Origin of the sequence: Micromonospora sp. CA-240977 (assembly GCF_050942285.1) — a bacterium.
In the GTDB taxonomy this organism is placed as follows: Bacteria; Actinomycetota; Actinomycetes; order Mycobacteriales; family Micromonosporaceae; genus Micromonospora.
This window is the reverse complement of record NZ_CP192055.1, coordinates 3750482-3804387: the sequence shown is the minus strand read 5'-3', so window position 1 is coordinate 3804387 and position 53906 is coordinate 3750482. Positions and strand designations below refer to the sequence as shown.

Below are 53906 nucleotides of genomic sequence, written 5' to 3'. Positions count from 1 at the left end.
TCCGTGAGGTGGTCCCATGACGCGGCCAGACGACGAGTTCCCCCCGCTCGACGTCACTTCGACGCTCAATCTCGGTTCGCTCGACGAAGTGCTGGAAGGGCCGGACACCGATGTGGTGCCGAGCCGGATGTCCGGCTCGTTGCCGCCGGGTATGGCGCTGCTTGTGGTTCGTCGAGGTCCGAATGCGGGTGCCCGGTTCCTGTTGGACCACGATGTGACGACCAGTGGCCGGCATCCGGACAGTGACATCTTCCTCGACGACGTGACGGTGTCGCGTCGGCATGCGGAGTTCCACCGTGACGGTGGAACGTTCACGGTGCGGGACGTGGGTAGCCTGAATGGCACGTACGTCAATCGTGAGCGGGTCGAGGCGGCCACGTTGAGCAATGGTGACGAGGTTCAGATCGGTAAGTTCCGGGTGGTGTTCATCGCCGGTCCGCGCCCGGAGGAGGAGGCCGGCCGGGGGTGAACGAGCCTGCGGCGTCCACGTCACCCGGGGCGGCTCGGTCTGAGCCGCTGATGAGCATCGGTGAGGTGCTTGGGCAGTTGCGGGTGGATTTCCCGGACACCACGATTTCGAAGCTGCGGTTTCTTGAGGCCGAGGGTCTGGTGGAGCCGCAGCGGACGGCGGCGGGTTACCGGAAGTACAGCTGGGACGATGTGGCGCGGTTGCGGTTCGTGTTGACCGCGCAGCGGGACAAGTACCTGCCGTTGCGGGTGATCCGTGAGCAGTTGGCCCAGTGGGATTCGTCTGGTGAGCAGCCGGGGCGGTCGCGGCCGGCGTTGGTGGCGGTTGGTCCTGATGGTGCGGTGCCGGGTCGTGAGTCGGTGGAGCCGGCCGAGTCGTCGCAGGTGCGGCTCGGCCGGGCGGATCTGGTGGCGCGCAGTGGGATCGACGAGTCGACGCTTGTGGAGTTGGAGCGGCTCGGTGTGCTGGTGTCGGATCCGCCTGGGTGGTATGACGCGGATGCGTTGATCATCGCTTCGGCGGTGGCGGGGTTGGCGTCGTACGGGTTGGAGCCGCGGCACCTGCGGGGTTACCGGACGGCGGCGGATCGCGAGGTCGGTTTGTTCGCCCAGTTGGTGGCGCCGTTGGCGCGGCAGAGTGATCCGGCGGCGCGGGCTCGGGCGGCGGAGACGGCGCGTGAGTTGGTGGCGTTGTCGGAGCAGTTGCACGCGGCGTTGGTGCGGGTGGGTTTGCGCTCGACGTTGGGGCGGTGAGGGTGCCCGGTGGGTGGTGGCTGAGCGGAAAGATCTCTTCCGGGAAGCGTGCCGTAGGCTTGCCGGGGTAACCCCTTTCTGGCGCGGGCGTGGTGCGGTAGCGCACGGGACGACCGTGTCGCGGTCCGTGTACCGTGCAGGGAAGGGCGCGGTGCGGCGTAGGTGACAACGACACGGAGGCGGCGGTGCGCGAGCTGAGCGTGGTCGGAGTTCGGGTGGAGCTGCCTAGCAACCAGCCGATCGTCCTGCTCAGGGAGGTCGAGGGGGACCGCTATCTGCCGATCTGGATCGGTGCGGTCGAGGCCACGGCTATCGCTTATGAGCAGCAGGGGGTCAAGCCGGCCCGACCGTTGACGCATGATCTTCTGCGGGACGTGTTGGCGGCGTTGAAGGCGCCCTTGCAGGCGGTGGAGATCACCGAGCTCAAGGAGAACGTGTTCTACGCGGATCTGTTGATCGGCGATGGGGTGCGGGTGTCGGCGCGGCCGAGCGATTCGATCGCGTTGGCGTTGCGTGTCGGTGCGCCGATTCGTTGTGCTGAGCAGGTCCTCAGCGAGGCGGGGATCGTCATTCCTGATGAGCAGGAGGACGAGGTGGAGAAGTTCCGGGAGTTCCTGGAGCAGGTGCGTCCGGAGGACTTCGCGGGCTGAGGTGGGCCGTGGGCTCTGCTCCCGGGGGTGGCTGTGGGTGCTGCCCCGGTTCGGTTGGTGATCTTTCTCGGTGGCTGCGCGGCGTGTCGTGTCGGTTCCTCCGTGGTAACCCCTGAAGGTGGCTATAGGGTTGCCGTGTCGAGGGGTGCGCGTCCCGGAAACGACGCGTCGCCACACTGACGGGGGAGGTTGTCCGGATGCACGAGCCGCGGGATCCCGATCCGGGTGGAGAGTTCGACGAGCCGGGTGCCTCGTCGCCAGGTGTGGCGATTGAGGGTGACGGTTCGGTCGGCTACCGGGGTGTGACGGCCTGCCACGCGGTGGGCATCAGTTACCGGCAGTTGGATTACTGGGCGCGGACGGCGCTGGTGGTGCCGAGCGTGCGGGATGCCTCTGGTTCGGGGACGCAGCGGTTGTATTCGTTCCGGGACCTGGTGGTGTTGAAGGTCGTGAAGCGGTTGTTGGATGCGGGGGTGTCCCTGCAGAACATCCGTAAGGCGATCGAGGCGCTGCGGTCGCGTGGTGTGGAGGATCTGGCCGGGATCACGCTGATCTCCGATGGGACGACGGTGTACGAGTGCCGGTCCCCGGAGGAGGTGGTCGACCTGTTGCAGGGTGGCCAGGGTGTCTTCGGGATTGCCATCGGTGGGGCGTTCAAGGAGATCCAGGGCTCGTTGTCGCATCTGCCGGCGGAGCCGGCGACAAGCGCTCCGGTGGAGCCCGCGGTGGCGTCGGGGTCGGATCCGGTGGGTGACGAGTTGGCGGCGCGGCGGGCGCGGCGGCGGGCTGGCTGAGCGCGGCGTTCGGTTTTTTCGGTTGGTTTTTTCGCGACCGTCGGTGACGGCGTGCTCTCGTCGGTGGGTGACTTCTCTCCACTGTGGACACCGTGTGTGTCGTTCTCGTTGCCGACTGTGGAGATACCGGTCGGTAGTGGTGACGCTGCGTTTCGTGCAACTGTCGGGAACGCGATAGGGGGGCAATGACCCCAGACGACTGACACGCTATGGTCCGTCACGGTTATCGACCCTTCCCCCCGGAGGAAACGACCATGACGGTTACCGAAGAGGCAGCCCCGAAGTCGCACTACGACCGTATTGGCGGTGCCAGCTCGGTCAAGGCGGCTGTTGAGCTGTTCTATGACAAGGTGTTGGCCGACCCGGCCTTGGCGGGCTATTTCGTCGAGGTGGAGATGGTGGGTCAGCGGCGGCACCTGACGTTGATGTTGACCACGGTGCTGGGTGGTCCGAACGAGTACACCGGCCGTGGGTTGGCCGAGGCGCACCAGCCGTTGGACATCCCGGTGGAGCACTACGCGAAGGTGGGCGAGCACCTCCTGGCGACGCTGACCGAGCTGGGTGTGCCGGCGGACATCCTGGCCGACGTGCAGACGGTGCTGGGGCAGGTGCAGGACCAGGTGGTGGCCTCCGGAGACCGGTCAGGCGCCTGAGCGTGGACGCAGCCCAACTCAAGCAGAGCTGGTCGGTGGTCGCCGAGCACGGCGATCAGGTGCCGCTCTATTTCTACTCGACGTTGTTCCTCGCTCATCCTGAGACGCGGCAGATGTTCCCGACGAACATGGCCGGGCAGCGGGACCGCCTCGTGACCGCGTTGGGGCACATCGTGTCCAACGTGGACCAGGTGGACCGCCTTGTGGGTTTCCTGCAGGACCTCGGTGCCGACCACCGCAAGTTCGCGGTACGGGCGGAGCACTACCCGGCCGTCGGTGAGGCGCTGTTGGCGACGTTGCAGCATTTCCTCGCCGACCAGTGGACCGACGAGTTGGCTGCGGACTGGGCGGCGGCGTACGGGTTGGTGGCCCAGGTGATGTCGGAGGCCGCTCAGGCCGCCGAGGCGGTGAACCCGCCGTGGTGGGTGGCGGAGATCGTGGCGCACGAGCGGCGGGCGTTCGACGTGGCGGTGCTGACGGTACGCCCGCAGTATCTGCTGCCGTTCACCCCGGGCCAGTCGATCGGGGTGTCGCATCCGTCGGTGCGTTCGTGGCGGTACTACTCGCCGGCGAACGCGCCGCGCTCGGACGGCACCCTGGAGTTGCATGTGCGGGCCGCGCCGGGTGGCGCGGTGTCGTCGCGGCTGGTCTACGGGTCGGCGGTGGGGGACCGGATCCACCTGGCGGCACCGGTCGGGGAGCGGCTCGGGTTGTGGTCGGCGGGCTCCAGTGATCTGTTGCTGTTGGTCGCGGGCACCGGCTGGGCGCCGGTGAAGGCGCTTGTGGAGCAGGTGGCGGCGGAGGGTTCCCGCCGGCGGGTGGACCTGTACGTGGGGGCCCGTTCCCGCAGTGAGCTGTACGACAGCGACGCGATCGACAAGATGGCGTCGTCGTATCCGTGGTTGACGGTGACCTACGTGGTGGGTGCCGATGTGAACCGGCCCGGGGAGTTTTCGCACGCGGTGGATCGGGCGTTGGCCGACGGTGACTGGCGTTCCCGGCACGTGTTCGTGTGCGGGTCGGACGAGATGGTGTCGTACGCGGTGCGGGCGTTGCTGCAGGCGGGTTTCCACGCGGGTCAGGTGCACCACGAGGGCCTGGGTGCGCAGTGGTACGGCCCGGCGTGGCGTACGGCGGTGCAGCAGTCGCCTGTCGGTGACGTTTCGGGAGGTGGGCACAGGTGAGCGCGACCCCGATCAGCCGGTACGACGGGATGCAGGTTTCCGGCACGGTGCAGGTGCGGATGACCGCCGATCGGGTTCGGCGGTGGCAGTTCGCGGCGGCGTCGTTCACGCGGCGTGGCTACGACAACGCCGACGTGGACCGGTTCCGGATGCAGATCGCCGACGAGTTGGACGCGCTGGCGACGCAGCTCGCGACGTTGCGGGCGGAGAACGAGCGGCTGACCGACCGGGTGGAGCTGCACCGGCACGGGGTGATCCCGAGCACGGGGGCGGCGGGGAAGGCCCCGGCGGCGCGGGAGGTGAATCTGCTGTCCGCGGCGCAGCGGGAGGCGGAGCAGATCATCGCGCAGGCGCACGACTACGCGCGGCGGGTCGCCGAGTACGCCCGGGTGCAGTACGAGAGTTACCTGCAGGCGGCGGAGGCGGAGGCGAAGCAGGAGGCGGAGCGGGCCGTGGCGGAGTACCGCAGCGCGGCGGGGCCGAGCTTCGACGACACGGTGGCGACCCGGGAGGCGTTGCGGATCTTCGGGGAGATGATGGTGTCGCACATGCAGGCGGCGGCGCGGCATCTCGATGACGGCAGTGAGGAGTTGGCCCGGACGATGGATCGCATTTCGGCGGAGACGCCGGGGGCGCCGTTCGTCGGCGGTGTGGTGGGTCAGTCGGCGTTGCCGCGCCACCATCAGCGGTGAGCACCCCGGGTGGGGCGATCCCCACCCGGGTGCTCAGCTGAGGCGTTGTTCGAGGTGGAAGCTCACCTGATCGCCGGCGTCGCTCTTGCCGATGGTCTTGCACAGGGCGGCGCGGATGGGCAGCCAGTGCGGGCCGGCGCCGGAGGGCATGAGGGTGGCGGCGAACGGGTGGCCGTCGATGGTGCCGGTGACCTTGACGGCGCGGCGGGTGCCGAGCAGCCGCGCGGAGTCGGGGACGGTCACGTAGGTGGCGAACGCGCCGTCTTTCTCGATGGGCGCGGTGAAGCGGTGATCGAGTGGTTGCGGGTCCATTGCTCTCCTCAGGTGGTGGCGGCGCGGATGGCGTCGGCGATCGGGGTGGGCCCGCTGACGAGTTCGAGGGTCGCGCCGGTGGTGGCGGGTTCGTCGAGCAGGGCGACGAGGACGTGGGCGACGTCGGCGCGGCTGATCGCGCCCCGCCCGGCGTGTCGGGTGAGGGTGACCCGTGCGGTGGGCTGCTCGTCGGTGAGCCGGCCGGGTCGCAGGATCGTCCAGTCGAGGTCACGGCCGCGTAGGTCGTCCTCGGCGGCTCGTTTGGCGCGTAGGTACGCCGCCCACACGTCGTCGGTGCCGGCGGCCGGTGGGTCGTCGGCACCCATGGAGGAGACGAGCAGGTAGCGGCGGACACCGGCGCGGGTGGCGGCGTCGGCGAGGAGCGCGGCGGCGGCCCGGTCGACGGTGTCCTTGCGGGCGGCGCCGCTGCCGGGGCCGGCGCCCGCGGCGAAGATCACCGCGTCGGCGGTGTCGAGGTGCGCGGCGACCTCGGTGACGGTGGCGTGTTCCAGGTCGCAGACGACGGGGGTCGCGCCGGCGGCGCGCAGCGTCGCGGCCTGCTGGGGGTTGCGGATCAGGCCGACCGCGGTGTCACCGCGCCCGGCGAGGTGACGTTCGGCGAGTAGGGCGATCTTGCCGTGGCCTCCGGCGATGACGACGCGCATGCGCCAAACCTACCGGCGGTGTGGGTGGGGGCGGCGTCCCCCGCCGCCCGGGTCGGGCCGGGGAGCTTGACCTTGACCTTTGGGTAACCCTCAGCCTGGTGTGTGCCGGTCGCCGTGGCCGGCACGAGGAGGCTGTGGACATGGGGCTGGTGACCATCGGGGTGTTCGCCCGGGAGGCGGGACTGACGCCGAAGGCGCTGCGCCTGTACGAGCAGGTCGGGCTTCTGCTGCCGGCCGCGGTCGATGCCGAGTCCGGGTACCGGTTCTACGACTCGCGGCAGGTGCGGTTGGCCCGGTTGGTCGCCCGGTTGCGGCGCATCGGCATGCCGCTGGCGACGATCGGCGTCGTGTGTGGGTTGCCGCCAGCGGCGGCGGCGGAGGCGGTCACCGCGTACTGGCGGCAGGTCACCGTCGACACCGCGGCTCGTGCCCGGCTCGCCACCGTCCTCGTGGAGGATCTTCTGGAGGGTGACGCCATCATGTCTCGACCGAATCCTGTGCTTGTCGTCCGTTGTGCCGCCGGTTGTGAGGTCGGGGCCGGGCGGGACAGCAACGAGGACGCCGCGTACGCCAGCGAGCGGTTGTTCGCCGTCGCCGACGGTATGCGGGGGCCGGGCGGGGCCGCGGCCAGCGCCGCGGCCATCGACGCTCTCCGGGCGTTGGCGCTGACCGACGTGCCGGCTGTCGAGCTGTTGACGATGGTGGTGGGTGCGGTCGCCGACGCCGACCGGACGGTGCGGGCGCTGGGCACCGAGGAGCACCAGCCGGCCAGCACGCTGACCGCGTTGCTGCGCAGCGGTTCCCAGTTGGCGCTGGTGCACATCGGTGACAGTCGGGCGTACCTGCTGCGCGGTGGTGAGCTGTCCCTGCTCACGCAGGATCACACCTGGGTGCAGACGCAGGTCGATCAGGGCCACCTCGACCCCGTTCAGGCCGCCGCGCATCCCCGGCGGGCGCTGCTGGTGCGTGCTCTCGGTGGGGGCGGGCAGGTCGAGGCCGATCTGGCGTTGCGGACCGCCCTGCCCGGTGACCGGTACCTGCTGTGCTCCGACGGGTTGTCCGCGGTGGTGGACCGGGCGCGGCTGTGGTCGACGCTGCGTGCGGGGGCCGATCCGCAGGACACGGTGCGCGCGTTGATCGACCTGGCTCAGGCGCACGGGGGGCCGGACAACATCGCCTGTGTGGTCGCCGACGTCGTCGCGGGGTAGGCCGCGCGGCCCGCCGACGCCGAACCCCGTCCGGGGTTCGGCGTCGGCGGGTGGGTTGAGGCAGCATGGAGGGGTGACGGAGAGCTTCGAGGCGGTGCGCGCGCTGGTGGCCGATGGTGGGGTGGTGGTGCTCAGCGGCGCGGGCCTGTCCACCGAGTCGGGCATCCCGGATTACCGGGGGCCCAGCGGGGTGGCGCGGCGGCACACCCCGATGACCTTCCAGGCGTTCACCAGGGATCCGCTCGCCCGGCGGCGTTACTGGGCGCGCAGTCACCTGGGGTGGCGGTTGATCGCGGGTGCGGCGCCCAATGCCGGGCACCGGGCGGTGGCGGGGCTGCAGCACGCCGGTCTGGTCGACACGGTGATCACCCAGAACGTCGACGGTCTGCACGGTGCGGCCGGCAGCACCTCGGTGATCGAGTTGCACGGCCGCCTGGACGAGGTGATCTGCCTGGACTGCGGCAACCTGACCTCCCGGGAGGAGTTGGACCGGCGGCTGCGCGAGGCGAACCCGGACTTCGTGGCCCAGGTCGCCGCGGTGAACCCGGACGGTGATGTGGATCTCCCCGACGAGCAGGTGGCGGCGTTCCGGACTGTGGATTGTGCGATCTGCGGCACGGGGATGCTGAAACCGGACGTGGTGTTCTTCGGGGAGACGGTGCCGCCGCAGCGGGTCGCGCGGTGTTTCGCGGCCGTGCAGGAGGCCCGGTCGTTGCTGGTGCTCGGGTCGTCGTTGACGGTGATGTCGGGGCGCCGGTTCGTGATCCGCGCCGCGAAACGGGGCATTCCGGTGGCGATCGTCAACCAGGGGCCGACCCGTGGTGACGGCCACGCCACCGTATGCGTCGACGCGCCCCTGGGCGCCCTGTTGCCGGAGTTGGCCGCGCGGGTCGGCGGAAACGCGGCGACGGTTGGGGTCTGATCCGGGGGAGTCGGGACGCCCGGGGGAGGACATCTGCCGGAAACACCGGCGCTGGTAGCGTTGACCATGCCGGTAACACCCACGTGGGAGAGACCGCCCGCCAGCACGGCAGGGCGGCGCCGAAGGGGCAAATCCTCCCCGGAACCTCTCAGGCAAAAGGACCTCGTGGGCAGGCACTGTGGAGCGCCCTCTCGCGGGGTGCGACAGAGGGGGAGGCCGACACGTCGACCTCGCCCCGGGAGTGCCCCCATGACCGTAGAGCAGTTCGCCACCCGTCACATCGGTCCCGGCCCCGACGATGAGCGTCGGATGTTGGAGGTCGTCGGGCACGGCTCGATCGACGAGCTGATGGACGCCGCGATCCCCGAGGTGATCCGCTGGCACGGCACCCTCGACCTGCCGGAGGCGGCCACCGAGGCCGAGGCGATCGCCGAGTTGCGGGCCCTCGCGGCCCGCAACACCGTCGCCGTTTCCATGATCGGGCTGGGGTACCACGGCACGCACACCCCGGCGGTGATCCGCCGCAACGTGCTGGAGGACCCAGCCTGGTACACGGCGTACACGCCGTACCAGCCGGAGATCAGCCAGGGCCGGCTGGAGGCGCTGCTGAACTTCCAGACGATGGTCACCGACCTGACCGGCCTGGCCACCGCGAACGCCTCCATGCTCGACGAGGGCACCGCCGCCGCCGAGGCGATGACCCTGGCGCGGCGGGCCTCCAAGAGCAAGAGCCGGGTGTACGTCGTCGACGCCGACGCGTTGCCGCAGACCATCGCGGTGATCACCAGTCGCGCCGAGCCGCTCGGCATCGACGTGCGGGTCGTCGACGTCGAGCGCGACGAGCTGCCGGCGGAGTTCTTCGGCCTGCACCTGCAGTACCCGGGCGCGTCCGGGGCGGTCCGTGACCACACGGGCCTCGTCGACGCCGCGCACGCTGTCGGGGCCCTGGTGACCGTCGCGGCGGACCTGCTGGCGTTGACGCTGCTGCGGGCGCCGGGGCAGATCGGCGCGGACATCGCCGCCGGCACCACCCAGCGTTTCGGCGTACCGATGGGCTTCGGTGGGCCGCACGCCGGTTACCTGGCGGTGCGCGCGGGCCTGGAGCGGATGCTGCCCGGGCGCCTGGTCGGGGTGTCGCGCGACGCGGACGGCAACCCGGCCTACCGGTTGGCGTTGCAGACCCGCGAGCAGCACATCCGGCGGGAGAAGGCGACGAGCAACATCTGCACCGCGCAGGTCCTGCTGGCGGTGATGGCCGGCATGTACGCCGTCTACCACGGCCCGGACGGGTTGCGGGACATCGCGGCGCGTACCCATGCCATGGCGGCGCGGCTCGCGGCCGGGCTGCGCGCCGGCGGCGTGGACGTCGCGGACGTCGCGTTCTTCGACACCGTCACCGCGAGCGTGCCGGGCCGGGCGGCGCGGGTCGTCGCGGCGGCCGCCGCCGACGGGGTGAACCTGCGGCTTGTCGACGCCGACCGGGTGGGGATGTCCTGCGACGAGACGACGACCGACGCGCACCTGGCGCGGGTGTGGGCGGCGTTCGGGGTGCCCGCGTTCGACGGGGCCGCGGACACGGCGCTGCCCGCCGGCCTGGCGCGCGACAGTGACTTCCTCACCCACCCGGTGTTCCGCAGCCACCACTCGGAGACGGCGATGCTGCGCTACCTGCGGCGCCTGTCGGACTTCGACTACGCCCTGGACCGGGGCATGATCCCGCTCGGGTCGTGCACGATGAAGCTGAACGCGACAACCGAGATGGAGCCGGTCAGCTGGGCGGAGTTCGCGAACATCCACCCGTTCGCGCCGGACAACCAGACCGCCGGGTACCGGGAGATGATCGGTCAGCTGGAGTCGTGGCTGGCCGAGGTGACCGGCTACGACGCGGTCAGCGTGCAACCCAACGCCGGGTCGCAGGGTGAGCTGGCCGGGTTGCTGGCGATCCGCTCGTACCACGCGTCGCGGGGTGAGTCGCACCGCGACGTGTGCCTGATCCCGTCGTCGGCGCACGGCACCAACGCGGCCAGCGCGGTGATGGCCGGCATGCGGGTCGTCGTGGTCGCCTGCGACGACGACGGCAACGTCGACCTCGTCGACCTGGACGCGAAGATCGACAAGCATCGGGACGCGCTCGCCGGGATCATGGTGACGTACCCGTCGACCCACGGGGTGTACGAGACGGGCATCGCGTCACTGTGCGCGAAGGTCCACGACGCCGGCGGTCAGGTGTACGTCGACGGGGCGAACCTCAACGCCCTTGTCGGGTTCGCGAAGCCGGGCAGGTTCGGCGCGGACGTGTCACACCTCAACCTGCACAAGACGTTCTGCATCCCGCACGGCGGCGGTGGCCCCGGGGTGGGTCCGGTCGCGGTGCGCGCGCACCTGGCGCCGTTCCTGCCGGGTGACCCGCTGGGCGCGCACGAGGACTCCACGCCGGCGATCTCGGCGGCCAAGTACGGGTCGGCGGGCATCCTGCCGATCCCGTGGGCGTACCTGCGGATGATGGGCGCCGAGGGGCTGACCCGGGCGACCGGGGTCGCGGTCCTCGCCGCGAACTACGTGGCGGCCCGGCTGCGCGGGCACTTCCCGGTGCTGTACGCCGGCAACAAGGGCCTGGTGGCGCACGAGTGCATCCTCGACCTGCGGCCGCTGACGAAGGCGACCGGGGTGAGCGTCGACGACGTGGCGAAGCGGCTGATCGACTACGGCTTCCACGCGCCGACGATGTCGTTCCCGGTGGCGGGGACGCTGATGGTGGAGCCGACCGAGAGCGAGGACCTGGCCGAGCTGGACCGGTTCTGCGACGCGATGATCGCCATCCGCGCGGAGATCGAGCAGGTGGGTTCGGGGCAGTGGCCGGCGGGGGACAACCCCCTCGCGAACGCGCCGCACACCGCGGCGATGGTCAGCGGTGACGACTGGGCACACCCGTACCCGCGGTCGGTGGGCGCGTACCCGGCCGGGGTGGACCGGGCCGGGAAGTACTGGCCGCCGGTGCGGCGCATCGACGGCGCCTACGGCGACCGGAACCTGGTCTGCTCGTGCCCGTCGCCGGAGGCGTTCGAAGACTGACGACGGGCGAGCCGGGGCGGGCGGTGTCGGCCGCCCCGGCAGCCGCTCCGGCCTGGCCGAGAACGTCCCCTACCGGGGGGACTAGCCTGGCCGACGGCGGCTATTCGGTGACGCTGGGTGGTCAGTCAGGCCACGAGGGCGTGGCGGGCGGGACCGCGGTGCGGTGCGATGCTGCTGCCGTCGGGAAGCAACTCGCCGGTGTCCTCGAAGACGATCACACCGTTGCAGAGCAGGCTCCAGCCCTGCTCACGGAAGCAGGCGAGGACTCGCGCGGCTTCCCGGTCGGTGGCTTCAGCGGAGGGGCAGGTCGGTTGGTGCTGGCACATCAGGGTCTCCGGACTGTGGGGGCACTGTGTCATGGTTCACATGACCAGTGACGCACAGTACCAAGCGAAAGTGTCCAGCATCGAGCAGGTGTCGGCCTGGCGCACGGGAAATCCACTGAACGGATGAGGAAGGTCGGACCATACGGCGTGGAAACGCTCCCACAGGTGCTGGTCGATGCGCCCGCGGCGCCGGCCGCCTGCCGTCCCGGGCTCACCGAACGGGCCCGCCTGCAATGGCACCTCGCCGACGGCGGCGACCCCGCCGCCCTCGCCGAGGAGTTCCTCGCCGCGCACGACCTGCCCCTGCACGACCTGACCCGCCCCACCCCCGCCCACCAGCGCACCGGGGCGTGCGGCGCCGCGCTCTACCTGTCCGCCGCGGCCGGCGCGTACCTGGCCGGCGCGCCCACCACCGCCCCCGAACCCGCGCCCACCCTGCCCGACCTCACCGTCGTCGTCTACGGCCACGGCCCCACCCGGGCCACCCCACCCCGCCCACCCACCCCCTGGTGGCTCGGCCCGTGGACCGAAAGCTGGACCCCCCGCCAACACGCCGACGCCGTCGACGCCGTCCGCGCCGCCATCGGCCGCGGCGACGTCTACCAGACCAACCTCGTCGGACACGCCGCCGCCCGCTACACCGGCGACCCCCTGCCCGCCCTGAGCCGCCTCAGCGCCCTCCCCGGCGCCCGCTACGGCGGCGTCCTCACCGGCGACGGCTGGGCCATCGGCTGCGCCTCCCCGGAAACCCTCATCGAGGTCACCGACGGGCACCTGATCACCCGCCCCATCAAGGGCACCCGCCCGGCCACCCCCGCCGGCCGCGCCGAACTACTCGCCAGCGCCAAGGAACGCGCCGAACACATCATGATCGTCGACCTGGAACGCAACGACCTCGCCCGCATCGCCCGCACCGGCACCGTCACCGTCGACGACCTGTTCACCGTCCGCCGCTGGTGCGACCTGTGGCAGGCCGAGTCGACAGTCCGCGCCGCCGCCGCTGACGGCCTCGGCCTGGCCGACCTGCTGCGCGCCACCTGCCCCGGCGGCTCCGTCACCGGCGCGCCCAAACACGCCGCCCTCACCCAGATCACCACCCTCGAGCCCGTCGGCCGCGGCGCCAGCATGGGCGCGCTCGGCTGGGTCACCCCCGGCCGCGTCGACCTCGGCCTGACCATCCGCACCGCCGCCGCCGACACCGAGTTGCTGCACACCTGGGCCGGCGGCGGCATCACCTGGGACAGCGACGCACACGCCGAGGTCGCCGAAGCCGCCGCGAAGACCGCCCCGATCCGCGCCACCCTGGCCGGACGCGGCACCCCCCACCACCGGCGATAAACTGCCCCCTATGACCATGCGGCCCATCCGGATCATCGGCGACCCCGTCCTGCGCACCGAATCCGAACCGGTCACCACCTTCGACGCCGAGCTGCGGGCCCTCGTCACCGACCTGATGGACACCCTGCTCGGCGCCCCCGGCCGCGCCGGCGTCGCCGCACCACAGATCGGCGTCAGCGCCCAGGTCTTCGTCTACGACGCCGACGGGCACCGCGGCCACCTCATCAACCCCACCCTGGAACTCTCCGACGAACTCCAGGACGACGACGAGGGCTGCCTGTCCATCCCCGGGCTGTACTTCCCCACCCAACGGGCCCTGCACGCCACCGCCCACGGCGTCGACCAACACGGTGAGCCCCTCACCATCGCCGGCAGCGGATTCCTCGCCCGCGCCCTGCAACACGAAACCGACCACCTGCGCGGCACCCTCTACGTCGACACCCTGCGCGGCGACACCCGCCGCCGCGCCCTGCGCGAGATCCGCGCCGGGCGCTTCGACTCACCCAGCCGCCGCGGCTGACGCCGTCAACGTCCACTCCTCGTAGTCGGCGACCCGGGCGAAACCCACCCGCTCGTACAGGCGCACCGCCGCCACATTGTCCGCCTGCACATTGAGCGTCACGTGCTCCACGCTCCGCCGCAGGCGAGCACACAACGCCGCCACCACCGACGCGCCCAAACCCCGCCCCCGCCACCGCGGATGCGTCGTGACGTTGCCCAACGCCGCCACCCCGTACGCCGGCGAGAACACGTGCACCCCGGCCACCGCGACCAACGCATCCCCGTCGAACATCCCCAGGTACTGCCCGGTCTGCACCATCCGCTCGTCGAACCAGTTGCCGGGGTACGCCCGCGCGTACAGCTCCCGCAACCGCGGCAGGTCCGCCGCGCCGAGCACCACCCCCGCCGGGTCCACCGCACCCAGCGCGGCCGGGTCGGTCAACGCCATCCGATGGTGCCGGCCACCGGCAGCCATCCGGAACGACCCGGCCAGCGCGCCGGCCAGGCCGGGGGACAGGTGCGCGTACAACCGGGCCGGCAACACCGGCGCCAACTCCGCCAGCAACACCGACAGCGCCGCCGTGTCCGCCGGCGCGGCGAACGCCAACAACGTCGGCAGGTCCACGCCGTGGTACAGCAACACGACCTGCTCACCTCGGCGAAACCACGACGTGTACGGCCAGAAGAAGTCGTCCAGGTCACCCAACTGGTAGGCGTGCAGCACCGGGTCCCGCCCCAACAACCGCGCCAGCACCGCACGATCGTGCTCGGCCCGCACCGCCATCAGCGGGCCACCCACTGGTCATGGCCGAGCTTCGCGACCAACGCCGCCACCACCACCAGCAACACCACCCGCACGAAACCCGACCCCCGGCGCAACGCCATCCGCGCCCCCAGCACCGCCCCGGCGATGTTGCACACCGCCATGCCCGCGCCCAACAACCACCACACGTGCCCGGTCACCCCGAACACCACAAGCGCACCCAGATTCGTCCCCGCGTTGACGACCTTGGCCATCGCCGAGCCGTGCACGAAGTCCGCGCCCACCAACGCCGTGAACGCCAACACCAGGAACGTGCCGGTGCCCGGACCGATCAACCCGTCGTACAGGGCGATGCCCACACCGGCCACCGCGACCGCCGCGCCCACCCGCACCGGCGTCCGCCTCGCCGGCACCGCCACCACCCCCATCCGGGGACGCAGCAGCACGAACACCGCCACCGCCACCAACACGACCAACACCACCGGCCGGTACGCCGACGCCGGCACCGCCCCGGCCAACGCCGCACCCACACCCGCGCTCACCACCGCCAGCCCCGCCGCCGGCGCCACCACCCGCCAGTCAACCTTCGTCCGCCGCGCATACGTCGCCGCCGCCGTTGTCGTACCGAAGATCGCGGCCAACTTGTTCGTGCCCAACGCGGTGGCCACCGGCAACCCCGGAGCGGCCACCAGCAACGCCGGCAGCAACAACAACCCACCACCACCAACCACGGCGTCAACCCACCCCGCCATCGCGGCGGCGGCCAGCAGAGTACTCAGCGATACGGCGTCCACGGGCGGCAATTCTCCCGACTACCACCGCCCGCACAGCAACCCGAGTGGCCAGATTCACCCCGGTCAACGACCCCGCGAGCGCCGCAACCACACTCCCAACGCGCCAACCGCCACGAACACCAGCACGGAACACACCAACACCTTCGCCACCGGGCAACCATGCCACGGGGACGTATGGTGCAGAAGTGCGCCTGGCCACCTTCAACCTGCTGCACGGACGATCCCTGACCGACGGGCTCGTCAACTCCGACCGACTCACCGCCGCCATCAGCGCCCTCGACGCCGACGTCCTCGCCCTGCAGGAGGTCGACCGCGACCAACACCGCAGCGGCAAACTCGACCTCACCACCATCGCCGCCCGCGCCCTCGACGCACCCCACCACCGCTTCGCCGCCGCCGTCGTCGGCACCCCCGGCGAACACTTCCGCCCCCTGCGCCACGACGACGACGGCCACGGCGAACCCTGCTACGGCATCGGCCTGATCAGCCGACACCCCGTCCGCAGCTGGCACATCACCCGCCTCAAACCCGCCCCCGTACGATCCCCGGTCTACGTGCCCGGCCCCCGCGGCGGCCTCATCCTGCTGCACGACGAACCCCGCGTCGTGCTCGCCGCCGTCCTGGACACCCCGCACGGCCCACTCACCGTCGCCGCGACCCACCTGTCCTTCGTTCCCGGCTGGAACGCCCGCCAACTGCGCCAGACCGTCCGCGCCCTACGCGCGCTACCCGGCCCCCGCGTCCTGCTCGGCGACCTCAACCTGCCCGCCGGCCCCGCCCGACTCGTATCCGGCTGGCACCCGCTGGGCCGCCGCCCCACCTACCCCTCCGGGCAGCCCCGCGTCCAACTCGACCACATCCTCGCCGACCGGCACGCCCTGCATCAGCTCCCACCGGTACGGGCCGTCACCGCGCCGGCGTCCACCATCTCCGACCACCGCCCCCTGCTCGTCGACCTCGGCTGAACCCGTCGGCCACCCGGCCGGGAATGCGTAGGTTGGAAACCACCGCCGTCGCGCCATCGCCATCCCCGACACCACGGAGCCGCCATGAGCGACACGCCGGACACGATCGTCCTCATCCACGGGTTCTGGGTCACCCCCCGCAGCTGGGAACACTGGGTCACCCACTACCAGGACAAGGGCTTCCGGGTGCTCACCCCCACCTACCCCGGCCTGGAGGGCGAGGTCGAGGCGATCAACGCCGACCCCAGCCCGCTGGAGACGCTGACCGCGCCACAGATCATCACGCACCTCGGCGCGGTGCTCGACGCACTACCCACGCCGCCCATCCTCATCGGCCACTCCGCCGGCGGGGCGTTCACCCAGGTGCTGCTCGACCGCGGCTACGGCGCCTCGGCGGTCGTGCTCAACTCGGCACCCACCGAAGGCGTCACGGTGACCCCCCTCTCGCAGCTGCGCTCCACCTTCCCGGTGCTGCGCAACCCCGCCAACCGGCACCGGGCCGTCGGCTTCACCTTCGAGCAGTGGAACTACGCGTTCACCAACACCTTCGACGAGCGGACCGCCCGCGCCCTGTACGAGCGCTACGCCATCCCCGCCGCCGGCGGCATCCTCTGGGACAGCACGCTGGCCAACCTGCTGCCCGGCCGGCAGGACATCGCCGTCAACTACCACAACCAGCAACGCGCGCCGCTACTGTTCATCTCCGGCTCCGAGGACCACCTCATGCCGCCCAGCGTGCAACACGCCAACGCCGCGCACTACCAGGGCGACACCATCACCGAGGTCGAGCTCTTCGAGGGGTACGCCCACCTGCTGCCTGCGCAGCACGGCTGGCAGCAGATCGCCGACCACGCCCTCGACTGGGCGCTGCGGCACGCCCGGTGACCACCACACAGCCACCGCGGGCGCCCGCTGTCACTGTCAGGGGCGAAGAACCACCTTCCCGCGATTGGCCCGCGCCTCAATGATCTCGTGAGCGGACGCGGCATCGGACAGGGCGATCTCGGCGTGGATCGCGGCGCGCAGCTCTCCGGTGCGGTGCAACTGCCACAGCCGCTCATGGTGGCGCTCGTAGAGTTCCCGTCGGGTGCTGGCGAACCGGGCCATCGTGAGCCCGGTGATGGTCTTGCCGCCGGCGAGCAGGTCGAACGCGGGCACCGTCCCGCCACCGGAGTTGAAGAAGATGAGCCGTCCACCCGGACGGAGCGCGGCGATCGCGCGCGGCAGAAGGTCACCACCGACCGCGTCGAGGACGACATCGACCGGGTCGCTCCAGGACTCGTCGTGGTAGACGACGACCTCGTCGGCGCCGAGACCCCGCACGAAGTCCGCCTTGTCAGCGGCGCCGACGGCCGCCACGACGCGCGTGACTCCCTGGATCTTCGCCAGTTGGACGGCGAGATGCCCCACGCCGCTGGCCGCGCCGGTGAGCAGGACCGACTCGGCCGCGGTGATCTCCGCGGTGGCCAGTGCCGCCAGGGCGACGTGTCCGCCACCCACCACCGTCGACGGACGCCCACGCAGCCGACCGCCCACCGGGTCGCCGCGCGCTCAGTCCCGGTCCGCCGCCACCAGCGACGCCAACACCCGGTTGGTACGGTTGGCCCGCACCGCGTCGCGCTGCTGCCCGGCCGTCACCTCGATGTACGTCTGCGACGACGCCAACGACGCGTGCCCCAGCAACCGCATGATCTCCGCGGCACTCGCCCCGTCCTCGGCCAGCCGGGTCGCGAACGTGTGCCGCAGCGCGTGCAACCGCGCCCCCCGCGGCACCCGGTCCCCGATGCCCGCCCGCCGATAACACGACTCCACCAGATACTGCAGCCCACCCCGGCGTAGCGGCTCACCGTGGCGATCCACAAGCAACGCCGAGTCGGGGCGCACCGACCGCGCCCCGAAACGCCGCCGCCGACTGTCCAGGTAGTCGGCCACCACCCGGTCCAGATCAGCCTCGATCGGCACCACCCGGGGCCGCCCGCCCTTGCCCGACACCTCGACGCGCCGCTCACCCGGCCGACCCGCCACCGAGCCGACCCGCAGCGCCAACAACTCCGACAGGCGCAGCCCGGCACACAACGCCACCGCCAGCACCGCGACGTCCCGCTCCGGCCACGGGTCGCGCTGCCGACCGTCGTCGCGGGCCACCGACGCGAGCAGCACCTCGGGGGTGTCCGTACCGCGCAACGGTTTCGGCTGGGGGAGTAGCGCCCGGGGCCGGCCGACCGCCGGCATCGGGTTGCCCGCCAACACCCCCTCGGCGACCAGGAACGTGAAGAAACTGTTCCAGGTGGACCAGGCGCGGTGCACCGACGCGGGCGCCCGGGGCGCGGCGAAGCGGGCGAACGCCGCGCGCATCACCCGGGGGGAGAGGTCGGTGATCGACAGGTCGTCCAGGGGGAGGGGAGTGGTGTCGTCGGTGATCAGGGCGCCCACCGTGCGCAGGTCCCGCCGGTACGCCGCGAGGGTGTGCGGGGAGGGCTTGCGGGTGGCTCGGGCCGTCAGGAACTCCTCGATCAGCACTCCGAGCGATTCGTCCTGTTTGTCATGCATAAGGGATATTATGCAGCATTTTCGGGTTTCCGGGAAGTGGGGGCGTAAGCGAGGGGAGAGGACCCCATCCGGCGGCGGACCCGACTGTGCTGGTGAGTGCCTGTCGAGCTGCCCCACGAGTGGGGCAGCTGGTGACGGTCGCTGGCCGGGGTGACCGCGGCCGGCGAAGCTAGGCGCTTCCGGAACCGAACCGAACCGAACGCCTTCCTGCCCCGTACGTGGGGCAGCTCGACAGGGATTCAATGCCACCCTGCGCCACGGCTCGGGCGGCCCCTCACAGCGGCTCGGCGGGGCCGCGCCGCCATGAGCGCGGCTGAAACTGATCGATGAGCACGTACCGTGCGCGGCTTGACGTCGCCCGCCGCCTATCCCACCTGTGGTCGGCTTGGAACACCCATCGCGTACCGGGACGCTCCAACTGATCTGGCCTGCTCTGCAAGGCATCGGTGGCGGGCCGCCGGCCGACCCGGGTGGGCTTTACCCGCGTCGCCAACCGTCGCCGGCCGCGACCGCGAGGATCCGGACGGAGCCCACGCACGTCAGCAAGGACGGGCGACGCTGGCGGATCGCCACGGCCAGCGACGCCGGTCAGCTCGCCGGGCACAGCGCCCAGAACCTGTCGATCACCACCGCGATCCCGCCGGTGTTCGACGTTATGGCACCTTCTACCCGCCCGATCATGTCGATTCCGGCAGCCACGAACACGCGGTGATTGACGGACTGGCCAGCTGCACCATGGATCAGCGCGGGTGACCGTGAGGGGACCGCCAGAACACCTTACTTTACATAATGTGCATTATCGAAGGTGCCTCAGCCACTCCTGGGTGAGCGAGCGCAGCACCGCGGGCTGTTCGTACGGTAGGTAGTGACCAGCCTCGTCGACCATCGTGAAGCTGCCACGGGGATAACGGCGCATGGCGCGGAACTGGTCGGCGTAGCCGATGATCCGGTCCTGGCGGCCGGTGAGCACGCTGACCGGACCGGCGAAGACGACCGCGGCGTCCTCGTCGGGCAGCGCGTAGCCGGGACCGGACTGCAGCTCCTGCTGGAACGCCGCGTCGCCGGGGCCGCCGGACTCCAGCGCCGCGAGCACCGTCGCGACCACGGCTGGGGTACGGCGGCCCAGGGCCGCGTCGAGGTGCCCGTGCAGGGCGGCGGGCGCGGCGTCGAGCCACCCCGGGGGCGCGTCGAGCGGCGCCTCGTCGGGTAGGTCCCGCGAGTCGCGGGCGATGGTGACGCCGGGACAGACGAGGAGCAGGCCCCGCACGAGGTCGGGTCGTTGCCGGGCGATGCCGGCGGCCAGGTATGCGCCGTAGGAGGCGCCCGCCAGCAGCACCGGTGCGTCGACGTGGTCGTCGAGCCACCCGCACACGGTGTCCAGCACCGCCTGGGACGTGGGTGCGCAGGTGGCCGGGGTGTCACCGTGGCCGGGCAGGTCCAGGTAGGTCTCCCGCAGGTTGACGCCAGCGAGGGCGGGGCTGAGGGCGGCCGCCGTGGCGGCGCGGCTCATGCTGAACATGGGCAGGCACACCACCTCTGGGCCGGTTCCCGCTGATCGGTCGAACGCCAGGTTCATGAAGACGGTCCTCGGTGCGGGTCGCGGGTGGGAGATGCGGTACGAGCCTACAAACGGTGAGGGGTGCGCGGTGGGCGATGTCCACAGTGGTGCCTGCTCCCCCGTGGTCTGGGGCCGCGCTCATCCGTACCGTGGAGGGTTTTTTCGCAGTCGGTGGAGGGTGCCCGCGCCGTTGTAAGGGTGCGTCGGGGGCGTTACCCGCGTCACACCTGGGCTGCAAACCGTCGTCTGGGCTGTAACCCTTCTTCAAGGTAAGCGCCGTCGCTGTCGCCGACCTCACGTGCGCCACCCGCGGGGGAATTCTCGGTGCGGGTCGCGCGGTTCTCCGTTCGGAAGATCAGGATTACATGATCGAATGGAAGTGCCATGCACCTGCGCTCAGATGCGGTAGTGCTGTTCGGCGTCACCGGCGACCTCGTCTCGAAGAAGCTGTTTCCGGCGCTGTACGAGTTGACCCGGCGCGACCGTCTCGACGTCCCGGTGATCGGCGTGGCCCGCTCCCCCTGGGATGATCAGCAGCTGGTCACGACGGCCCGCAAGTCGGTCGCCGAGGCCAACGACGAGGTCGACGACGAGACCTTCGACCGGCTCGCGAACCACCTTTCGATGATCTCCGGTGACTACGCGGACCCGGCCACGTACCAGCGGTTGGCCGAGCGGCTGCGGGGTGCGCAGCGGCCGTTGTTCTACCTGGCGATCCCGCCGGCGGTGTTCGGCGCCGTGGTCGAGGGTCTCGCGGCGGCCGGCCTGGCCGATCGGGGTCGGGTCATCGTGGAGAAGCCGTTCGGGCGTGACCTGGAGTCGTCCCGCGAGCTGGATCGCACGCTGCGGGGGGCGTTCGACCAGGAGCGGGTGTTCCGCATCGACCACTACCTGGGCAAGGAGGCCGTCGAGGGCCTGTACGCCTTCCGGTTCGCCAACCGGTTGTTCGAGCCGCTGTGGAACAACCAGCACATCGACAACATCCAGGTCACCCTGGCCGAGGGTTTCGGCACCCAGGGTCGGGCTGGTTTCTACGACACGGTGGGTGCCACCCGGGACGTGTTGCAGAACCACATCCTGCAGGTCGTCGCGCTCATCGCGATGGAGGCGCCGGACGGTGACGACACCGCTGCGTTCCGGGAGGCGGAGGTGCGGGTGCTGCGGCAGATCGCGCCGTTGGCGCCGGAGTCCACGGTGCGGGGGCAGTACGCCGGCTACCGGGACGAGCCCGGTGTGGCGGCGGAGTCGAACACGGAGACGTTCGTGGCGACCCGGTTGACGATCGACTCCCCCCGCTGGGCGGGCGTGCCGTTCTACCTGCGGACCGGTAAGTCGCTGCCGGGGACGGCGACGGAGGTCGTCGTCGAGTTCAAGCAGCCGCAGCGGTCGTTGATCCCGGCCGAGCGGGGCACGGCGACCGTGGCGAACCTGCTGCGGTTCCGGTTGGGCCGTGGTGACGGCATCACGATGTCGATCCAGGCGAAGAGCCCGGGTGCCGAGGTGGCGAGTCGTCCGGTGGATCTGTCCGTCGACTTCGGTGCGGCGCTGGGTCGTCGCCAGGAGGCGTACGAGCGGTTGCTCGACGACGCGATGGATGGGCAGCACCTGCGTTTCGCGCGGGCGGAGACGATCGAGCAGGAGTGGCGCATCGTCGAGCCGATTCTGGATCTGCCGGCGGCGGTGCAGTCGTACGACAAGGGCAGTTGGGGTCCGGCGGACGCCGACGCGCTGGCCGGTGGTTGGCACACCCCGGACCTGGGGTAGCGGCGGCGTCGCGGTCCGGTTCCGGTTACCCGGTGGTGCGGGCCGCGGGGCGGATGCCGCGGATGCCGGCGACGGCGAAGTCGATGCCCAGTTCGTAGTAGGTGTCGCGGTCTCCGCAGAGGGTGAGCGCGTCGGCGGCGGCGATGACGTGCGGGTATCGCTGTGGGGAGAGCGCGTGCAGCGCGGCCCGCTTGGCGCGGATGGCGTCGTCGCGGGTGTCGGGGTCGGTGCTTTCCGTGAGGCCGGGCTCGGTGGCGACGAGGGTTACCAGCGAGCAGAGTGCCTGGCTGCCGATCTCGGTGGCCTGATCCGGTGGGAAGCCTGCCGTGTCGAGCAGGGCCAGGGTGCGTTCCACCAGTGTGAGGCCGGGTTCCGACAGCAGGACGCGGGTGGGAATGAGCCCGGCGATCGTGGGGTGCGGGCGCAGCGCGGCGAGGCAGGCGGCCAGGACGGCGCGGATCTGCTCGGCCCAGGGTGCGGTGCTCGGCTCGGGTAGGCGGATGTCGGCGAGCAGGCGTGCGGCGAGCGCGTCGAGCAGGTCGTCCTTGTCGCGGAAGTGCCGGTAGAGCGCCATCGGGGTGACGCCGTGCTCCTGAGCCAGCCGGCGGATGGTGATCGCGGGCAGGCCTTCGGCGTCGGCGATGCGCAGCGCGCTGGTGACGATCGCGGCGGGGTCGAGGCGCTGGGGAGTGTCCTTGCTCATACTGACCACGTGTCCAGTCTACTACGTACACACGTAGGTATACGTTGTAGATGTACGGCGTATACGCCGTCGTCCCTTCCCTGATGAGGTAGGAAATGCGACGTAGTCCCTGGGCAACCCTGGCGGTGCTCTCGTTGGCGCAGTTCATCGTCATCCTCGACGTGACGATCGTGAACGTGGCTCTGCCCAACATCCAGACGGACCTGAGTTTCACCCCCGACAACCTGCAATGGGTGATCAGCGCGTACACCCTGCTCTTCGGTGGTTTTCTGCTGCTCGGCGGTCGCGCCGCCGACCTGCTGGGGGCTCGCCGGATATTCATCGTCGGGCTCGTGCTGTTCGGGGCGATGTCCCTGCTGGGCGGGCTGGCGACCTCGCCCGAGTTGCTGATCGCCGCGCGCGCCGTCCAGGGTCTGGGCGGGGCGTTGCTCTCCCCCGCGGCGTTGGCCATCCTCACCGTCACCTTCGCGCACGGACGCGAGCGCAACATCGCCATGGGCATCTGGGGTGCCCTGGCCGGGCTCGGCGGAACACTGGGCGTGGTCGCCGGAGGTCTGCTCGTCGACGCCCTGAGCTGGCGGTGGGTGTTCTTCGTGAACGTACCCATCGTCGTCGCGCTGGTGGCGATCGTTCCGACCTTCGTGGTCGCTGTGCGGCACTCCCAGCCCGGACCCCGGAGCTTCGACGCGCTCGGCGCCGTCCTCGGCACCGTCGGTCTGCTCGCCGTGGTCTTCGGTGTGGTCCGTGCCGAGTCCGCCGGCTGGGGCTCGGCGCAGGTGCTCACCGCTCTCATCGGTGGCGTGGCCCTGCTTGTCGTCTTCGTCGGTGTCGAGGCGCGCTCGGCCGCGCCGCTGGTGCCGCTGCGACTGTTCAACTCCCGGGCGTTGAGTGTCTCCAGTGGGGCGCTGGCGCTCAACGGCGCGGCGTTTTTGTCGATGTTCTTTCTCACCGCGCTGTATCTGCAACAGGTACGCGGCGCCTCGCCGTTGACCGCCGGCCTGCAGTTCCTGCCGATGGGCGCGACGGCCATCGCCGGCGCGGCGATCGCCACCCAACTGGTGCACCGGCTCGGCACCCGCACCCTGCAGGTCATCGGCGCGCTGCTCAGCGTGATCGGTCTGCTGTTGCTCGCTGGCGCCGGCGCAACCGGGTCCTACGTCAGTGAGCTGCTGCCCGGTCTCCTGCTGTTCGGTCTGGGCATCACCACGTTGGGTGTGCCGGCCCAGATTGCCGCGATCTCCGACGTCGAACACCATGAGGCCGGCGCGGCGTCCGGTGTGGTGACCGCCGTGTACCAGGTCGGCGGGGCCCTGGGGCTGGCCATCGTCACCACGTTGTCCATCACGCACGTCACCGATGCGCTCGGGCGTGGGGCGGGTCAGCAGCAGGCCCTTGTCGACGGGTTCCACCGTGGGCTGTTGATCGCGGCCGTGTTCGCGATCGTCAATGTGGTCATCTCCCTCGCCACGCCGCAACTGCGTCCCGACGCCGAGCGGGTCGCCGAGGCGGCGGTCGCGGCCTGAGCCGGCGCGCGGCCTGAACGCGCACCTGCCGCCGATGGCACAGGTGATCGACTCGGGTTTCGGGAGGTTGGGGCGCCCTCGTCGCTATCCGGCTTTCCGCAACCCGGGTCGATCCGGCTTTCCGGGGTTCGAGTCGATCAGGCAGACGCTGATTGACCGCTCAGCTCAGCGGGGTGACCGTCCGGCGATGGTGAGGTTTGCCGCAAGCGTGTGGTGTGGGCACGTTGTGCGGGACGTCTCTCGTCCTCGTCGGAGAGGAAGCAGCACATGCTTTCCGCACTCGATCGTCGGCACACCGTCGCGCCGCCCGGCTACAGCCGGTGGCTCATCCCCCCGGCGGCGTTGGCCATTCACCTCTGCATCGGTCAGGTCTATGCCACAAGCGTCTACAAGAACTCGCTGATCGCCCACTTCGACACCAGCCAGACCGCGATCGGGGTGATCTTCAGCATCGCGATCGTGATGTTGGGGTTGTCCGCGGCGGTCGCCGGGACGTGGGTGGAGGCGAACGGGCCGCGTAAGGCGATGTTCGTGTCGGCCTGCTTCTGGGCGGCGGGCTTCCTGGTGGGTTCGCTGGGCATTGCCACGAAGCAGCTGTGGTTGCTGTATCTGGGCTACGGGTTGCTCGGTGGCATCGGTCTGGGCATCGGTTACATCTCCCCCGTCTCCACGTTGATCAAGTGGTTCCCGGATCGGCCGGGCCTGGCCACCGGGTTGGCGATCATGGGGTTCGGTGGTGGGGCGATGGTGGCCTCTCCCCTGTCCCGGCAACTGTTGTCGTTCTACGACCCCGGCTACGACCCGGCAAACGCGGGCTCGACGGCGTCGGGCAGCGCCCTGGTGTGGTTGTTCGTGACGCTCGGCATCGGCTACTTCGTGATCATGATGTTCGGGGTGGCGAACGTGCGGGTGCCCGCGGAGGGTTGGCGCCCGGCCGGCTTCGACCCGGCGAGCGTGGCGGCGAAACCGCTTGTCACCACGGCGAACGTGTCGGCGGCGAACGCGGTGAGGACCCGCTCGTTCTGGCTGCTGTGGGTGGTGCTGTTCTGCAACGTGACGGCGGGTATCGGCATCCTGGAGCAGGCCAGCCCGATGATCCAGGACTTCTTCCGGGACAACGGCACGTCGGCGGTGTCGGTGGCGGCGGCCGGCGGGTTCGTGGGGCTGCTGTCGCTGTTCAACATGGCGGGCCGGTTCGTGTGGTCGTCCACCTCGGACGTCATCGGCCGCAAGCCGATCTACCTGGTGTACCTGGGGGTCGGCATGGTGCTGTACGCGCTGCTGGCCCTGGTCGGGCAGAGCGCGACGGCGCTGTTCGTGTTGTTGGCGTGCGTGATCCTGTCGTTCTACGGCGGCGGGTTCGCCACGGTGCCGGCGTACCTGCGGGACCTGTTCGGCACGTTCCAGGTCGGTGCGATCCACGGCCGGCTGCTGACCGCTTGGTCGGCGGCGGGGATCGCGGGTCCGCTGATCGTCAACGGGTTCCTCGACGCGCAGGGCGAGCCGGGCTCGTTGACGGCGGCGGCGTACCGGCCGGCGCTGTTCACGATGGTGGGCGTCCTCGCGGTGGGCTTCGTGGCGAACCTGCTGGTGCGGCCGGTGCCGCAGCGCTACCACGAACCGTCGGCGGAGGACGGCGTGGATGAGGACACGATGGCGGAGAGGAGTGCCACGCGATGAGCGACGACAGTCGATCCGGGCAGCGGGCCCGGTTGTGGATCTCCTGGTTGGTGGTGGCGGCGCTGCTCGGCTACGGGGTGGCGCAGACCGTCATCACGGCGGCGAAATTGTTCACGCACTGAACCGGGTCCGGCGGTCTCTGCCCGCGCACGCGAGGTCAGAGGCCGCCGGAGACCCGCAGGACCGTGCCGGTGGTGTACGAGGCGTCCGGGCTGAGCAGCCAGGCGATGGCGGCGGCGATCTCGTCGGGTTCGCCGGCGCGGCCCAGCGGGATGCGACCGGCGGCGGTGTCGGCGCGGTCGGGTACACCGGAGACGGCGTGGATGTCGGTGCGCACGAGGCCGGGTGCGACGGCGTTGACCCGGATGCCCTTCGGGGCGAGTTCCTTGGCCAGGCCGACGGTGAGGGTGTCGGTGGCGGCCTTCACCGCGGCGTAGTGCACGTACTCCCCCGGGCTGCCGAGGGTCGCGGCGGCCGACGAGACGTTGACGATCGCGCCGCCGTCGGTCAGTCGGCGGGCGGCCTGCTGGGCGCAGAGGACGTAGCCGACGAGGTTGACGTCGACGACCCGGCGCAGGTCGTCGACGCGTAGCTCGGTGAAGGGTCCGATCGGGCTGGTGACGCCGGCGTTGTTGACCAGGCCGGTGAGCGGGCCGAGTTGGGCGGCCGCGTCGAACAGGGCGTTGACCTGGTCGGGGTCGGTGGTGTCGGCGCGTACCGCGAGGGCCTGTGCGCCGGCGGCGCGCAGGTCGGCCAGGACGGCGGTGGCGGCGGCGTCGTCGCGGCGGTAGCACAACGCGATGTGGTGGCCGCCGCGGGCGAGGCGGCGGGCGGTGGCCGCGCCGATGCCACGGCCGCCACCGGTGATGACGGTAACGGGTGCCACGGTGCCTCCCGAGCTTCTCCACGGCTGCGCGACTGTCGCGCCGAGGCTACCGTGACCGGCGCGGGCCGGGCCGCGGCGATGGTGGACGAGGTGACGGCGCTCTCGGCGTGATCGCTTACGCTCACCGCGCGTTCGATCGACAACGGAGGTGCGCGGTGGCGGGTGTGGGTGTCGGCGACGAGGTGCGGGATTTCGAGCTGCCGGATGAGACGGGCACGCCGCGGCGGCTGTCGGAGTTTCTGGCGACCGGGCCGGTGGTGCTGTTCTTCTACCCGGCGGCGATGACCCGGGGGTGCACGGCGGAGAGCTGCCATTTCCGGGATCTCGCGGCGGAGTTCGCGGCGGTGGGCGCGTCGCGGGTGGGCATCAGCCGGGACCCGGTGGCCAAGCAGGCGCAGTTCTCCCAGCTGCACGGCTTCGACTACCCGCTGCTCTCCGATTCCAACGGGACGGTGGCGCAGCAGTTCGGGGTGAAGCGGCGGGTGCCGTTGGGGCCGTTGAGCACGAAGCGGATGACGTTCGTGATCGGCGTCGACCGGCGGGTCGTCGAGGTGATCCACAGCGAGGTCAGCATGAACGACCACGCCGACCGGGCGCTGCGGGCGTTGGGCGGCTGAGTGGGCGTGAGCCCCGTGCGGCGGGTGTCGCAGTCGGCTGGTATCAAGACAGCAATCAAACAGGTGTACGGAAGAGGGTTGTGATGGATGCCGGCCAGGGTTTGTCCACTAGCGAGGTGCAGAGCATCCGGGAGTCGTTGGCGGCCGGGCGTAAACCGCGGGTGGTGTTCACCGCTGCGGCGGGGCAGATCGCCGGTCAGGTCGGTCAGGTGATCGAGCTGACCGACCCCGAGGTGTCCGACGAGTTCGTGGTGGTGCGTTTCGGGCGGGACGAGTTGCCGTTCTCCCCCGCCGACCTGGCCGTGGCGCCCAAGGGCGCGACGCGTCGGGTGGTGGAGCCGAAACCGGAGCCGGAGCCGCAGGAGTCGCCGGCGGTGGCGGCGCCGGAGTTCGTGTTGGACACGCCGCGGGTGCCCGCGCAGCGACAGGAGGAGCCGAAGGTGGAGCAGACGGAGAAGCCGCCGGCGCGCAGGGCGGTCAAGGCCGTCAAGCCGAAGGGCCCGGCGGGGTTGACGGTGACCCTGGCGTACGCCGACGGTGAGTGGACCGTCGCCGCGCAGCAGGGCAGCAAGGCTCTCGCGAAGCCGTACGTGGTGAAGCCGGCGGAGGCGTTGAAGATGGTGGCCCTTGTCGACGTGCCGGGGGTGCAGGAGGCGGTGGAGCAGATCCTCGGCACCGAGCGGGCCGAGGCGGAGCAGCAGGCGGAGAAGCTGCGCGCCGAGTTGGCCGAGATCGAGGCCCGGTTGGCGGAGCTGCGCGAGGCACGCTGAGGCGGGTCAGTGCCGGCTGTGGTGTTCCAGCAGCCGGGTGAGCAGGCGGGTCAGCTGCTCTCGTTCGTTGGCGGACAGCGGGGCGAGCAGGTCGCGTTGGACGCGGTCGAGGGTGTGGCCCAGTGTGCGGGCCTCGGCGGCGCCGGCGTCGGTGACGCTGATGACGTTGCGGCGGCGATCGGCCGGGTCGGGGGCGCGTACGACGAGCCCTCGGCCGGCCAGGTCGTTGATGGCCGCGACGACGTCGCTGCGGTCGATGCCGCAGCGGCGGCCGAGGTCGGCCTGGCTGGCCGGGCCGTCCTCGGTGAGCGAGGCGAGCAGCCGGTAGTGGTAGCCGCGCAGGTCGTGCGCGGCGAAGCCCTCGGTGAGCAGGCGGGTGGCGTGGCTGGCGGTCTGGTTGAGCAGCCAGGTCGGGGTGGTGCGCAGCCCGGCGGGTGACTGCGGGGCCGCGGAATCCATTGGCGCAGCCTACCAGTAATCGTTGGCGCGACCCACAATTTGGTGTAACGTTGGCGGCTCCAACGTTGGCTCGGCCAACGTTCTGAAGGAGGCGTCATGTCCACTGTCCCCACCCTCAACGGGCAGGTCATCGGCCAGGCCCACTACGCCACCCGCGCCCTGCTGGAGCGCGCCGTCACGCCGCTCGGGCTCAGCTTCGGTCAGGTGCTCGCGCTCAACGTCCTCGCCGCCGGCCCCATCGAGCGGGACCGGTTCGTGCACCGGATCACCAGCACGCTCAAGGTCGACGAACCGGCCGTACACGAGGTGATCACTCAACTCGTCGACGCCGACCTGGCGCGGGTCGACGGCCCAGCCACCGCGGCCGACGGCCCCGAGCCGCAGGTGGCGCTCACCGACGCCGGTCACGCCGCGCGGCGCGGCGTGGCCGCCGCCGTCGCCGGGATCGGCGCCCGGCTGTACGCGGACATCCCCACCGACGAGGCCAGCACGGCGGCGCGGGTGCTCGCCCTCGTCACCGAGCGCGCGAACGCCGAGCTGGCCGCGAGCCCGGGCTGACGGCGATCCCGGACCGGCCGCTTCACCGTCGAGCGCGGGGTTGAGGAGAGCCGTCGTCGCCATACGATCGCGTTTCCGCTTCAGGGAGGTGTGGACCGTGACCGAGCTGTACCCGCCGATCGCGCCGTTCGAGACGGGCATGCTCGACGTCGGCGACGGCAACCTCGTGTACTGGGAGGTGTGCGGCAACCCGGCCGGCAAGCCGGCGCTGGTCGTGCACGGCGGGCCCGGTTCCGGGTGTGGGACCGGCTGGCGTCGGTACTTCGATCCGGACCGGTACCGGATCGTCCTGTTCGACCAGCGTGGTTGCGGCCGCAGCACACCACACGCGAGCGACCCGGCGACCGACATGCGGCACAACACCATCTGGCACCTGGTCGCCGACATGGAGCGGCTACGCGAACGCCTCGGCATCGACCGCTGGCTGCTGCACGGCGGCTCCTGGGGTTCCACGCTCATCCTCGCCTACGCGCAGCAACACCCCCGGCGGGTGTCGGAGATCGTCATCGCCGCCGTCACCATGACCCGGCGCGCCGACATCGACTGGCTCTACCGGGGCGTCGGCCGGTTCTTCCCGGAGCAGTGGGAGCGATTCCTCGACGGCGCCCCGGGCACACCCCGCGACGGGGACGTCGTCGCCGCGTACGCCGACCTCGTGGACCATCCTGACCCCGCCGTACGGGAGAGGGCCACGATCGACTGGTGCGCGTGGGAGGACGCGGTCCTGTCCGGAGAGACCGGTGGCGCGTCCCATCCGTACGGCGACCGCCCTTCCTCGGCTCGGCTGGCCTTCGTGCGTATCTGCGCGCACTACTTCTCCCACGGTGCGTGGCTGGAGGAGGGCGCCCTGCTGCGCGACGCCGAGCGGCTGGCCGGCATTCCCGGCGTCCTCATCCACGGCCGACTCGACCTGGGCGGGCCGCTGCAAACCGCGTGGGACCTGCACCGTGCCTGGCCCGACTCGACGTTGACCGTGATCGAGAGCGCCGGACACCTCGGCACCACCGAGACGCGGGAGCACGTTCTTCGTGCCCTCGACCGGTTCGCGGCCAACGATGCCCCTGGCGGGTAGAGCCATCGTCGGGTCGGTGCCGCCGCGCGGCCGGCCCCCACGTCAGAAGTAGTCGAGCAGCTGCGCCGGCCCCCCGGCGCCCAGCAGGTCGAGCGCGCTCGGGTCGGCACCCGGGCCGTGGTGCAGCAACCCGGCCTGCGCCACCGAGCGGGCGTGGGCCGCCCCGGCGTAGAGCAGGGCGAAGCCGCGGACGTCCAGCCGCAGGTCGACCTCGCCGCCGACCCGGGTCAGCTCGGCGGCACCATCGGCGACGGTCAACCGCCAGGCGCCGGTGTTCCACTCGGCGAGCGCGTCGGTGAGGCCGAAGTCGACGACGCCCCGGACGTGGGCGGGCCACCCGCGCGCGCTCACCGCGCGGACGACGTCGACAGGTCGGTGCATCCACAGGTCCCGCTCGTGGTCGCGGGCCGACTCCAGCGGCAGGTGCGGGCTGACGGCGTCGCCGTCGAGCGGGCACAGCCGCAGGGTCGGCGCGACGCTGGCCCAACTGCCCAGCACCGCGACGAGTTCCCGGGCGGCGTCGGCGGTGACGGCCAGGGCCTCGTCGACGGTGAGCACCGAGTCGGCGCCGTAGCCCCGGCCCCGCCGCCAGGTGGCGTAGCCGACCAGGTCGCCGTCGCGCTCGACGAGGGTGAGACCGTCGCCGGGCAGACCCCCGTTGGCGGCGAAGAAGTCGAACAGCTCACCCCGGCGGGTCAGCATGCCGTTGCGGTGCCGGGTGACCCGCTCGTACAGGTCGGCGACGGCGGGCAGGTCGGCCACGGTGCCGGCCCGCACCGCCAGATCCGGGCAGGGCCGGTGCCGGGGCAGCGCGGCGGTGGCCACGTCGACGGTACGCAGCACACCGGCGGCCTCCCACCCGCAGGCCCGGTACGGGGCGGCCACCGTCGGGTAGAGCGCGCTGACCGCCGCCCCCCGCTCGCGGGCCCCGCGCAACAGGCCGGTGAGCATGGCACGGGCCACGCCCCGGCCACGGGCCTCGGGGGCCACCGCCACCCCCGCGACATCGGCGGCCGACACCGCCCGGCCCGACCACCACTGGTCGTGGTGCAGGTCGACGGCCTTGCCGACGAGCCGACCGCTGTCGTCGAACGCGCCGTAGCGGGTCATGCCGGCCGGCGTGGTTGTGGCGTGCGCGGGGCGCTGCGGATCGGAGCCGAACGCGAACCGGCCCAACTCCCAGGCGGCGTCGAGGTCGTCGGCGGTGAGTTCACGAACGTGCACGGCGTCGGGCATCGGCACACCCTAGCGGGGCGCACTGTCGGCGACCGCCGGTTTTTCGGCCGGCAGCGGCCTCGGGCCGAGGGTCAGTGCTGGGGGATGTTGGCCACGCCGATGCGCTTGCGGAACACCCAGTAGGTCCAGGCCTGATACCCGAGGACGACCGGGGTGAAGATCACCGCCACCCAGGTCATGATCTTCAGGGTGTACGGGGTGGAGGCGGCGTTGGTGGCCGTCAACGTGCCCGCCGCATCCAGCGTGGACGGCAGCACGTTCGGGAACAGCGCCGCGAACAGGGTCGCCACGGCCAGGCCGATCGCCACGGCGGTGCCGGTGAACGCCCAGCCCTCCCGGCGTACCCGGGCGGCGGCCAGGCCACCGAGCAGGGCGAGGACCGCGCCGACGGCGAGCACGACGGCCGCCGCGCTGGAGCGGATGCTCAGCGTCCAGGTCAGGAAGGCGACAGCGAGCACGGCGGCGGCGACACCCAGGCGCACCGCGAGCGCGCCCGCGCGCTCCCGGATGTCGCCGGCGGTCTTCAGGGCGAGGAACACCGCGCCGTGGGTGAGGAACAGCGCGAGGGTGGTCGCGCCACCGAGCAGGGCGTACGGGTTGAGCAGGTCCACGAGGCCGCCGACGTACTCGTGGTCGGCGTCCAGCGGCACGCCGCGCAGGATGTTGGCGAAGGCGACGCCCCACAGGATCGCCGGCAGCAGTGAGCCGACGAAGATGGCGGTGTCCCAGCGGCGCTTCCAGGACGCCTCGGGGCGCTTGTGCCGGTACTCGAAGGCGACGCCCCGGGCGATCAGGGCCAGCAGGATCAGCAGCAGCGGCAGGTAGAAGCCGGAGAAGAGGGTGGCGTACCACTCGGGGAACGCGGCGAACATGGCGCCACCGGCGGTGATCAGCCAGACCTCGTTGCCGTCCCAGACCGGCCCGATGGTGTTGATCAGGACGCGGCGCTCGCGGTCGTCGCGGCCCAGGACGGGCAGCAGCATGCCGACGCCGAAGTCGAAGCCCTCCAGGATGAAGTACCCGGTGAACAGCACGGCGACGAGGAGAAACCAGATGGTGGTCAGTTCCACGATGGGCTCCGGGATCAGTAGGCGAAGGCGAGCGGGCGCTCGGCGTCGTCGGTGTCGTCGGCGGGGGGTTGTTCGCTGACGTCGGGCACGCCGGCCTTGGCGTAGCGCAACAGCAGCTTCACCTCGATCACGGCGAGGGTGGCGTAGATCAGCGTGAAGGCGGTGAACGAGGTGAGCACCTCGGCCAGCGAGACGCTGCGTGACACCCCGTTGCGGGTGAGCATCTCGCCGAAGACGATCCACGGCTGGCGGCCCATCTCGGTGAAGATCCAGCCGAAGGAGTTGGCAAGCAGCGGCAGCACCGGCATGGCCAGCCCGGCGCGCAGCAGCCACCTGCTGCTGGGGGTGCGGCCCTTGCGCTGGCTCCACAGGACCAGCAGGGCGATGGCCCCGGCGGCCAACCCGAAGGTGATCATGAAGCGGAAGCTCCAGTAGGTGACCGGGATGATCGGGGTGTAGCTGCCCGCGCCGTACTGGGTGGCGTACTGGGCCTGGAGGTCGTCGATGCCGCGCACGGTGCCGTGCGGGTCGCCGGTGCCCAGGAACGACAGCAGGTACGGGATCTTGAGGGCGAACACCTCGCGGCTGCCGTCGAGGCTGCCGATGGTGAGCACGGAGAACGAGGCGGGGCTCTCGGTGGTGTAGAGGCCCTCGGCGGCGGCCATCTTCATCGGCTGCACATCCGTCATGATCTTGCCTTGGATGTCGCCGGTGAACAGCACGGCGGCGGAGGCGACCAGGACCACCCAGGAGCCGAACTTCGTGGCGAAGCGGTACGCGCCGGTGTCGGCCGAGTCGCGGTTGCGGATCACGTGCCACAGGCCGACCGCGACGATCAGCGACCCGGCGACCAGGAACGAGCCGGCCAGGGTGTGCGGGAAGGTGATCAGGGCGACCTTGTTTGTCAGCACGGCCGGGAAGTCGGTCAGCTCGGCCCGCCCGGTGTCCGGGTTGATGCGGTAGCCGACCGGGTTCTGCATGAACGAGTTCGCCGCGAGGATGAAGTACGCGGACAGGTTCGTGCCGATCGCGGCGGCCCAGATGCTGGCCAGGTGTGCCCGCTTGGGCAGCCGGTCCCAGCCGAAGATCCACAGGCCGATGAAGGTGGATTCGAGGAAGAACGCGACGAGCGCCTCGATGGCCAGGGGCGCGCCGAAGATGTCGCCGACGAAGCGGGAGTAGTCGCTCCAGTTCATGCCGAACTGGAACTCCTGCACGATGCCGGTGACCACACCCATGGCGAAGTTGATCAGGAAGAGCTTGCCGTAGAACTTGGTGAGTTTCAGGTAGCGCTCGTTGCCGGTGCGGTGCCACATCGTCTGCAGGATGGCCACCAGCACGGACAGGCCGATGGTCAGTGGAACGAAGAGGAAGTGGTAGACGGTGGTGACACCGAACTGCCAGCGGGCAACGTCCAACGCGTCCACCTGAGAACCCCCATGCCATTCGTACTACGAGACGTAGTAAATACTACTGCTCGTCGTAGAGAAAACAGCAGGGCCGGGCGGCCCGAAACGACCCGGGACCAATGACCCTGATCACCCCGACCCGCCCTCGCGACCACCCCGGCGCATGCGACGATGGCGCGCTGATGGACACCGCGCCCTCCCCCTGGCAGCCGCCGCTGATCTGGCGGGGCGCCCTGCTGCTGGCCCGCGCCCTGGTCGGGCTGCTCGCCCGCCTCGAGGTCACCGGCGACGTCCCGGCGCACCTCCGCCGCGGCCCGCTGGTGCTGGCCGCCAACCACATCAGCCCGTTCGACCCGCTGGTGATGGCCGCCGCCTGCCAGACCCGCGGCATCGCCCCCCGGATCATGGCCACGGCCGGGCTGTTCCGTGCGCCGGTGCTCGGCGCCGCCATGCGCCACGCCGGCCACATCCGGGTCGACCGGGGCAGCAGCGCCGTCCACCGGGCCCTCGACGACGCCGCCAGCGCCGTCGCCAGCGGATCGGTGATCCTCATCTACCCGGAGGGGCGCATCGGCCTGGACCCCGGCATGTGGCCCGAACGCGGCAAGACCGGGGCCGCCCGACTCGCCCTGGACTGCGGCGCGCCGGTCGTGCCGGTCTCCCAGTGGGGCGCCCACGAGGTGCTGCCCTACCGGGCGCCCCGGGGGATGCTGCGCGGCATCGCCCGCGCGCTGCGGCGCCGTCCGGTGATCCGGGTGCACTTCGGCGCGCCCGTCGACCTGGGCGAGACGTCCGCCGCCACCCCCGGCGCCGCCCGCCGCGCCACCGACCGGATCATCGACGCGCTCACCGACACCCTCGCCCCGCTGCGCCCCGACGAACCGGACCTGCCCCGCCACGTCGACCCCGGCCGCCCGAGCGACCCCAGCCGCGCCCACCGCCGCAACCCCGACTGACCCGCCACGGCGATCGCGTCGCTCCCCCACCCGGCCGGCCTGGGGGAAATCCCCCAGCCGAAGACGGCTGTCAGCCGGCTCCTTCCCGGACCACCGCGCGCCTAGCGTGATCTTCCGTAGCCACCCGGACAACGGAAGGAGATCGAAGGAGATCGGGTGATCGAGGCCCGAAACCTCACCAGGCGATACGGACCGATGGTCGCTGTCGACGCGCTCAGCTTCGACGTACGGCCGGGCAGCGTCACCGGCTTCCTGGGCCCGAACGGCTCGGGCAAGTCCACCACCATGCGGCTGATCCTCGGGCTGGACCGGTGCGACGCCGGCCAGGTGCGGATCGGCGGTCGCCGCTACCGCGAGTTGCGCTGGCCGCTGCGGGAGGTCGGCGCGCTGCTCGAGGCCAAGGCGTTCCACAGGGGCCGCAGCGCCCGCGCCCACCTGAGCGCGCTGGCCGCCAGCAACGCGATCCCACCCGCCCGGGTCGACGAGGTCCTCGACCTGGTCGGCCTGACCGGCGCGGCCGGACGGCGGGCCGGGACGTTCTCCCTCGGGATGGGCCAGCGCCTGGGGGTCGCCGCGGCGCTGCTGGGTGATCCGGCGGTGCTGCTGCTCGACGAGCCGGTGAACGGGCTGGATCCCGAGGGGGTGCGCTGGATTCGTGACCTGCTGAGGTCGCTGGCCGCGCAGGGCCGCACCAGCGGCCTCTACGACTCCACCGGCGACCTCGCCGCCCTGCGATCGGCCGACGAGTTCCTGGCGCACCGCTTCGACCACTACACCGAGGCGCAGCAGGTGGCGACCGCGATGGGGCACCCGCCGCTGTTCGCCGCCGGCACCGCCTGGAGCTACTCGAACACCAACTACCTGCTGGCCGGGATGCTCATCGAACGCGTCACGGGACACCTGTGGCACACCGAGGTGCGCTCCCGGATCCTGCTGCCGCTGCGCCTGACCCACACGTACTACCCGGGTGACCAGCCGACCCTGCCCCAGCCACACGCCAACGGATACCGGCAGTTCGCACCGGGCGGGCCGATGGTCGACACGACAGTGTTCAACCCGACGGTGACGGCCTCGGCTGGCGGCCTGGTCAGCACCCCGAGCGACCTGGCCCGCTTCTGGCAGGCGGTCGGCCGCGGCGAGCTGCTGCGGCCCGCGCAACTGGGCGAGCTGCGCACCACCGTGCTGGCCGACGGGTTCCAGGGGATCCGGGCCGGCATCCGTTACGGGCTGGGCGTCATGTGGATACCCAACCGGTGCGGCGGCTCCTGGGCGCACGTCGGCTCCATGCCCGGGATGAGCACCCTCGCCGCGGTCAGCCCGGACGGGCGTCGATCGACGGTCCTGTACCTGGCCACCGAGCTGGCCGACCCGGGCCCGGCGATGGCGGTCGTCCAGCGGCAGATGACGCTGCTGGACGACCTGATCTGCGGCTGACGGCCAGCGCGGCGGCGCAGCCCATGTCCCGATTAGACTGCCGAACCCAGTAAGCAGGACGATGCCAGCGGGGGGCGACGATGAACACCGACGACCGCATCGAACGGGCCCGAGAGGCCTACCAGAGGGCGGTGTTCGACGGCGACACCAGCGCGCTCGCTGACGCCGAGCGTGGCCTGGACGCTGTCGACGCCGACACGGCGCTGGCGCGTGGACTGATACTCCACGCACGGTTTCAGAGCGCGTCGAGCGATCCAGGCTCGTCGCCCGCGGAAGATCCCGCCCAACTGCCGTTGTTCGAGCGCGCGCTCGGGTTGTACCAGGCGCTGGGTGACACGCGGGGTGAGGCCGAGGCATTGTTCTGGATCGGCTGTCTCCACCAGTTCATTCGACGGGACAACGAGACGGCGGTTCCGTACCTGGAGCGGTCCCGTCGGCTCGCGGCCCAGGTCGGCGACAAACCGACCTGGTCCGAGGCCCTGCGGCACCTGGGCATCGTGGCTCACACGGCTGGTCGGCTGGACGAGGCGCGCGAACTGCTGCAGGAGTCATGCCGGCTGCGTCGGGAGACCGGGGCAATGGCCGGCGTGGCCTCCAACATGATCGGGCTGGCCTACATCGCCGCGGCCCAGGACCGCCGCGCGGACGCGCTCGCCACCCTCGACGAGGCGTACGCCATCGCAAGCACTCATGGTGCGAACGCCATCGTGGGCCACATCGAGCAGGCGAGAACACGGATCTGAACGTCCGAGCGGGGCGGTACGCGGTGCATGACGCCGAGCCGGGGTGGGCGCCGGGCTTTCCGACACCCACCCTCGCCGACCTCGACGGCTCCGCGGTGGCCCGGCTGACCGGCTGGCCTGACCGGCGCCGTCGAACGACGAATGTCGCCGGCAGGCCATCCGGGGTCCACCGGCAGCGGGCATACTGCGTCGCGTGTTGACCCGATTCGGCTACCTGGACGCCCCCGCGCCGCTGGCGTTCGCCCACCGCGGCGGTGCCGCCGAGGGAGACGAGAACACCACCGAGGCGTTCGCCCGCGCCGTCGGGCTCGGCTACCGGTACGTGGAGACCGACGTGCACGCCACCGCCGACGGCGTGCCGGTGATCTTCCACGACCCGACGTTGCTCCGGGTCACCGGTGAGGCGGGGCGCATCGCCGAGCTGAGCTGGGCCGATCTCGCCTCGGTACGGGTCGGCGGCGCTGCCGTCGTACCCCGGCTCGACGAGGTGCTGGGCGCCTGGCCGCAGGTCCGCTTCAACATCGACGTGAAGGCCGACGGCGGCGTCGAGCCGACGGTCGCGACAGTGACCCGGGTCGGCGCCGCCGACCGGGTGCTGCTCGCGTCGTTCAGCGACGCCCGCCTGACCCGGCTGCGCGCCCTCACCGACGGACGGGTCGCCACCAGCCTGGGTATGCGCGGGGTCGCCCGGCTGCGGCTCGCCTCCCTGCACGGGCGGCCACTGCGGCTGCCCCCGTCGGTGGTCGCCGCGCAGGTGCCACCGCGCTACGGGCGGGTGCCGGTGGTGGACCGCCGGTTCCTCGACTACTGCCACCGACTCGGCCTCCAGGTGCACGTCTGGACGATCGACCAACCCGCCCAGATGCACTACTTACTGGATCTCGGTGTGGATGGCATCATGACCGATCACGTCGGCGTGCTGCGCGACGTCTACCGCAGCCGCGGCCACTGGGCCGCCTGACCGATCGAAGGACCTCCGGATGGCCGAGACCGTGACCCCCACGGTGGACGACACCCCGCCCCCGGCGAGCACCCGTCGCGAGCGCAGGGGCTGGTACGTCTACGACTGGGCCAACTCCGCGTTCCAGACCACGGTGATCACCGTGTTCCTCGGCCCGTTCCTGACCACCGTCGCCGAGCTGGCCGCCGGCTGCGAGCTGGGCGCGGACACCTGCGACGGGTACGTGCACCCGCTGGGCATCCGGGTCGCGGCCGGCTCCTACTACCCGTACCTGATCTCCCTGTCGGTGTTCCTCACCGTGTTCGTGCTGCCGGTCATCGGGGCGATCGCCGACCGGTCGGCGCACAAGAAGCGGCTGCTCGGCGGGGCGGCGTTCACCGGCGCCGGCGCGACAATCGCGATGGCCTTCGTCACCGGCGACCGCTACCTGCTCGGCGGGGTGTTGTTCCTGATCGCGAACATCTCGTTCGGCGCGGCGGTCGTGGTCTACAACTCGTTCCTGCCGCAACTCGGTGGCCCCGACGAACGCGACGGCATCTCCAGCCGCGGTTGGGCGATCGGCTACCTCGGCGGCGGCCTGCTGCTGGCGCTGAACCTCGTCGCGATCACAGTGCTCGACGAGGGGGACAACCCGCAACGCACCCTGGACCTGGCCCGCTGGTCGATCGTGTCCGCCGGGGTGTGGTGGGCGGTGTTCACGCTGGTGCCGTTGCGCTGGCTGCGCGAGCGCCCCAGCGTCGCGGCCCTGACCGGCGGCGGCAACGTGGTCACCGACGGGTTCCGGCAACTCGGCCGCACCATGCGGGAGATCAAGGCGTACCCGTTGACGTTGTTCTTCCTGCTCGCCTTCCTGGTCTTCAACGACGGCATCCAGACGGTCATCACCCTGGCCAGCCAGTACGGGACCGAGGAGCTGCGCCTGGAGCAGAGCACCCTGATCATCACGATCCTGCTCGTGCAGTTCCTCGCCTTCGGTGGCGCGTTGAGCCTCGGCGCGCTGGCCAAGCGCATCGGCGCGCACAAGACCGTGCTGCTCAGCCTGGTGCTCTGGACCTTCGTGATCATCGCCGCGTTCCGGCTGCCCGCCGAGGCGCCGGTGCCGTTCATGATCCTCGGCGCGGCCATCGGCCTGGTCCTGGGCGGCAGTCAGGCGTTGAGCAGGTCGCTGTTCAGCCAGCTGATTCCGGCTGGCAAGGAAGGCGAGTACTACGGTTTCTACGAGATCAGCGACAAGGGCACCAGTTGGCTCGGCCCGCTCGCCTTCGGTCTGGTGTTCCAACTCACCGCCTCCTACCGGGTGGGCCTGGTCTCCCTGCTGATCTTCTTCGTGGTCGGCTTCGTGCTCCTGGCCGCCGTGCCGATCCGCCGCGCCATCGTCGCCGCCGGTAACACCCCACCCCGGGTGCTCTGAGCACGCGTCCCGCGCCCGTCAGATCGGGGTCGGCCGATCGGCTAGGCTGCCCGACCGTGACAGACGACGCCGCCACCGCTCCGACCTGCCTGGCCCACCCGTTCCCCGGCCAACCGCACGCACCCGCCGGGTGCGCGGCCGCGCGGGGGCTCGACGGGCGTCCGGTGCACGCTGCGGCGTTGAAGTTCTTCTGGGGGCCGATGGACTGCGGCAAGTCGACGATGGCGTTGCAGATGAACTACAACCACGCCCGGCAGGGCCGCCGCGGGCTGGTCACCACCCGCATCGACAGGTCGCTGGGCCCGCAGGTCACCACCCGCATCGGCCTGGCCCACGAGGCCATCGAGGTCACCGACGACCTGGACCTGCGGGCCCTGGTCCGCGGCCGGTGGGCCGACGGGGTACGCGTGGACTACCTGATCTGCGACGAGGCGTGTTTCTACACCGTCGAGCACGTCGAGCAGATGGCCGAGCTGGTCGACAGCTACGACGTCGACGTGTTCGCGTTCGGCCTGGCCACCGACTTCCGGTCCCGCCTGTTCCCCGCCGCGCAACGGCTCTTCGAGTTGGCCGACGAGGTGGCCCGCATCCAGGTCGAGGTGCTCTGCTGGTGCGGCCGGGAGGGGCTGCTCAACGCCCGCGTCGTCGACGGGCGGGTGGTCCGCGAAGGCGCCCAGGTCGTCATCGGCGACACCGTCGACACCGCCGAGGTGCGCTACCAGGTGCTCTGCCGCCGGCACTACCGCAGCGGCGACCTCGGTCCCCGCGACTGAGCGGCTTGCCGCGCCGACCGGGTCACCCGGACCCCGCCGCCCGCCGCCGCGGGCGCACCGCCCGCGACCGGTCGGCCACGATGACGGCGACGGTCACCGCCAGCGCCGCCGTGGCGCACACCGCCACCGACGCGCCCAGCCCCACGCCTACCGGTATCAGCGCCAGCAGCAGCACCACCGCGCTGATCCGGCTGGTCGGCAGGGTCCGCCACAGCAGCGCCTTGTAGGCGGCATGCCCGGCGAGGAAGAGCGCCGGACCGCCCAGGGTGAACAGCGCGGCGACCGTGGTGGCGGGCGCGCCGGGCTCGCGCAGCAGCCGCTCGTCGCCCGCCGATGTGACGATCACGCCGGCGACGATCACCGGGTGCAGGTAGTTGAAGGCGACCCGGCTCAGCGCGCCGGTGCGCTCTCCGGCGTGCGCGACGACCTCGGTCGCGGCCGCGGCCGACCGGGCGAAGTACACCCACCACAGCGCCACCGACCCGGCGAACGCCACCAGGAACGCCCCGAAGGTCACCAGGTCCACGTGCTGGGTGAGGGTGCCCCCGGTGACCAGGATCGACTCGCCGAGCGCGATCAGGACAAACGCCCCGCACCGGTCGGCCAGGTGCCCGCCCTCGACCATCCACCGCTCGGGGCGGCTGCGCCCCCGCTTCGGCAGCGGGTAGCCGATCCAGAGCCCGACCACCTCGATCACGATCACCGCCGCCCACAGCACCTCCCGCGCGACCCCGCCGACCAGGCCGCCGAGCACCACCAGCACCGACGTCCCGGCTATCCACGGCAGTGACTGCTGGAAGCCGGCGACCAGCCACGGGCTGCCCTGCGTCGCCCACAGGCCGAACATCGTCCGGCCCACCTGCACGCTCACGTAGACCACCGCGAAGAGCAGACCGGTCTCGGCGAACGCCTGCGGGATCGCCGCCGACAACGACAGGCTGCCCAGCGTCACCCCGATCAACATGGCCCGGACCGGCCCCTGGTCCGGTTGCAGCCAGTTGGTCATCCAGGTGGTGTAGACCCAGACGAACCAGACAAGCGCCAGCAGCAACGCGGTACGCAGCGCGCCCCGCCAGCCCGGGTGCTCGATCAGGTAGTGCGACAACTGGGTGATGGAGAAGACGAAGACCAGGTCGAAGAAGAGTTCCGTCGAGGTGGTCGGCTGCACTCCCTGACGGGGTCGCAGCAGCTGCGGACGCGCCGGGGCGACGACCGGTGGTTCAGAAGGGGTCACCGCACACCCGCCAGTCCCCGCCCTCGCGGACCACCGGTAGGCGCCGTTCCTCGCTGAGCCCGCCGTCGCGGGTCACCTTCACCGTCACCGTGCCGTGTGGTCGTCCGCCGCGGGTGGCGACCGACACGTCGGTGATCTCGTAGCCGGTGACCATCGGCGGCGTGCGTACCCAACTGGTGAAGCCGATCGCGCTCCACCGGCTGCGCGCGTCCGCGCAGAGCCGCTCGTAGGCCTGGTCGCTGTCGCCCAGGGCGACCTCACTGAGGAAGTCGTCGGCGGTCTCCCGGATCGGGCCGGCGGCCTGACGGACGGTCTGCAGGTTCCAGGCGGCCAGCCCGGCCACCCCGACACAGCACAGCGCCACACCGAACCCGGCGAACGCCAACCCGGTGCGCATCGGGCGGCTGCGCCGGGCCGGTCGGCTCCACGGCTGGCCGGCACCCACGACTACCGACCGTAGAGAACACGATCGCGCTGAAGTGCGACAAGCCGGAAATCAGCGGTACCCGGGTGCGTGGGACTGCCCTGTTCGGATCGGCAGCGGATCGTCTACCGTCGGCGCACACCCCCGAGCAGTGCCAGGAGTCGATCGATGAGCCGCTTCGTGCAGCCCGTACTACCTCCCGTCGACCCGTACGCCGGTGACGGCCTGCTGCGGTCCTGGCTGGAGCGCCACCTGGGCCCGGCGGGGCACGCCGACGCGAAGGGACGCCTCGCCGACCTGGCCGCCGACGTCACCGGGCCGTTGCGCGCGGCGCACGCCGACGCGGAGGCGCACCCGCCGACCCTGGTCCGCTACGACCCGTGGGGCGCGCGGATCGACCGGATCGACACCTCCGCCGGCTGGCAGGCGCAGCGCGTCGCCGCCGCCCGGCACGCCGTGGTCGCGCTGCCCTACCTGTCCGACGCGCGCGGCACCTGGGGCGCCGCCGCGCGGGTCGTGCAACACGCCCTGCTGCACCTGTACGGGCCGGAGTCGGCGACGTTCTCCTGCCCGGTGGCGATGGCCGACGGGGCGGCGGCGCTGCTCAGCATGCCCGACGTGGACGCCGCGGTGCGCGACGCGTGGCTGCCCCGGCTGATCTCCACGGACCCGGCGACGGCGATCACCAGCGGGCAGTGGATGACCGAGTCGCAGGGCGGCTCCGACCTGGGCCGGTCGAGCACGATCGGCCGACCGGCGGCGGACGGGTCCTGGCGGCTGACCGGGGAGAAGTGGTTCTGCTCGGCTGCCGACGCGGCGATGGCGGTGGCGTTGGCGCGACCGGAGGACGCCGGGCGCGGCAGCCGGGTGCTCGCGCCGTTCCTGGTCCCCCGCTACGCGGCCGACTCGCCGTTGAGCATCGGTGGGGCGCCGGACGCGCCCGCATCGGGTGTCATCGTGCGCCGGCTCAAGGACAAGCTCGGCACCCGTGCGCTGCCCACCGCCGAGATCGGTCTGCACGACGCGTACGCCCTCCCGCTTGGTGATCCGGCGGTGCCCGGCCTGGTCCGGGCGATGACACTGGTCGTGGTGACCCGGGTGCACAACGCCGCCGCGGCGGCCGGTGGGATGCGACGCGGGCTGGACTACGCCCGCGCGTACGCCGAGGTGCGGCACGTCGCCGGCGGACCGCTGGTGTCCTCGCCGCTGCACCGGGCCACCCTGGGCACCCTCGCTGTCGACGCGGCGGGCGCGTTCGCCCTCGCTGGGCACGCGTTCGCCCTGCTGGGGCGGGTCGAGGTCGGCGCCGACCCGGCGGCCGCGGCGGAGCTGCGGATCGTGGCGCCGCTGGCGAAGCTGGCCACCGGTCGACTGGCCGTCAGCTCCGCCAGCGAGTACGTGGAGAGTTTCGGCGGGGCCGGTTACGTGGAGGACACCGGCGTGCCCCGGCTGCTGCGCGACGCGCAGGTGCTGCCGATCTGGGAGGGCACCACAAACGTGCTGGCCCTGGACGTGCTGCGCGCGTTGACCCGGGAGGACGCCGGCACGCCGGTGCTGGGTCGGCTCGCCGCAGCGGTCGACCTGGCCCGACCGCTGTCGCCGACGCTTGCCGACACTCTGGCCGCCGCGGCCGCGCGGTTGGGCGACACCATCACCTCGGTGACCGCCGATCCGGGCGCCGCGGCGGTGCAGGCCGGCGCCCGTGGTCTGGCGCTGCGCCTGGCGTACGCGCTGACCACCGCGTTGCTCGTCGAGCACGCCGCGTGGGGTGACGAGCAGGCGGAACTGGCGGCCCGGCTGTGGGCGCGCCGCTGGCTGCGGCACGAGGACATCGCCGAGGACGCCCACCACCACCTGGACCTGCTCTGCTGACGTGTCGGCGCTGATCGAGCGGGGCGGCCCGCGGGTCGCCGCCGTCCCCCGGTGTCACCGCAGCGGCCCGCGGGCGACGGCGGCGCGCATGGCCGCCGGATCGCCGACGGGGACGAACTCCAACCACCAGGTCGCACCGGCCGCCGCGAGCTGACCGAGGTACGCGCGTTCGGCACGGTCGTCGGGTCGTCGCCGCCGGCCGCCGATCGCCACGTCGAACGGCTGGCCGTCGGCGCGGGTCGGCGGCAGCGTGGTCACCAGGTCGTGGACCTCGTCGGGGGTGAGGTCGGACCACCCCTTGGTGTCGGTGAGTTTGTACGGCACGATGCCGTCGGCGCGGGCCGCGCGGCGACGGACCGCGCCGGCCTGGATGCTGCCGCCGACCCAGACCGGCACCCGGGGCGACTGCACCGGCGGAGGTCGTAGCGCGACCCCGTCGGCGCGGTAGTGGTTGCCGTGGTGGTCGACCCGCTCGCCGCTGAGCAGCCCGGTCAGCAGGTCCAGACCCTCGTCGAGCATCGCGGCGCGCACCGACACCTCGGTCTGCTCGCCGAACGCGGCCAGCCCACGGTCAGCGGGGTCACCGACGCCGACCGCCACTGTGGCGCGGCCCGCGCTGAGGTGGTCGAGGGTGAGGACCTCCCGCGCCAGCTTCGCCGGCCGGCGGCGGGGCAGCGCGGTGACGGTGGTGCCCAGCCGCACCCGGTCGGTACGGCCGGCGATCGCGGTGAGCACCAGCCACGGGTCGTAGGTGAACGGCTCCTCCCCGGAGTAGTGGATCAGGTAGTCCTCCAGGAACACGCCGTCCCAACCGGCGTGTTCGGCCAGCTCACCCAGCTCCACCAGAACGGACACCCCGATGGCGGCGCCACCGCAGGAGATTTCCAGACCGTGTCTCATCCGTCGACCGTAGGGCGGGGGTCCGACGCGCAGGTGCGCGGAGATGTCGGGCCCCGGCGGCATACTGCTGGCGTGACAGTCTCTGCGGACCTCGCCATGGTCAACCTCGACAGTTCCGACCCCGCCGGCCACGCCGCGTTCTACCACCAGGTGCTCGGCTGGGAGATCACCCACAGCCAACCCGAGTACGCGATGATCAATTCCGGTGTCGTCTCCATCGGTTTCGGTCTGGTCGAGGGCTACCAGCCGCCGGCCTGGCCCGATCCCGACGGCGACAAGCGCTACCACCTGGATCTGTATGTCGACGACCTCGCGACGGCGGAGGCCACCTTCGTCGCGGCGGGCGCGTCCAAGCCGGATTTCCAGCCCGGCGGTGACCGGTGGGTGGTGCTTCTCGACCCGATCGGGCAGCCGTTCTGCATCTGCCCCCGCCCGCAGAGCTGAGCGGGTGAGCGGCGGCGGGTGACCGTCAGCCGCGGCGACGGGACCGGGCCGCCCACACCACGTAGGCCGGGTCGCGGTCGAGGTTGTGCCGGTCGCGGTCGTAGCGGCGGGTGGTGCGCGGGTCGGCGTGGCCCATCGCGTCCTGCACGTCCTCCAGCGGCACGCCCTCGGAGCGGGCGGTGGTGGCGAAGGCGTGTCGCAGTGAGTGCGGTGACAGCTTCGCCCAGGCCGCGATGCCGGCGGCGCGGGCGAGCCGGCGGACCATCCGGAACACCGAGTGCCGGTCCAGCCGGGCGCCGCTGGCGGTGACCAGCAGCGGCCCGGTCAGCTGTGGCACGGGCACGCCGGTGGCGGCGGCCCGCTGGGCCAGGTAGGCGTCCACGGCGTACCCGGTGCCGGGGGTGAGGGCCCGGCGGCGTTGCTTGCCGCCCTTGCCGACGAAGCGCACGCTGCGATGGCCGCGTTCGGCGCCGAGGTCGCTCAGGTCCAGCGAGATCAGCTCTCCGACGCGCAGGCCGAGGTCGGCGAGGAGCGCGATCGCCGCCCGGTTGCGCAGGGCGGTCGGGCCGGTGTCCGCGTCGGCGGCGCCGAGCAGGGCGTCCACCTCCTCCGGGCTGAGCCCGAGGGTGGCGGAGTGGTCCCGGTCGACGCGCGGCCGGTCCGCGCCGGCTACCGGGTTGGCCGGCACCGCGCCCAGCTTCGCGAGGAAGTCGTACCAACTGGACAGCGCGGAGAGCCGGCGCGCCACTGTCGCCGGGGTCAGCGGTCGGCCGCTGCGGGCGGCGAGTGTGGACTCCAACGTGCGGGCGTACTCGTTGACGTGCAGGAACGTGGCCCGCAGCGGGTCGAGGTCGCGCCCGGCGCACCAGGTGAGCCAGCCGGTGACGTCGCGTCGGTACGCGTCGCGGGTGTGCTCGGACAACCGCCGGTTCCGCAGCCACGCCTCGGTGACCTCGAGCGGTCCACTCGGCAGCGCGGGTGGCGCGGACGGGCGGGTCAGCACCGGAGCGTCGGGGAACACCATGTGAAAAAGGCTCTCAGCCTCGGGTGGGATCAGCGCGAAGGCGCGCCGATCCCACCCGACACCGTGATCATGCGTTGATCTGCCGGCGTCCGTCGCCGTTGGCGGTGATGGTCACGCGGCGGGCAACCACGGACATCCCGCTGGTCGAAGGCGACGCCTTCAACATCAGCGTGTTCAACCCGCCCGGCGACCGTCTGGATGGGGCGGACCGAGACACCTGCATTTGTGCTCGGCGTCGGCGGGCAGGACTTGGCCGATACGCACCGGCCTCACCCTCGGGGCAATCTCCAAGAAGACCGGCATCCCGAAGACCTCACAGCACCGCTACATCCAGAGCTGATCTGCCAAGATCACCGATAGCGCCAATCTCGACATGAATCTTCCTCAACCGCTGTCCAAGGCCACCGAACGGGACCTGGTCGAAATGATCCGCGCCCGGTCCCAACCGTCCCCGTGACTGCCTGGCTGCCTCCCCCTCCAGGTGGGGAGGCAGCCAGGCATCCTACGGCGCGCTTCCGCGCCGATGCGTCAGCCGTTGTTTACGGTCGTCCGGCTGGTGTAGCACGAGTCATAGGGGGCAAGGCACACGTGCCAGTACAGTCGACTGCCTTTTAGGCCGAAGTAGTTCGTGCTGCTGTTTTCGTAGTAGTCCTTTTCGCAGGTACTCCATTGAGAGGTGCTCGGCGCCGCAAGACACTGCCCGTCTCGGTAAACCTCATAATTGGGTGTACCCAAAGGTCCCTGATAGGCGGCCAGTTCATTTTCCCACTCGATGTACGCCCGCGTCGTGATGTCATTCCCGATCTGGCGCACCCACCAGCGGTCGCCGTACTTCTGGAAGCAGCCCTCGATGTAGTACGACGAAGAGATTTGAACTCGGTCGCAGATTGCGTCCGAGGGGGGACTTGCAGAGGTCAAGGCAGCTTGGTTGGTCTCGTAAGGGTAGAACGGGGACGCCGAGGCGGGGGACGGTGCAACCATCAACGCAACACTGCCGGTCAGGACGAGTGACAGCAGCCGGCCGATCCGTCTCGCAGTAGACACGTGTTCTCCTAAAGTCAATGTTCGAATGGGATGGCAGCACGATTAGTGCCATCGCCAATCAATCAAATACCCCGAAGGGCATGACACCAAAGGGCGGCAGACCCACATCGGATCTAAATGCCCAGCCGAGTCCCCTGAACTCTGGGCCAATCAATGCCGCTCGCAGTGATCATATACGGACACCCGTCGATTTCGCTAGAGGCGGCAATAAAGACCGCGGCTAAACGCTGCAAATCACCAGCAGCATGCCCCGTGTCGTTGCAACGCCACCCGCCCCGCCGCCTTCTTCAGGTGAGGCGGGCGGGTAGCGGGCATCCACAATCACCGGCTCACGCGAGGAGTAGCACCGTGCCGGCACTCACCCAGACCGAGGCCAACCGGCTGCTCGACGCCACGTTGGGCACCTCCGCGCACACCGCACCCACCACCCCGATCCGGCTGGCCCTGGTCACAGCCAACGGCAGCGCGACCGCCGCCGGCACCGAGGTCACCGGCGGCTCCTACCTCCGGCAGACCGTCACCATGGCCGCCGCATCCGCCGGAGGCGCAGCCAACAGCGGCACCGTCACGTTCAGCGGCCTCTCCGTCGGGACGATCGTCGGTGCCGAAATCTGGGACTCGGCCGGCTCCCCGCGCCGGCTGTACTACGGCGCGCTCAGCGCACCGAAGGCCGTCGGGGCGAGATTCCCTGACCTTCCCGGCCGGAACCATCGTCGCCACCCTCGGCTGACCCGAGCGGGGTGAGCCGAGGCAGCATCGTCGTACGTCGCGTCCACCAGCAGCTCGGCTACCCCCGGCACCACCGTCAGCATCTCGTCCTCTCGGACGGCGTGGCCAGGGCGCAAGCCGGACACTTCGCGGTCTTGGTGCTGTCGCTGGTCCCCGGCCTGCCGACGACGGACATGCCCGCGCTCGGGTGGACAACACTCGCCGGCACGCCGACGGTCGACACCGCGTCGAGCGGAAACCTGTTGGCGTGGACCAAGACCCTGACCAGCGGGGACATTGGCGCCACCCTCAACATCGGGCTCGACTCGTCCTGCCGGTACGCGACGGGGTGCTGATCGGCAGCGCGGGTGGCGCGGACGGGCGGGTCAGCACCGGAGCGTCGGGGAACACCATGTGAAAAAGGCTCTCAGCCTCGGGTGGGATCAGCGCGAAGGCGCGCCGATCCCACCCGACACCGTGATCATGCGTTGATCTGCCGGCGTCCGTCGCCGTTGGCGGTGATGGTCACGCGGCGGGGCTTGGCGCGCTCGGCGACCGGGATGCGCAACGTCAGCACCCCGTGCTCGTAGCCGGCTTCCAGCTTGTCGGTGTCCAGTGTGTCGCCCAGGAACAGCCGCCGGGTGAAGGTGCCCATCGGGCGTTCGGCGGCGACCAGCTCGACGCCGTCGCCGGTGGGCCGGCGGCGCTCGGCGCGGACGGTGAGCACGTTGCGCTCGACGGTGCAGTCGATGGTGTCCGGGTCGACGCCGGGCAGGTCGAACGCCGCGTAGAAGTGGTCGCCGTCGCGGTAGGCGTCCAGGTGCATCGTCGCGGGACGGGCTGCCGTACCGAAGAACTGCTCGGCGAGCCGGTCGATCTCGCGGAACGGGTCGGTACGCATCAACATGGTCATGCCTCCTCGGTTCTCCTGGCCGAAGGTGATGAGTTGAGCCGGGGTGACTCAACTTCCTCTTCTTATTTAGCGCATCCGCTGACCGGCGTCAACCGCTCACCGCAGCCGTTTCTCGAACCAGTGATCGGCGTAGGGGCCCTGCGAGTACGCCGGGATCTCGACGTAGCCGTGCCGGGTGTACAGGGCGCGGGCCTCGACCAGGTCGGCGCGGGTGTCGAGCCGAATCCGGTCCGCGTCGGCCACCTCGGCGTGCTGCTCGGCGGCGGCCAGCAGCGCGGCACCGCCACCCGCGCCCCGATGGGCGGGTCGGACGAACACCCGGGTCAGCTCGGCCCAGCCGGGCTGCCAGCGCAGTCCGGCGCAGCCGGCCAGGTCGGCGTCGTGGTGGGCGAGCAGCAGCACACCGCTCGGGTGGGTCAGGTCGTCACTGGACATCTCGGCGAGCGCCTCGTCGACCTCGCCGGGCAGGGCCGGCCGGTGGTGGTAGCGCACCACCATCTCGGTCATGTACTCGCGCAGCAGCAGCAGGGCGTCGGGCTCGTCGGGTCGACTGACGCTGATTGTCCAGGTTGGCCGGGTGGTGATGGTCACCAGTCGATGATCACCGCCCGGTCAACCTCTTATCGAGATGGTCAGCGGCGGCGGGCCGGCAGCAGAGCGACAAGTGGGACCGCCACGGCCAGGTGCGTCGCGGCGAGGGTCAGCTTGGCGCCGCCGGTGGCCTCGACACTGAGCAGAGGGACGAAGGACAGCAGCGTCACCACGACGGCCAGCGAGACCCAGACCGGTCGGGCGACGCGTGCGGCGAACCGCTCCAGCAGGGCCAGGGTCGCCCAGCCGAGCAGTGCCGCCCCCAGGGAGACCATGACGATCGCGCCGGCCCCGATGACCGTGGCGGGCTGACCCGGGCTCTCCACAGTGAAGTCGACGCCGGCGAGCGCGCCGATCGCCCAGATGGCCAGGCTGGCCACGACGGCGACGCCGACGCCGAGGGCGCGGCGGCGCAGGTTCGAGGTGGTGGGGCTCGCGACGGTGGCAGCGCTCATGACGGCTCCTCGTTCAGGGGGAAACGAACGAGTAAGACCGTAACAGATAGTCTTGTTCGGAACTATCTTTCTCGGAACTAACAGCCGGAGCGACCGCCCGGCGCGTACGGGGAGGTGTTGGCCAGTGGACCGCCCACCAACGCCAGCAGAGCCCGCAGGAACACCTTTCGGTCCTGCTCGGGCAGGGTGGCGAGCAGGTCGTCCTGAATGCGCCGGACCACCTGCTGCGCCTGTTGCAGGACCTGCTCCCCCGCCGCTGTCACCACGACCAGCCGGGCCCGCCGATCCGTCGGCGCCGGCCGCCGCTCGGCCAACCCGGCCCGCTCCAACTGGTCGAGCGTGACGACCATCGTGGTCTTGTCCACGCCGCACCGCTCGCCGATCTCCCGCTGGGTCAGCTCACCGGTACGGGCCTGTGCCAGCACGTAGTGCGCCCGCGGCGAGATGCCCAACTCGGCCAGCCCCGCGGCGTGCTCGGTCTGCAACGCGTGACTCGCCCAGGAGAGCAGGAACAGCAGGTCCGGTGGGCCGTCAGCGGGCGTGCAGGAGGTCATGCGCCGAGGCTAGCAAGATCCTCCGGGACGAGACGATGCGCGCGCCCGACGATCAGAGCCGCTGGTAGATCCCGTGCTCGCGGGTGAGCAACCGCTCGTCGATGAGATACCGGCGCAGCGTGGCGTGATCCGACCCGCCCGCCGCGCACCACGGCTTGAGCGCGTCGTCGACGGCCCGCTCCGGATAGCGGGTGCCCGGTGCGAAGGACCGCTCGGCGATGTGCGCGAGCAGGACGCGCCGCCGTTTCGGTTGCGCCGGCAGGCCCACCAGGACGTCGCCGCGCAGGAACGTCCGCAGCACCGGATCGGCGGCCAAGTCGCTGTCGTCGGCGGGGCGGCTGTCGCGGGCGGTCGCCCGCAACGACGCCTCGTCGGCCGCGAGCGCGCCGTCCGCGCCGGTGACGAGGCCCGCGTCGGTGAGCCGGCGGACCCCGGTGAGCACCACCCGCGCCGGCAGACCGGTGCGCTCGGCGACCTGCGCCGCGCTGGTCGCGCCCAGCACGATCGCCGCGAAGATCCGTCGTCGTCCGTCGTCGGCCAGGGCTCCGGCCAGAGCATGCGCGGTCACGCCGGTCACCCTCGCATCGGCGGTACGCGGACCGCCAGGCGTTTTCCGGCCCGCTCGGTCGGCAGCCGGCGTGCGCCGGCTCACCCGGCCGACCCCGCCGCTGTCCGGTGACCCGGGCCGTACGCGGTGACCGACCCACGCAAAAGGCCCCCGACCAGCGCCGGGAGCCTGCGTACGGGGTGGTCGGTCAGCCGGCGTCGCGGGTCATCGCGACGAAGCCACGCCACGACTGCGGGCTGAAGGTCAGCGTGCCGCCGTCGCGATCCTTCGTATCCCGCACGAGAACCACCCCCGGGAGGTTGTCGGCGACCTCGACACAGTCACCGCCGTTGCCGCCGCTCTTCGTGCTCTTACGCCACCGCGCACCGCTCATGTCCATGATGCTGCCGCTTCTCTGAGAAGGTCCAAGGAACGCCCTCGGGGCAGTGCCTCTCCGCGAATACGCTCCCACCGTCGTTCCAGGTTAACAAGCTCCGATGCCTGATCGAGGATCTGCGCCTGGGCCGGGCCGTCGACGTGCGCGACCCGCGACCCGTCCGGCATGTCGGCGATGGTGAACGGGCCGTCCAGACCGGGGTAGCTGGGCGCGTCCGCCGGAACGATGTGGAGCTGGACGCTGCCCGTCTCGGCGTGCCCGAGCAGGCGGGCGAGTTGCGCCGCCATCAGGGCGCGGTCGTCACCGACGCGTCGCCGGAGCACCGCCTCGTCCAGCACGGCGATCAGCAGAGGTCCACTGTCCCGGGTGAGGATCGCCTGCCGGCAGATCCGAGCCTCGGCGAACTCGCCGACCGCGTCCGGTCGCAGCACCCCGCCCGCCAGGGTCGCCCGCGCGTACGCCTCCGTCTGCAACAACCCGGGCACCCAGGCCAGCTGAAACGACCGCAGCGTCACCGCCTCGCGTTCGATATCGACCCACGGCCGGAACCACACCGGTTCGCGACGACGCACGACGTCCGGCCAAAGCGCGTCGGTGTCCTTTGCCAGCAACTCCGCGACGGTCGAGCGGTGACGGCTCTGCGGAATGTGGCCCGGGTTTGCCCATCTCGCCACGGTCTTCGGGTGCACGCCGATGCGACCTGCCAGGCTCTCGGCGGTGTGCCCCGCCTCGGCGAGCGCCGCAACAAAGGCGTGGTTCATGCCGTCCCTCCCCTGGAACAAACCGACCGTCCGAAGAAGATTACACAACGCTGTGTGATTGTCCAGCAACCCTCGGCAAGGTGCTCTGTAGACGGCGTGGCCGGCAGGGACCCGAACCCGGCGGACGCGTTCGTAGCGGGGCCGCCCCGTCGGGGCGGCCCCTTCCCAACGCCCAGCCAGGGGGAACACCAATGCCAGCCGAGGAAGCCGCGCCGACCGACACACTGCGGGCGGGAGACGTGATCCTCCTGACCACCGCCGCCAGCGTCCAGTTCCGGAAACCGATAGTCGTCCGGGTCATCCGCGAGTTACCCGACCGGCACACCTACGACGGTTGGCTCTGGCTCGACGCCTACGAGCTGAACCCGAAGGGCGACGCGATAGCACGGCGCGAGTTGTTCGTCATGCGTGCGGGTGTGCGGATCCAGGTGTCGTCCCCGCGCCGCGCCGACGAGACCCGCCGGCCCAGACCTGCCCGGCGTTCCGGCGCGGTGGGGGTCGGCTGATGCCCCAGCGCCCACCGCACTCCCCGCTGCGGCCGTCGTGGCGGTGCCGGGCCTGCGGCATCCGGTGGCCGTGTTCGGCCGCGAAGCTGCGTCTGCTCGGCGAGTACCGCGAGGATCGGCCGGGGCTGGTGGCACACCTGGCCGGGCTTCAGGAAGCAGCCGAAGCCGACCTCACCACCCTCAACCCGGGCGTCGCGTCGCCCGATCTCACCCCGCGCTTCGTCGGCTGGGCCGAAGCCCGCTGATCAGATCGGGGCGTCGGTGCGCAGCCGCGCGTGCAGGTGCATGTCGTGCCAGCCGTCGGTGTGCCGAACCGACCCCCGGAGCAGGCCCTCCACCGCGAAGCCGGCCCGCGTGGCCACCCGGCACGACGCCGCGTTGGCGGTCGAGTGCTCCAGTGCCAACCGGTGCAGGCCGGCCTGGAGGAAGCTCCACCGGGTCAGTGTCGCCAACGCGGCGGTGGCGATCCCCCGACCGCGCGCGCCGGGCAGCAGCCAGTACGACACCTGGGCCGACGCCTCGGCCAGCAGCAAACCCCGTAGACCCACCTGCCCGAGCGGCCGGTCGTCGGCGTCGACGATCGCCCAACTGGCCGCCGTCTCATCGCGCCAGCGGCCCGCCCACTGCGCCGTCCACGCCCGCGCCTCGTCGTCGCAATCGAGGCGGAGGACGTGCCACCGCTGGATAGCCGGACAGTCGAAGGCGACCCGGACCGTCGGAGCGTCGTCGTCGCGCCACGGCCGCAGCGCCAGCGCGGGGCGTACCGGAAGATGGGGTTGCTCCTGGGCGGCGAAGCTCCCGGCGGGCAGAGCTGGCGCGACGAGCAGCGGCATGCGCCCATTATCGCGTCAGTGCCACTCTTCGCGGATCTTGGACAGTCTCCGTTAGGCCCTAACGGAAACTGTCCAAGATCTGGTGGTGCCGCTGCCCGACGGGATCACCGCCGACCCGGCGAGATGCGCCATCTTCCCTCGGCCGGCGCGGGTCAGCGATTGAGCAAGGGAAACCGCTCGTTCACAAGAACGAAGCCACGGGGGTGACGAGCAGCGGCATCCGCCAAGTATCGAGCCGGCGGCCTCACTCCCCGGTCGGGCCCCCGGCGAGTTCGGTGACCACGTCGAGGTGACCGAGGTGGCGGGCGTACTCCTGCACCAGGTGGAACAGCACCCGCTCCAGCGACGCCGGTGCCGCGCCGTCCCAGCGCGGCCCCGGCGCGCCGACCTCCGCCAGGTCGTGCGCCGTCACCACCGCAGTGGTGTGCGTGCCCTGCGCCCGCAGGGCCGCCACCAGGTCCTCCCGCGTCTCGTCGGGGGCGACGTACCAGCGGTCCTCGCGGCGG

Annotated in this window: 62 protein-coding genes and 1 riboswitch (1 of these 63 cut by a window edge); of the genes, 34 read left to right on the top strand and 28 right to left on the bottom strand. The window is 71.4% G+C overall.

Going from position 1 to position 53906, the window contains the following annotated elements; genetic code table 11:
• The first annotated feature begins 16 nt into the window (after positions 1–16).
• From odhI to ACQPWW_RS17610, 7 genes are all read left to right on the top strand, one after another.
• Positions 17–469, top strand: coding sequence for an oxoglutarate dehydrogenase inhibitor Odhl (gene odhI / locus ACQPWW_RS17640; RefSeq protein ID WP_007071101.1), 453 nt, complete (start codon positions 17–19; stop codon positions 467–469).
• Between the two features lie 50 nt (positions 470–519).
• Complete coding sequence (ftsR, locus tag ACQPWW_RS17635) at positions 520–1221, top strand: transcriptional regulator FtsR (protein WP_354974112.1); 702 nt, start codon at positions 520–522, stop codon at positions 1219–1221.
• Between the two features lie 185 nt (positions 1222–1406).
• The gene (locus tag ACQPWW_RS17630; RefSeq protein WP_030327706.1) at positions 1407–1871 is read left to right on the top strand and encodes a bifunctional nuclease family protein; all 465 of its coding nucleotides are present in this window, start codon (positions 1407–1409) and stop codon (positions 1869–1871) included.
• 197 nt (positions 1872–2068) lie between these two features.
• Positions 2069–2665: a MerR family transcriptional regulator gene (locus ACQPWW_RS17625; RefSeq protein WP_355031813.1), complete on the top strand. Its 597-nt coding sequence runs from the start codon at positions 2069–2071 to the stop codon at positions 2663–2665.
• A 254-nt stretch (positions 2666–2919) separates the two neighbouring features.
• The gene (locus ACQPWW_RS17620) at positions 2920–3318 is read left to right on the top strand and encodes a group I truncated hemoglobin (protein ID WP_433123978.1); all 399 of its coding nucleotides are present in this window, start codon (positions 2920–2922) and stop codon (positions 3316–3318) included.
• 2 nt (positions 3319–3320) lie between these two features.
• Positions 3321–4502 carry a globin domain-containing protein gene (locus ACQPWW_RS17615; protein ID WP_433123977.1) on the top strand — a complete coding sequence of 394 codons (1182 nt, stop codon included), beginning with the start codon at positions 3321–3323 and terminating at the stop codon, positions 4500–4502.
• A complete protein-coding gene (locus tag ACQPWW_RS17610; protein ID WP_433123976.1) occupies positions 4499–5194 on the top strand; it encodes a DivIVA domain-containing protein in 696 nt (231 codons plus the stop codon). The genes ACQPWW_RS17615 and ACQPWW_RS17610 overlap by 4 nt, the downstream gene beginning before the upstream one ends.
• Positions 5195–5227: 33 nt before the next feature.
• Here ACQPWW_RS17610 and ACQPWW_RS17605 read toward each other — a convergent pair whose 3' ends face one another.
• A complete protein-coding gene (locus ACQPWW_RS17605; protein WP_433123975.1) occupies positions 5228–5506 on the bottom strand; it encodes a DUF1905 domain-containing protein in 279 nt (92 codons plus the stop codon).
• A gap of 8 nt (positions 5507–5514) precedes the next feature.
• A complete protein-coding gene (locus ACQPWW_RS17600; RefSeq protein ID WP_433123973.1) occupies positions 5515–6171 on the bottom strand; it encodes an NAD(P)-binding oxidoreductase in 657 nt (218 codons plus the stop codon).
• Positions 6172–6311: 140 nt separating this feature from the next.
• Here ACQPWW_RS17600 and ACQPWW_RS17595 point away from each other — a divergent pair, with 140 nt between their 5' ends.
• The 3 genes from ACQPWW_RS17595 to gcvP all read left to right on the top strand — a co-directional run bounded on the left by ACQPWW_RS17595 (position 6312) and on the right by gcvP (position 11373).
• On the top strand, positions 6312–7379 hold the full coding sequence (locus ACQPWW_RS17595) for a MerR family transcriptional regulator (protein ID WP_433123971.1): 1068 nt from the start codon (positions 6312–6314) through the stop codon (positions 7377–7379).
• 73 nt (positions 7380–7452) lie between these two features.
• On the top strand, positions 7453–8301 hold the full coding sequence (locus tag ACQPWW_RS17590; protein WP_433123970.1) for an NAD-dependent protein deacetylase: 849 nt from the start codon (positions 7453–7455) through the stop codon (positions 8299–8301).
• Between the two features lie 74 nt (positions 8302–8375).
• A riboswitch (glycine riboswitch) is annotated at positions 8376–8475 on the top strand.
• A gap of 75 nt (positions 8476–8550) precedes the next feature.
• Positions 8551–11373 carry an aminomethyl-transferring glycine dehydrogenase gene (gcvP, locus tag ACQPWW_RS17585; protein ID WP_433123968.1) on the top strand — a complete coding sequence of 941 codons (2823 nt, stop codon included), beginning with the start codon at positions 8551–8553 and terminating at the stop codon, positions 11371–11373.
• A 125-nt stretch (positions 11374–11498) separates the two neighbouring features.
• Here the strand turns inward: gcvP and ACQPWW_RS17580 are convergent, their stop codons facing one another.
• On the bottom strand, positions 11499–11699 hold the full coding sequence (locus ACQPWW_RS17580; protein WP_007460326.1) for a DUF5999 family protein: 201 nt from the start codon (positions 11697–11699) through the stop codon (positions 11499–11501).
• A 96-nt stretch (positions 11700–11795) separates the two neighbouring features.
• Here ACQPWW_RS17580 and ACQPWW_RS17575 point away from each other — a divergent pair, with 96 nt between their 5' ends.
• Together ACQPWW_RS17575 and ACQPWW_RS17570 are read left to right on the top strand one after the other, a co-directional pair.
• A complete protein-coding gene (locus tag ACQPWW_RS17575; RefSeq protein WP_433134409.1) occupies positions 11796–13037 on the top strand; it encodes a chorismate-binding protein in 1242 nt (413 codons plus the stop codon).
• A 10-nt stretch (positions 13038–13047) separates the two neighbouring features.
• Entirely contained in the window at positions 13048–13557 is a 510-nt protein-coding gene (locus ACQPWW_RS17570; protein ID WP_433123967.1) for a peptide deformylase, read from the top strand.
• On the opposite strand, the gene ACQPWW_RS17565 is transcribed toward ACQPWW_RS17570, so the two are convergent.
• On the bottom strand, positions 13537–14322 hold the full coding sequence (locus ACQPWW_RS17565) for a GNAT family N-acetyltransferase (protein WP_433123965.1): 786 nt from the start codon (positions 14320–14322) through the stop codon (positions 13537–13539). The genes ACQPWW_RS17570 and ACQPWW_RS17565 overlap by 21 nt on opposite strands.
• Entirely contained in the window at positions 14322–15053 is a 732-nt protein-coding gene (locus ACQPWW_RS17560; protein ID WP_433134407.1) for a sulfite exporter TauE/SafE family protein, read from the bottom strand. Before ACQPWW_RS17560 ends, ACQPWW_RS17565 begins: the two co-directional genes overlap by 1 nt.
• Positions 15054–15280: 227 nt before the next feature.
• Between ACQPWW_RS17560 and ACQPWW_RS17555 the strand changes: the two genes are divergently transcribed.
• Both ACQPWW_RS17555 and ACQPWW_RS17550 read left to right on the top strand, forming a co-directional pair.
• Positions 15281–16060 carry an endonuclease/exonuclease/phosphatase family protein gene (locus ACQPWW_RS17555; protein WP_433123964.1) on the top strand — a complete coding sequence of 260 codons (780 nt, stop codon included), beginning with the start codon at positions 15281–15283 and terminating at the stop codon, positions 16058–16060.
• Between the two features lie 84 nt (positions 16061–16144).
• A complete protein-coding gene (locus ACQPWW_RS17550; RefSeq protein ID WP_433123963.1) occupies positions 16145–16945 on the top strand; it encodes an alpha/beta hydrolase in 801 nt (266 codons plus the stop codon).
• A 36-nt stretch (positions 16946–16981) separates the two neighbouring features.
• On the opposite strand, the gene ACQPWW_RS17545 is transcribed toward ACQPWW_RS17550, so the two are convergent.
• The 3 genes from ACQPWW_RS17545 to ACQPWW_RS17535 form a co-directional block, all read right to left on the bottom strand.
• Positions 16982–17596, bottom strand: a complete 615-nt coding sequence (locus tag ACQPWW_RS17545; protein ID WP_433123961.1) for a quinone oxidoreductase family protein — start codon at positions 17594–17596, stop codon at positions 16982–16984.
• A 15-nt stretch (positions 17597–17611) separates the two neighbouring features.
• Positions 17612–18610: a tyrosine-type recombinase/integrase gene (locus ACQPWW_RS17540; RefSeq protein ID WP_433123959.1), complete on the bottom strand. Its 999-nt coding sequence runs from the start codon at positions 18608–18610 to the stop codon at positions 17612–17614.
• Positions 18611–19406: 796 nt separating this feature from the next.
• On the bottom strand, positions 19407–20186 hold the full coding sequence (locus tag ACQPWW_RS17535) for an alpha/beta fold hydrolase (RefSeq protein ID WP_433123958.1): 780 nt from the start codon (positions 20184–20186) through the stop codon (positions 19407–19409).
• Positions 20187–20552: 366 nt separating this feature from the next.
• Between ACQPWW_RS17535 and zwf the strand changes: the two genes are divergently transcribed.
• Positions 20553–21932 (top strand): glucose-6-phosphate dehydrogenase, encoded by a 1380-nt coding sequence (gene zwf, locus ACQPWW_RS17530; RefSeq protein WP_433123957.1) that lies wholly within the window; start codon positions 20553–20555, stop codon positions 21930–21932.
• 25 nt (positions 21933–21957) lie between these two features.
• Here the strand turns inward: zwf and ACQPWW_RS17525 are convergent, their stop codons facing one another.
• The gene (locus tag ACQPWW_RS17525) at positions 21958–22635 is read right to left on the bottom strand and encodes a TetR/AcrR family transcriptional regulator C-terminal domain-containing protein (protein WP_433134405.1); all 678 of its coding nucleotides are present in this window, start codon (positions 22633–22635) and stop codon (positions 21958–21960) included.
• A gap of 95 nt (positions 22636–22730) precedes the next feature.
• Here ACQPWW_RS17525 and ACQPWW_RS17520 point away from each other — a divergent pair, with 95 nt between their 5' ends.
• From ACQPWW_RS17520 to ACQPWW_RS17510, 3 genes are all read left to right on the top strand, one after another.
• Entirely contained in the window at positions 22731–24158 is a 1428-nt protein-coding gene (locus tag ACQPWW_RS17520) for a DHA2 family efflux MFS transporter permease subunit (RefSeq protein WP_433123955.1), read from the top strand.
• 267 nt (positions 24159–24425) lie between these two features.
• Entirely contained in the window at positions 24426–25838 is a 1413-nt protein-coding gene (locus ACQPWW_RS17515) for an OFA family MFS transporter (protein ID WP_433123954.1), read from the top strand.
• A complete protein-coding gene (locus ACQPWW_RS17510; RefSeq protein WP_433123953.1) occupies positions 25835–25960 on the top strand; it encodes an MFS transporter small subunit in 126 nt (41 codons plus the stop codon). The genes ACQPWW_RS17515 and ACQPWW_RS17510 overlap by 4 nt, the downstream gene beginning before the upstream one ends.
• A gap of 35 nt (positions 25961–25995) precedes the next feature.
• Here the strand turns inward: ACQPWW_RS17510 and ACQPWW_RS17505 are convergent, their stop codons facing one another.
• Positions 25996–26724 (bottom strand): SDR family NAD(P)-dependent oxidoreductase, encoded by a 729-nt coding sequence (locus ACQPWW_RS17505; protein ID WP_433123952.1) that lies wholly within the window; start codon positions 26722–26724, stop codon positions 25996–25998.
• Between the two features lie 155 nt (positions 26725–26879).
• Between ACQPWW_RS17505 and ACQPWW_RS17500 the strand changes: the two genes are divergently transcribed.
• Complete coding sequence (locus ACQPWW_RS17500) at positions 26880–27341, top strand: peroxiredoxin (RefSeq protein ID WP_433123951.1); 462 nt, start codon at positions 26880–26882, stop codon at positions 27339–27341.
• 83 nt (positions 27342–27424) lie between these two features.
• Positions 27425–28111, top strand: coding sequence for a hypothetical protein (locus ACQPWW_RS17495; RefSeq protein ID WP_433123949.1), 687 nt, complete (start codon positions 27425–27427; stop codon positions 28109–28111).
• Positions 28112–28117: 6 nt separating this feature from the next.
• Here the strand turns inward: ACQPWW_RS17495 and ACQPWW_RS17490 are convergent, their stop codons facing one another.
• Positions 28118–28570 carry a MarR family winged helix-turn-helix transcriptional regulator gene (locus tag ACQPWW_RS17490; RefSeq protein ID WP_433123947.1) on the bottom strand — a complete coding sequence of 151 codons (453 nt, stop codon included), beginning with the start codon at positions 28568–28570 and terminating at the stop codon, positions 28118–28120.
• Positions 28571–28666: 96 nt separating this feature from the next.
• On the opposite strand from ACQPWW_RS17490, the gene ACQPWW_RS17485 reads away from it, so the two are divergent.
• Entirely contained in the window at positions 28667–29128 is a 462-nt protein-coding gene (locus ACQPWW_RS17485; RefSeq protein WP_433123946.1) for a hypothetical protein, read from the top strand.
• A gap of 97 nt (positions 29129–29225) precedes the next feature.
• The gene (pip, locus tag ACQPWW_RS17480) at positions 29226–30200 is read left to right on the top strand and encodes a prolyl aminopeptidase (RefSeq protein WP_433123945.1); all 975 of its coding nucleotides are present in this window, start codon (positions 29226–29228) and stop codon (positions 30198–30200) included.
• A 42-nt stretch (positions 30201–30242) separates the two neighbouring features.
• Here the strand turns inward: pip and ACQPWW_RS17475 are convergent, their stop codons facing one another.
• The 3 genes from ACQPWW_RS17475 to ACQPWW_RS17465 form a co-directional block, all read right to left on the bottom strand.
• On the bottom strand, positions 30243–31436 hold the full coding sequence (locus ACQPWW_RS17475) for a GNAT family N-acetyltransferase (protein WP_433123943.1): 1194 nt from the start codon (positions 31434–31436) through the stop codon (positions 30243–30245).
• Positions 31437–31507: 71 nt separating this feature from the next.
• Positions 31508–32506, bottom strand: coding sequence for a cytochrome d ubiquinol oxidase subunit II (gene cydB, locus ACQPWW_RS17470; protein WP_433123942.1), 999 nt, complete (start codon positions 32504–32506; stop codon positions 31508–31510).
• A 14-nt stretch (positions 32507–32520) separates the two neighbouring features.
• Positions 32521–33933, bottom strand: a complete 1413-nt coding sequence (locus ACQPWW_RS17465) for a cytochrome ubiquinol oxidase subunit I (RefSeq protein ID WP_433123940.1) — start codon at positions 33931–33933, stop codon at positions 32521–32523.
• A gap of 164 nt (positions 33934–34097) precedes the next feature.
• Between ACQPWW_RS17465 and ACQPWW_RS17460 the strand changes: the two genes are divergently transcribed.
• From ACQPWW_RS17460 to ACQPWW_RS17435, 6 genes are all read left to right on the top strand, one after another.
• Entirely contained in the window at positions 34098–34871 is a 774-nt protein-coding gene (locus ACQPWW_RS17460) for a lysophospholipid acyltransferase family protein (RefSeq protein WP_433134403.1), read from the top strand.
• Between the two features lie 156 nt (positions 34872–35027).
• Positions 35028–36305 carry a serine hydrolase gene (locus tag ACQPWW_RS17455; RefSeq protein WP_433134034.1) on the top strand — a complete coding sequence of 426 codons (1278 nt, stop codon included), beginning with the start codon at positions 35028–35030 and terminating at the stop codon, positions 36303–36305.
• Positions 36306–36385: 80 nt separating this feature from the next.
• A complete protein-coding gene (locus tag ACQPWW_RS17450; RefSeq protein ID WP_433134032.1) occupies positions 36386–37048 on the top strand; it encodes a tetratricopeptide repeat protein in 663 nt (220 codons plus the stop codon).
• A 193-nt stretch (positions 37049–37241) separates the two neighbouring features.
• On the top strand, positions 37242–38009 hold the full coding sequence (locus ACQPWW_RS17445; RefSeq protein ID WP_433134029.1) for a glycerophosphodiester phosphodiesterase: 768 nt from the start codon (positions 37242–37244) through the stop codon (positions 38007–38009).
• Positions 38010–38028: 19 nt separating this feature from the next.
• Positions 38029–39420: an MFS transporter gene (locus ACQPWW_RS17440; protein WP_433134026.1), complete on the top strand. Its 1392-nt coding sequence runs from the start codon at positions 38029–38031 to the stop codon at positions 39418–39420.
• Positions 39421–39476: 56 nt separating this feature from the next.
• Positions 39477–40193, top strand: a complete 717-nt coding sequence (locus ACQPWW_RS17435; protein ID WP_112586966.1) for a thymidine kinase — start codon at positions 39477–39479, stop codon at positions 40191–40193.
• Positions 40194–40215: 22 nt separating this feature from the next.
• On the opposite strand, the gene ACQPWW_RS17430 is transcribed toward ACQPWW_RS17435, so the two are convergent.
• Complete coding sequence (locus tag ACQPWW_RS17430) at positions 40216–41361, bottom strand: low temperature requirement protein A (RefSeq protein WP_433134024.1); 1146 nt, start codon at positions 41359–41361, stop codon at positions 40216–40218.
• Positions 41362–41413: 52 nt separating this feature from the next.
• Complete coding sequence (locus tag ACQPWW_RS17425; protein ID WP_433134021.1) at positions 41414–41872, bottom strand: Rv0361 family membrane protein; 459 nt, start codon at positions 41870–41872, stop codon at positions 41414–41416.
• A 147-nt stretch (positions 41873–42019) separates the two neighbouring features.
• Here ACQPWW_RS17425 and ACQPWW_RS17420 point away from each other — a divergent pair, with 147 nt between their 5' ends.
• Entirely contained in the window at positions 42020–43723 is a 1704-nt protein-coding gene (locus ACQPWW_RS17420; protein ID WP_433134018.1) for an acyl-CoA dehydrogenase family protein, read from the top strand.
• Positions 43724–43777: 54 nt separating this feature from the next.
• Here the strand turns inward: ACQPWW_RS17420 and ACQPWW_RS17415 are convergent, their stop codons facing one another.
• Positions 43778–44623, bottom strand: coding sequence for an LLM class flavin-dependent oxidoreductase (locus ACQPWW_RS17415; protein ID WP_433134016.1), 846 nt, complete (start codon positions 44621–44623; stop codon positions 43778–43780).
• 72 nt (positions 44624–44695) lie between these two features.
• On the opposite strand from ACQPWW_RS17415, the gene ACQPWW_RS17410 reads away from it, so the two are divergent.
• Entirely contained in the window at positions 44696–45067 is a 372-nt protein-coding gene (locus ACQPWW_RS17410; RefSeq protein ID WP_433134014.1) for a VOC family protein, read from the top strand.
• A 25-nt stretch (positions 45068–45092) separates the two neighbouring features.
• Here the strand turns inward: ACQPWW_RS17410 and ACQPWW_RS17405 are convergent, their stop codons facing one another.
• Both ACQPWW_RS17405 and ACQPWW_RS17400 read right to left on the bottom strand, forming a co-directional pair.
• A complete protein-coding gene (locus tag ACQPWW_RS17405; protein WP_433134011.1) occupies positions 45093–46091 on the bottom strand; it encodes a tyrosine-type recombinase/integrase in 999 nt (332 codons plus the stop codon).
• A gap of 528 nt (positions 46092–46619) precedes the next feature.
• Positions 46620–47135, bottom strand: a complete 516-nt coding sequence (locus tag ACQPWW_RS17400; protein WP_433134008.1) for a hypothetical protein — start codon at positions 47133–47135, stop codon at positions 46620–46622.
• Positions 47136–47483: 348 nt separating this feature from the next.
• On the opposite strand from ACQPWW_RS17400, the gene ACQPWW_RS17395 reads away from it, so the two are divergent.
• Together ACQPWW_RS17395 and ACQPWW_RS17390 are read left to right on the top strand one after the other, a co-directional pair.
• Positions 47484–47879, top strand: coding sequence for a phage tail fiber protein (locus tag ACQPWW_RS17395; RefSeq protein WP_433134005.1), 396 nt, complete (start codon positions 47484–47486; stop codon positions 47877–47879).
• Entirely contained in the window at positions 47876–48199 is a 324-nt protein-coding gene (locus tag ACQPWW_RS17390; protein ID WP_433134003.1) for a hypothetical protein, read from the top strand. The genes ACQPWW_RS17395 and ACQPWW_RS17390 overlap by 4 nt, the downstream gene beginning before the upstream one ends.
• Before the next feature lie 125 nt (positions 48200–48324).
• Here ACQPWW_RS17390 and ACQPWW_RS17385 read toward each other — a convergent pair whose 3' ends face one another.
• The 7 genes from ACQPWW_RS17385 to ACQPWW_RS17355 all read right to left on the bottom strand — a co-directional run bounded on the left by ACQPWW_RS17385 (position 48325) and on the right by ACQPWW_RS17355 (position 52061).
• Positions 48325–48750, bottom strand: coding sequence for an Hsp20/alpha crystallin family protein (locus ACQPWW_RS17385; protein ID WP_433134401.1), 426 nt, complete (start codon positions 48748–48750; stop codon positions 48325–48327).
• Between the two features lie 102 nt (positions 48751–48852).
• Complete coding sequence (locus tag ACQPWW_RS17380; protein ID WP_433134000.1) at positions 48853–49347, bottom strand: GNAT family N-acetyltransferase; 495 nt, start codon at positions 49345–49347, stop codon at positions 48853–48855.
• A 41-nt stretch (positions 49348–49388) separates the two neighbouring features.
• The gene (locus tag ACQPWW_RS17375) at positions 49389–49802 is read right to left on the bottom strand and encodes a DUF6069 family protein (protein WP_433133998.1); all 414 of its coding nucleotides are present in this window, start codon (positions 49800–49802) and stop codon (positions 49389–49391) included.
• A gap of 77 nt (positions 49803–49879) precedes the next feature.
• Positions 49880–50356, bottom strand: coding sequence for a MarR family winged helix-turn-helix transcriptional regulator (locus ACQPWW_RS17370; RefSeq protein WP_433133995.1), 477 nt, complete (start codon positions 50354–50356; stop codon positions 49880–49882).
• A 52-nt stretch (positions 50357–50408) separates the two neighbouring features.
• Positions 50409–50924 carry a DUF2087 domain-containing protein gene (locus ACQPWW_RS17365; protein ID WP_433133992.1) on the bottom strand — a complete coding sequence of 172 codons (516 nt, stop codon included), beginning with the start codon at positions 50922–50924 and terminating at the stop codon, positions 50409–50411.
• Positions 50925–51111: 187 nt separating this feature from the next.
• Complete coding sequence (locus ACQPWW_RS17360; protein WP_355031686.1) at positions 51112–51303, bottom strand: DUF397 domain-containing protein; 192 nt, start codon at positions 51301–51303, stop codon at positions 51112–51114.
• Positions 51294–52061, bottom strand: coding sequence for a DUF5753 domain-containing protein (locus ACQPWW_RS17355; protein WP_433134399.1), 768 nt, complete (start codon positions 52059–52061; stop codon positions 51294–51296). The genes ACQPWW_RS17360 and ACQPWW_RS17355 overlap by 10 nt, the downstream gene beginning before the upstream one ends.
• 191 nt (positions 52062–52252) lie before the next feature.
• On the opposite strand from ACQPWW_RS17355, the gene ACQPWW_RS17350 reads away from it, so the two are divergent.
• Together ACQPWW_RS17350 and ACQPWW_RS17345 are read left to right on the top strand one after the other, a co-directional pair.
• The gene (locus ACQPWW_RS17350; RefSeq protein ID WP_433133990.1) at positions 52253–52567 is read left to right on the top strand and encodes a hypothetical protein; all 315 of its coding nucleotides are present in this window, start codon (positions 52253–52255) and stop codon (positions 52565–52567) included.
• The gene (locus tag ACQPWW_RS17345; protein WP_433133988.1) at positions 52567–52812 is read left to right on the top strand and encodes a flavin reductase; all 246 of its coding nucleotides are present in this window, start codon (positions 52567–52569) and stop codon (positions 52810–52812) included. Before ACQPWW_RS17350 ends, ACQPWW_RS17345 begins: the two co-directional genes overlap by 1 nt.
• Here ACQPWW_RS17345 and ACQPWW_RS17340 read toward each other — a convergent pair whose 3' ends face one another.
• Both ACQPWW_RS17340 and ACQPWW_RS17335 read right to left on the bottom strand, forming a co-directional pair.
• A complete protein-coding gene (locus ACQPWW_RS17340; protein WP_433133986.1) occupies positions 52813–53400 on the bottom strand; it encodes a GNAT family N-acetyltransferase in 588 nt (195 codons plus the stop codon).
• Positions 53401–53644: 244 nt separating this feature from the next.
• Positions 53645–53906, bottom strand: partial view of a DUF664 domain-containing protein gene (locus tag ACQPWW_RS17335; RefSeq protein ID WP_433133984.1) — the 3' portion only. 245 nt of this gene lie beyond the right edge of the window; only the last 262 of its 507 coding nucleotides appear in the window; the start codon falls outside the window, past its right edge — the gene reads right to left on this strand; its stop codon occupies positions 53645–53647.

What these genes read in the sequence shown, in the direction of transcription:
- odhI (WP_007071101.1), top strand. Translation starts at nt 17, where the DNA reads ATGACGCGGCCAGACGACGAGTTCCCCCCGCTCGACGTCACTTCGACG.
- ftsR (WP_354974112.1), top strand. Translation starts at nt 520, where the DNA reads ATGAGCATCGGTGAGGTGCTTGGGCAGTTGCGGGTGGATTTCCCGGAC.
- ACQPWW_RS17625 (WP_355031813.1), top strand. Translation starts at nt 2,069, where the DNA reads ATGCACGAGCCGCGGGATCCCGATCCGGGTGGAGAGTTCGACGAGCCG.
- ACQPWW_RS17620 (WP_433123978.1), top strand. Translation starts at nt 2,920, where the DNA reads ATGACGGTTACCGAAGAGGCAGCCCCGAAGTCGCACTACGACCGTATT.
- ACQPWW_RS17605 (WP_433123975.1), bottom strand. Translation starts at nt 5,506, where the DNA reads ATGGACCCGCAACCACTCGATCACCGCTTCACCGCGCCCATCGAGAAA.
- ACQPWW_RS17600 (WP_433123973.1), bottom strand. Translation starts at nt 6,171, where the DNA reads ATGCGCGTCGTCATCGCCGGAGGCCACGGCAAGATCGCCCTACTCGCC.
- ACQPWW_RS17595 (WP_433123971.1), top strand. Translation starts at nt 6,312, where the DNA reads ATGGGGCTGGTGACCATCGGGGTGTTCGCCCGGGAGGCGGGACTGACG.
- gcvP (WP_433123968.1), top strand. Translation starts at nt 8,551, where the DNA reads ATGACCGTAGAGCAGTTCGCCACCCGTCACATCGGTCCCGGCCCCGAC.
- ACQPWW_RS17580 (WP_007460326.1), bottom strand. Translation starts at nt 11,699, where the DNA reads ATGTGCCAGCACCAACCGACCTGCCCCTCCGCTGAAGCCACCGACCGG.
- ACQPWW_RS17570 (WP_433123967.1), top strand. Translation starts at nt 13,048, where the DNA reads ATGACCATGCGGCCCATCCGGATCATCGGCGACCCCGTCCTGCGCACC.
- ACQPWW_RS17565 (WP_433123965.1), bottom strand. Translation starts at nt 14,322, where the DNA reads ATGGCGGTGCGGGCCGAGCACGATCGTGCGGTGCTGGCGCGGTTGTTG.
- ACQPWW_RS17560 (WP_433134407.1), bottom strand. Translation starts at nt 15,053, where the DNA reads ATGGCGGGGTGGGTTGACGCCGTGGTTGGTGGTGGTGGGTTGTTGTTG.
- ACQPWW_RS17550 (WP_433123963.1), top strand. Translation starts at nt 16,145, where the DNA reads ATGAGCGACACGCCGGACACGATCGTCCTCATCCACGGGTTCTGGGTC.
- ACQPWW_RS17540 (WP_433123959.1), bottom strand. Translation starts at nt 18,610, where the DNA reads ATGCATGACAAACAGGACGAATCGCTCGGAGTGCTGATCGAGGAGTTC.
- ACQPWW_RS17535 (WP_433123958.1), bottom strand. Translation starts at nt 20,186, where the DNA reads ATGAACCTGGCGTTCGACCGATCAGCGGGAACCGGCCCAGAGGTGGTG.
- zwf (WP_433123957.1), top strand. Translation starts at nt 20,553, where the DNA reads ATGCACCTGCGCTCAGATGCGGTAGTGCTGTTCGGCGTCACCGGCGAC.
- ACQPWW_RS17525 (WP_433134405.1), bottom strand. Translation starts at nt 22,635, where the DNA reads ATGAGCAAGGACACTCCCCAGCGCCTCGACCCCGCCGCGATCGTCACC.
- ACQPWW_RS17520 (WP_433123955.1), top strand. Translation starts at nt 22,731, where the DNA reads ATGCGACGTAGTCCCTGGGCAACCCTGGCGGTGCTCTCGTTGGCGCAG.
- ACQPWW_RS17515 (WP_433123954.1), top strand. Translation starts at nt 24,426, where the DNA reads ATGCTTTCCGCACTCGATCGTCGGCACACCGTCGCGCCGCCCGGCTAC.
- ACQPWW_RS17510 (WP_433123953.1), top strand. Translation starts at nt 25,835, where the DNA reads ATGAGCGACGACAGTCGATCCGGGCAGCGGGCCCGGTTGTGGATCTCC.
- ACQPWW_RS17495 (WP_433123949.1), top strand. Translation starts at nt 27,425, where the DNA reads ATGGATGCCGGCCAGGGTTTGTCCACTAGCGAGGTGCAGAGCATCCGG.
- ACQPWW_RS17490 (WP_433123947.1), bottom strand. Translation starts at nt 28,570, where the DNA reads ATGGATTCCGCGGCCCCGCAGTCACCCGCCGGGCTGCGCACCACCCCG.
- ACQPWW_RS17485 (WP_433123946.1), top strand. Translation starts at nt 28,667, where the DNA reads ATGTCCACTGTCCCCACCCTCAACGGGCAGGTCATCGGCCAGGCCCAC.
- ACQPWW_RS17475 (WP_433123943.1), bottom strand. Translation starts at nt 31,436, where the DNA reads ATGCCCGACGCCGTGCACGTTCGTGAACTCACCGCCGACGACCTCGAC.
- ACQPWW_RS17460 (WP_433134403.1), top strand. Translation starts at nt 34,098, where the DNA reads ATGGACACCGCGCCCTCCCCCTGGCAGCCGCCGCTGATCTGGCGGGGC.
- ACQPWW_RS17450 (WP_433134032.1), top strand. Translation starts at nt 36,386, where the DNA reads ATGAACACCGACGACCGCATCGAACGGGCCCGAGAGGCCTACCAGAGG.
- ACQPWW_RS17440 (WP_433134026.1), top strand. Translation starts at nt 38,029, where the DNA reads ATGGCCGAGACCGTGACCCCCACGGTGGACGACACCCCGCCCCCGGCG.
- ACQPWW_RS17420 (WP_433134018.1), top strand. Translation starts at nt 42,020, where the DNA reads ATGAGCCGCTTCGTGCAGCCCGTACTACCTCCCGTCGACCCGTACGCC.
- ACQPWW_RS17415 (WP_433134016.1), bottom strand. Translation starts at nt 44,623, where the DNA reads ATGAGACACGGTCTGGAAATCTCCTGCGGTGGCGCCGCCATCGGGGTG.
- ACQPWW_RS17405 (WP_433134011.1), bottom strand. Translation starts at nt 46,091, where the DNA reads ATGGTGTTCCCCGACGCTCCGGTGCTGACCCGCCCGTCCGCGCCACCC.
- ACQPWW_RS17385 (WP_433134401.1), bottom strand. Translation starts at nt 48,750, where the DNA reads ATGTTGATGCGTACCGACCCGTTCCGCGAGATCGACCGGCTCGCCGAG.
- ACQPWW_RS17375 (WP_433133998.1), bottom strand. Translation starts at nt 49,802, where the DNA reads ATGAGCGCTGCCACCGTCGCGAGCCCCACCACCTCGAACCTGCGCCGC.
- ACQPWW_RS17370 (WP_433133995.1), bottom strand. Translation starts at nt 50,356, where the DNA reads ATGACCTCCTGCACGCCCGCTGACGGCCCACCGGACCTGCTGTTCCTG.
- ACQPWW_RS17360 (WP_355031686.1), bottom strand. Translation starts at nt 51,303, where the DNA reads ATGGACATGAGCGGTGCGCGGTGGCGTAAGAGCACGAAGAGCGGCGGC.
- ACQPWW_RS17355 (WP_433134399.1), bottom strand. Translation starts at nt 52,061, where the DNA reads ATGAACCACGCCTTTGTTGCGGCGCTCGCCGAGGCGGGGCACACCGCC.
- ACQPWW_RS17350 (WP_433133990.1), top strand. Translation starts at nt 52,253, where the DNA reads ATGCCAGCCGAGGAAGCCGCGCCGACCGACACACTGCGGGCGGGAGAC.
- ACQPWW_RS17345 (WP_433133988.1), top strand. Translation starts at nt 52,567, where the DNA reads ATGCCCCAGCGCCCACCGCACTCCCCGCTGCGGCCGTCGTGGCGGTGC.
- ACQPWW_RS17340 (WP_433133986.1), bottom strand. Translation starts at nt 53,400, where the DNA reads ATGCCGCTGCTCGTCGCGCCAGCTCTGCCCGCCGGGAGCTTCGCCGCC.